The sequence below is a fragment of the Hazenella coriacea genome, from assembly GCF_004341825.1.
GTDB lineage: Bacteria > Bacillota > Bacilli > Thermoactinomycetales > Thermoactinomycetaceae > Hazenella > Hazenella coriacea.
Genome location: NZ_SMAG01000005.1, coordinates 115,344 through 173,014 on the forward strand (window position 1 = coordinate 115,344; position 57,671 = coordinate 173,014).

The following is a 57,671-nucleotide window of genomic DNA, read 5'->3' on the forward strand; positions in this document are numbered from 1 at the left end:
AGCTCCGCCACTAGGACCAGACACTACTTTAAACTTAAAGTCTCCCCCAGTAGAATATACATAATTAGTAGGGTTCTCACTAGAAGAAGTCGTACGTCTACCTACATAATCCCATACCCCATTAAATACTGTGTTTTCATTTGCACGAACTACGTAAACATCAGAAGCAATTTCAGTTTGACTTGCACTACTTTCGCTTGCGGCGAATGCTGATGAAAATGGAAGCGCCAACGCAAATGTTAATGCGAGTAAAGCTGTAGTGATTTTTTTCAACACCCATCACTCACTCTCGTTTATTTTCACTTCCGCCATTCTAAATAATTATAACATCCCCAATTACACTTATGTACATTTTTTGTATTTTTTAATAATATATACTATTTGATGCTAAAAATCACTTATTTTAGAATCGCTGTACTATAATCTAAATTTAGATAGTTAACTAAAACTCAGAGCGTTATCTTTAGCACTAAAATATGATTTTTGAATTGATCAAGAGTCATATTTTAGTGCTAAAGATAAATCGATATCATCGTATACTATAAAATGGAATCTTCTCATAAATTGGTTATTTTATAAGGATTCCCCAAAAATATGACCCTCTATTTTTCGTTTTAAGGCACTTGAAAATGCATTATAATACAAATACCTATAAAACATATAAAAACCCCTAAAATCAATTTAAACGCCCATATCAATCGATTACATTTATATCCAATTTCCCAATCGTCAAGAAAATGAAAAAATCTCCAATAATTACTTCTTTATCTAGAGTTTGTATTTTTTTCATTTGATCTCGAGCTATTCCTACTCGATTTAAACTTCCTTGACCCATTCCTTGGACCATAACTCGATTCCTCGGATCACAGGCTCTAAAGCGCGACCTTTATCGGTTAATGAATATTCGATTCGAACAGGAGTTTCTGGAAATACATTTCGTTTCACAATGCCTTTTAGTTCTAATTCTTTCAATCTCTCAGATAATAACCTCCCACTGATTGGCAGCGCTGATTCAATCGCGCAAAATCGATGAGGTCCTGAAAGAAGTTGATAAATAATTAGACCGTTCCAACGTTGACTAATTATTTTCATGCCCTTTTCAAATCGTGGACATAATGATGATGTCTGATTCATTTTATATCACCTCACTCTTTTAATTATAACGCAGAGTGATATTTAATAATATGATTATATTTTATCTGTTAGTTACTTGACATAAATAAATTTAATATATATACTTACTTACATAAAGTAACTAACAAACTTTAAATTCAGAGGTGACCCAATTTGGTTCCGTCATTATTCTTAGCTCATGGCTCCCCGATGTTGGCACTTGAACAAGATGCGTATACGACTTTCCTAGCTCATCTAGGCAGAAGTTTTCAACCCAAAGCGATCGTCATTTTTACTGCTCATTGGGAAAGTGATACAGTTACTATTTCTTCCACAGATGATGTACATGATACCATTTATGACTTCTATGGCTTTCCTGACGAACTCTATGCGATCAACTATCCTGCAAAAGGATCGACACAAATCGCAGAAAAAGTAAAAAAACGCTTCCAAGAGAATGGGATTCCAGTACAAATGAATGCAACAAGAGGATTAGATCATGGCTCTTGGACGATTTTATCTAGACTCTATCCTCATGCAGAGATCCCAGTTGTTCAAGTTTCAGTAAACCCTTCTCTATCTCCAAGAGAACAGCTTCACATTGGTCAATCACTTCAAGGTTTTGGAGAAGAAGATATTTTAGTGATTGGTAGCGGAGTCACCGTTCATAACTTAGGACGTCTTCATTGGGAGCAGAATACACCAGAGTCTTGGGCTGTTGAATTTGACGATTGGATTATTAAGCAAATTGAACATGGCGATATAGATACCTTGTTCAATTATGAAAGCTTAGCTCCTCATGCGAATTTAGCAGTTCCTACCAAAGAACACTTCGTTCCCCTCTTTATTACGATGGGAAGCGGAACACAAAATAAAACAAAAGTGATTCATCGAAGCTATAAATACGGAACATTAAGTTACCTCTGTTTCCAATTTTAATACCAGCAAGTTTGTAGTAAATAATAAAGTCAATTGGCTGGTTTACCCAGAAAAAATTCAAATTTAATTAAGGAGAGTGTTAAGCATGACTCAAAAACATGAAGTAGGTTTGCTTATGCTTCGCCTCGTATTAGGAGCAACATTCTTCATCCATGGACTTGTTAAATTTCAAGGTGGGATTGAGAATATCGCAGGTTGGTTTGATAGTATTGGGCTTCCTGGATTCTTAGCCTATGTGATCGCGACTATTGAACTTGTCGGTGGGATCGCTATGATCATCGGTTTGGGTACAAGGGTTATCGCTATTCTATTTGCTATTGTTATGATCGGGGCTATTATCACAGTTAAAGGCGCAGTAGGCTTTTTAGGAAATGGCCAAATGGCTGGGTATGAATTAGATCTCATTTTGATGTTTATCTCCATTCACCTTTTGATCAGCGGCTCCTCTTTATATGCTGTCGACTCATTATTTAGGAAAAAAACAAGTGAATCTATCGAACTGTAAAATATAAAGTTGAAACCCCGAATTTATATAATCACTCAGAAAAAATTCTGGGTGATTTTTTGTTAAAATTAAAGATGAAGATCTGATTGCTGTTGGTGGCTATCAGATCTTCTAATATGGATAAAAGAGAGCTACTTACCCTCTGAAAACTTCTTAAGATCTGCAATTTAAATAATGCTATGAACCTCCTCTTGATCAGTTCACTTGATAACTCTCTCTTCGATGTTTTCTTTGCTGATATCTTTCCTCTGCCTTTTCATATTGTTTTCGTTCTATTTCAGTTTCTGGGATCACTTTTGGGACTGGTGATGGCTTTCCATCTTCATCCACGGCAATAAAAGTTAGATATGCACTTGAAGTCAACTTTCTTTCAGATGTGATCAAATTCTCTGATTCTACTCTTACGAAAACCTCCATCGATGTTTTATGTGACCATGTGACATAAGCCTCAAGATTAATTGCTTCCCCTGTTTTGATGGGGGCCAAAAAATGAAAATTGTCACTTGAAACTGTGACGACGGGCTTCCGACAATGACGCATAGCTGCGATACAAGCAATTTTGTCTACATATGCCATCACTTTTCCACCAAAAATCGTATTATGATGGTTGGTATCAGGTGGAAACACCAAGTCTGTCATATAAGTTCTTGATTGGCTAATTCTTTTTACTTGATTACTCATTATCATTCTCCTTCGAAAAACCTTTCAGTTTTTTATTTTTATTTAGATTAGATATATAAAATAAAGAAGCATCTCCAACTACCGATCTGGAAGTTAGAGATGCAAAATAAACGGGGATAAGCAAAAATACCCCACAATATTATACATAATCTAACACCTCCCTATTTCCCGTAGGTCTAACAGTGTTGTCCAAACAGGCAGGTCTCCTGACTTAAGGATCATTACCAGCAACGCACCTTCCCAATCCATCTGGATCAGTGGTGAATAGATGATGCTGACTTCCCTATTACAGTGGCGGGACCGTGTCGGCTTTTCACCGAACTTCCCTTTTCATCCTTGAATCCTTTGAATTCAAGGAACCTGTTCGCACTATATGAAGTTAAATGTGATCGATATTTATGTTCATAACAAATATATCTTGACTATGAACATATTGTGACACTATGTAAATCAAAGAAAGGTTATCATCTCTATACAATTAAGTCAAATGGAATAATTAGACAATAAAAAATGGATAGATTCGTTGCTTTGTTACCAGAGATATTCTTCATTCAAAGAGTCATTTCCTTATAGTGTTACTGATTTTGCTCACCTTTTGATAGGGGATTAATAATTTTCAAAATAGTTTATATGAATACCAGCCGCTTGGAATATAATTATATTTGGGAGAATGATTAGAAATGACTCCATAGAGTAAGGTGGATAAAGAATATGAGTAAGAAAATCGTCTCAAACTCTGACGAGTTGGCCGAAGCATTAAAAAAAGCGACAGTAGGAACAGAGTGTTTTTTATAAACTCGCCGAAGGTCATCAAGGTAAGCTAAGAATATTGGAGGAGTTAGCCATCCCCCAATTCTGATGCTCCAGGCTAACCACTTACCATCTAGAAATGTACATCTCTCTTCATAAACCAATCGAAAAATCGACTCTCTCTGAATCAAAGAAGGAGTCGATTTTATTTATTACATTACAATTCCACCATCTACATGTAAGACTGTTCCGTTAATATAATCAGCTTCGTCTGAGGCGAGGAAAAGATATGCGTTGGCGATATCAGATGGTTTGCCTAAACGACCTACAGGGATTTGTTTTTTCAATTGATCAATGACTTTGTCTGGTACTTTTTCAACCATGCGAGTTTCAACAAAACCTGGTGCGATCGCATTTGCACGAATACCATGGCGCCCCAGTTCTTTCGCCCAAGTCTTCGTCATTCCAATCACACCTGACTTGGTAGCTGCATAGTTGGTCTGACCGATATTTCCATAGACTCCCGAAACGGAGGATGCTGTAATAATTCGGCCCCAACCCTGTTCTTTCATAGCGGGAACGACAGCTTGAGTACAATAGAAGACACCCGTCAGATTCACATTGATCACTCGTTGCCAGTTCTCTTCACTTAATTTATGAAGCATTCCATCCGCTGTAATTCCTGCATTATTAATTAAGATATCGATTCGACCCCACTTAGCCAGAGCCGCCTCTGCCATTCCTTGTACACTTTCTTTATTAGATACATCCACTTGATAAAAATCGACCTCTACACCCTCACTCTGTAACTCTTCGCATACTTTCTGGGCAGACTCAGCGTCATAGTCTGCAATTAGCAATTTAGCTCCTTCTCGTGCAAAAAGAACAGCTGTTTCTCGACCAATTCCATTGGCTGCTCCTGTAATAATCGCAACTCGATCTTTTAGTTTCATCCGTATTCCTCCAGACTATTGTAGAAATTGTTCGATTTGATTTTTCAACTGAGCACAATCATCGATCAATGGGGAATGACCACAGTTTTTCAAGATCACTAAACGGGCTTGTTCCTTTAAATCTTCCATGATTTCGTTGGTCATGGTTTCTGTAACCACAAGATCATTTTCTCCCCACAAAACAAGGGTGGACACTTGGATCTTCTCAACATCCTCGGTTCCTTGACTTAAACCGTTATGATGTGAACTGATATTAAATACATTTAAGGCATGATAAACATCTACTAGATTTCGTTGGGTTAACATATCTTCGAGATATTCATCATAATGCTCTACTGAAGGTTGCTGTTGGGTGTAGATCAAGCTATTCCACATCCATTGTAGAAACTCTTTATTTTTTGATTCAATCGCTTGAAGTACAGGCATTGTTTTGAGTCGATCATTGGCAATATCATCACGGGTGGTCAGTCTTTGGAGTGATTGTCCCGTCACTGGATCTAACTCAACAAAAGGGTAACCTCTTGTTGAAGCAGAAGCTAGCAAAACTAATTTTTGTACATATTCGGGATGATCAGCAGTAAATTGCATCGCAACTCCTCCACCAGTGGACCATCCCATGAGTGAGAAAGATTTTAACGATAAAGCATCGACAAACTGCTTGATATCTTCGGAAAAATCCTTGAGTGAATCAATTCTTTGATGATAGCTAGACATACCAAATCCACGTAAATCAACGGCAATTAAATGATATTTGGGGTCTAATTTTTCCATCAATACATCCCAGTGTTTAGAAGAAGTCATATTTCCATGAATCAAAAGTAATAGATCTTCTCCACCAGAACGTTCACGATAGCCTAACATTTCTCCATTAGATAATAATACTTGTTTGCATTGAATCATCGTCATTGAGCTTCTCTCCCCCAACGAATAGTGGTTGCTCCCCAAGCATAACCGATTCCAGCACTGACAAGTACTACCGTATCTCCAGATTTGATTTTTCCTTGCTGTAAACCCAACTCTAGAGACAAAATTTGATCAAACTGACCAATGTGTCCGTACTCTTCTAGATATACAGACTGCTCTTCAGCCAATCCTAGCTCATTTAAAACATATCGATGAGCAGAGTGTTTCATATGCAAGATCGCTAAATAGTCCAGATCTTTCTCCGTTAAACCGGATTTTTCTAATGATTGGCGAATCACAGAGGTAAAATGATTCATTGATTTCTGATCTAGTCTCTCTTTCATTCCTTGAGGATCTGGAACATCCAAGTAAAATAAATCTTGGGATAATAAATCAGGCGATAGAGGTTGTTTGGTTCCGCCCACAGGTACAATGACATCTTCGGAAAAAGAGCCATCTGTAATCATACTTGTTGATAAAACCTCATTTTCTTGCCAGCCCTTTCGTAGAAGAATCGCTCCTCCACCAGCCGCCAAATTGTATAAGAATCTCGTTTTGGGATTTTGATAATTGACTAAATCTACATTCCGATACCCACCCGCTAATAGAACCGTTTGAATCGATTCATCTGAAAGCATCAGATCTTTGGCTAACTTTAAGCCGAGAATGGTGGTGCCGCATCGAAGAGCACAATCGAACGCCCAAGCGTTGATCGCTCCCACCTCTTGTTGCAATTTAATTGCGGCGGTCCATACTGGATATTCTTTATGCTCCTCACCGATATAGATCACTAAGTCAATCTCTTTCGCATCAATACCTGCCCTCTCAATCGCCTGCTTAGCTGCAAGTACCCCCATCTGACAGGGGTGATCCTCAGGACCAGGGATTGCTTTTTCTTTGATCCCCATTTTCTGCTCCACAACTTCTACAGGGAGGCCAGATCGTTGAGCAATTTCATGCCCGCTCATTCTATGTGGGGGGATATATAAACCAGTACTCATGATGCCAATCGGGTTATGTGAAGGATTCAACGTTTAACCCTCCTTTGATTTATCAGCCATTCGTTTTCAGGTTCGTTTCCTGCTTATTTTCACTTTTCCGAGCAAAGATTGACCACTTTCTTAGTGTTCCAACAAGTCCTTTGGGGAAGAACATGACCACTAAAATATAGATGAGACCAAAAATAATGATCCAGCGCTCAAAAATCCAGTGTAGACTTGCAAGTTCTGATAGCCAATCATGTGTAAATTCGATCATCACTGCTCCAAGAATAGGACCAATTAACGTTCCGGCTCCACCAATAATAGTCATTAATAAAACATCCAAGGTCATATCCACACCAAAAACAGCCGTATTGACAAATCGTAAACTAAGACCATACATCACACCTGCAAGTCCGGCCAAAATTCCGGAGACTACGCTAGCCGCTACTTTATAATGATAGACTTCATATCCAATCGACTCAGCTCTACGCTCATTTTCACGCACCGCTTGCAAAACAGTACCTAATGGTGACTTGGTAAAACGCCGTAAAAAAAAGAAGGAAAGAATCATAAAAGCAAGTGCAATAAAATAAAACACTTCTCGATCCATCAACTCTTGAGGAATTCGGAAAGTAAATCCATCATTCCCTTTTGTCAAACTCCTCCATTTTTCGGCTCCTACTTGAAACAATCCAGCTAACGCCAAGGTTAACATGGCATAATAATGGCTTTTGAGTCGAAGTGATAGCATCCCAACAATCCAACTCAAAATACCACATAAAACAATGGTCACAATGAGAGCGGATCCGACAGTAAGTAATGAAATATCTCCTTGACTGAGCAATATACCAACCGAATAAGCTCCTAGGCCAAAAAACATGGCATGACCAAATGAAATGATTCCTGTGTATCCTAATAACAAATCATAACTCATCGCAAAAACAGCAAAGATAAATATCTGTGTCATTAAAATGAGTGTACTACGGGAGTCATTCACGAAGGGAAACAAAAGGAGAAATAATCCTACAAGAAAGAACAACACATGCTTCATAGAAAATCGCGAAATTAAACCCATCATCCTTTCACCCCTTTTGCTCCAAACAATCCTTCTGGTTTAAATAAAAGAACAATTAACATGATTAACATATTTACAGCAAGAGATAATTCGGGCACATAATAACCCATAATTCCACTTGCCAAACCGACGATCATGGCAGCAACCATCGAACCCGTAATACTACCCATCCCTCCGATAATGACAACAATGAAGGCGAAGATTGCATATTCCATTCCCATCTCTGCATAGATCACACCTGAATAGGGGCCCATCAATACTCCGCCAAGAGCAGCTAAGCCCGCTCCTACCATAAATACCCACATGAATATCTTTTTAATATTAATACCTAGTGCTTGAATCATTTCGCGATCCATCACTCCAGCACGCACAATGAGACCGATTTTAGTCTTCTTCAAAATGAGTGAAGAAACGATAAATACCAGTAAACCAATTAAAATAATAAATAGTCGATACTTAATGAGGACAATATCACCAAAAATCCAACTTCCCGCCAACCAAAATGGGGGTTGAGCGGCTAATTGGTTAGGCCCCCACACAACTTTGATTAGCTCGCCCAGTACCAACATAGCTCCTAAAGTAATTAAAATTTGCTGCATATGATTCCCATAGACGGGACGAATAATGAAACGTTCCAGAAGCCAACCCAATAAGAATCCTGCAACAATGGCACCTGTGATCCCCACTAAGAAACTACCTGTTTGGGTATAAACCCAAATGCCCGAAAAGGCACCCCAAGCAAAAATGCCACCATGTGAAAAATTGAGTACATCCATCAATCCAAAAATTAAAGTAAGTCCAATGGCGATCAAAAAGATCAACATGCCTGTCGCTAAACCGTTCATAATAAGATTAATCCAGATATCCACCTAGCTCTTAGCCCCCTTTCTCCCTGATTATGCAATCCCTAAATATTTTTTCTTCAGTTGCTCATCATTTTTTAGTTCTTCCATCTGTCCCTTTGCCACAATTTGACCATCATCCACTAAGTAATAACGATCACCCAGTTGGCTAGCCATATGAAAATTTTGTTCCACTAAGACTACAGTGGTACGATGTTTAATCTCAGCTAATGAAGTAGCCACTTTCTCGACAACGATCGGAGCTAATCCTTTACTCGGCTCATCAATTAACAACAAAGTACAATCTTGAACTAAAGCTCGGGCAATAGAAAGCATTTGCTTCTGTCCACCACTTAACCATCCACTCTTGCTTTTCCAAAACTGCTCTAAATCAGGGAAAAGATTAAGTGTCCACTCCAGCTTTTCTTTCGTTGAAGCATTTTCAGAAATCATGGCAACTTTAAGGTTCTCTTCCACAGTTAATTCACCAAAAATCCCTTGATCTTCGGGAACAAAGCTAATACCTAGTCGAGCAATAGCATAAGGAGGTAAACCACTGATCTTTTTTCCCTGAAAACGGATCTCTCCCTGGGTAGGTGGATTGAGCCCCATGATGGAACGTAAGGTAGTCGTTTTTCCCGCTCCATTACGTCCGAGTAAAACCGTTACCTCTTTTTCAGGAACTTCTAGAGAAATTCCATGTAAAATGTGATGTTCTCCAATAAATGTTTGAATGTGATCCAACTCAAGAAGCATTGGGTGTCCCTCCTATATATGCAGATTGGACAAGCTCATTTTGCAAAATCTGCTCTGGAGTTCCTTCTGCCAATAGCTCTCCATGAAATAGCACCATGAGATGGTCTGATAAATCTAAAATCAGATCGATTTTATGTTCAATCAACAATATGGTTCTTTTTTCTTCCTTCAAATTTCGTACAAGATCTATAATGATCGGAACTTCTTCCAATGACATCCCAGCAGTTGGCTCATCTAGCAACAATATTTCAGTTTCCAAAGCTAATAGCATGGCAATTTCTAATTTTCGTTTTTCTCCGTGTGTCAATTGGATCGCTAACCAATCTTGTTTGCTTTCCAATCCAACCTTTTCAATCCAGTACATCGTCTTCTCTGTTACTTTTTTATAATGGAGATGAGAAAAGAACATTTGAAAGCGAATTTGCTGTTGCGATTGCACCGCTAGGCGAACATTTTCAAAAACCGTTAAGTGTGGAAATACATCTGTAATCTGAAAAGAACGGCCAATTCCTTTACGAGTTCGCTGATATGAGGGCAGACGAGTAATGTCCGCCCCGTGATAAAAGATTTGCCCTTCCGTGGGCTTTAACTGACCACTCAACAGATTAAAAAAAGTTGTTTTCCCAGCACCATTAGGTCCGATAATCGATGTAAACCGTTGCGGATAGAAGGAAACATTCACTTTATTTACAGCAACATGTCCTCCAAAGGCAATCGTCAAATCTTTGGTTGAAAGAATAGGTTCCATACGATCACCTCTACCTACTTTTTATTAATAATTGGAGGAGCCGTTTCCTCTGGGGTTAATTCACGAATTAAGACTGGTTTTGGCATATCTGTTCCCTGTTCTAACTTCACTGCATACATCGTTTGAAGCGCTTGATGATCCTCTTTACGGAAAGTCATCTTTCCTTTTGGGGTTTCAAAAGACATTCCTTCCATAACAGGAATGAGTTTGTCTGCATTGGAGTCACCGTTTGTTTTCTTCAATGCTTCGACAGCTGCGATCGCTGCACTCATTCCGCCTGGCGTGAATAGATCTGGTGGTTCATTAAATCGTTTTTGATGTTGTTCCACTAACCACTTATTTACTTCAGTTTGTGGCAATGAATGATGATAAACACTAAAGCCTTCCATGCCCACAAGTACATTCATCGTTTTTAAAGCATGAATGTCAGGAACACCAGTAGAGATCTTGATCCCACGATCTTTCAGTTTCATATCGCCAATTTGATTCCAAGGAGTGTTGGCTCCAGACCAGACCACAAAGAGGTACTCGGGTTTTGCGTTGATAATCTTCTGTAAGTTTGAAGTGAAGTCAGTTGCTTTGGGGTCAGCATATTCTTCATGAACAATCTTTGCACCCAGCTTTTCAGCAGCTTGTTTGAATGCTGTAACCCCATCTCTTCCGAACGCATAGTCAGGAGCGAGAGTGGCAATCTTTACACCTGGCTTTGCAATCGCGGCTGCTCCTGCGACAGCATCTTGGGAAGAGTTACGGGCAGTACGGAAAATATATTGATTCCAATCACTGCCTGTAATACTATCCGCAACTGCTGGTTCTACAATCATCACTTTTTTATAATCTTCAGCTAGTGGTAGAACAGCTAATGTATCCGCAGAACTACTAGCACCTACTAAAAGATCAACCTCATACTCTTCAATCAATTTGGTCGCTTTTTGGACCGCAACTTCAGGTCTTGTCTCTGTATCCTCAACAATCACTTCGATTTTGCGTCCATTAATTTCTTTTTTTCCACCCGTTGCATAATCGATTCCAAGTTCAAAACCATTTACGGTTTGCTTTCCATATGTTTCAAGAGCTCCTGTTGTAGAAGCGAGTAGCCCGATTTTAATCGGTTTGTTAGGATCAGCAGCACCATCTGTGCCCGTAGAACAAGCAGCAGTTGATAAAAAGAAAACGCTTGCAAGAATAGATAAACCAGTGCGAGACCAACGTTTCATAAAGACTCCCCTTTCGATGATACTTTCAAGAACAATATAAAAGGGGGCGGTTACAGATGAGTTACATTGAACATTCCTTGAACAATTTGTTTATAGATTTGTTCTGTTTTAGGCATGGGTGGAACGCCTAATTCCCGCTCTAAAATATCTATACATTTTTTATACTGACGAATAGCTTGTGGGCGATTATCTTTCAAATAATAACAAACCATCAATAACCGATAAGCTTCCTCCCAACAAGCATCTTCCTGAATCATGCGTTCACACCAATAAATTGCATCATCATACTTCGCTTCACGGACATATAATTGAGCGAGTCGTTCAGCGCCACGAATAAATAGCGATTGATACCGCTCACGCTCAGTAAAGCACCAATCTTCATATCGCCTCTCTGGTAAATATGTGCCTCCATATAACTCTAAACCGGATTGTAATTGAATCGGATTATCTTCTTTAAGTCCGATTTGGATCAATCGTTCAAACTCATCAGCGTCCAGTTCGTAGCCTGAAGACAGATTAAATCCATATAATGAACCTTGACGTTGGATATAAAAAGAATTTGAACGAGCCGGACGTTTGGGCTCTAATGCATTATTAAGTGCATTTAACGCAACTTTAAAATCTCGAGTAGCCGCTTTGTCGTCCGCTTCGGGCCATAGAAGTGAACAAATCTCTTCTTTCATTAATAACATTCGACGTTTGGTAAGAAGTAGCTGAAATAATTCCTTCGCTTTACCCCTCTGCCAATCCTTGGAACTCACTTCTTCTTCCCCCAACCAAACTCGAAAATCACCCAATGTTTGAATGCGTAAGGTATAACCAGGATGAGAAGACACATTTTGAAAGCCCATTCCATGGATTAAAAAAGAACTATATGCTTCCTCAATCCCTCTCGATTGTGCCATTAATAAAAGTTGTGCCCACTTTTGGATATCACGAGGACCAAACATGGTTCTTTTTTGCAACAAATATTCGTAGCCTTCTGTTTGCATTAACTTTAGCACCTGCTCCATACTTGAAGAAAACGCAAGCTCATCTTCAAGCTCATAGGCTGTTAAAGCTTGCCATAACATAGAAACCGTAAAAAAGTAACTATCTCCACATTGAACAAATCGTTGGCTACACTCGCCAAATAGATGTGTAGCTTCTTCTAAACGGTCTCCATAAAAAGAAGCAATAGCCATTCCAAGTCGGGTGAGATTAGATAACCATTGATCCTGGACTTTTTCAGTCTCTGCAATCGCCTGTTGTCCATAATAATTGGCTAGATCTGTCGCCCCTTCTCGACCGTACAAAAGGGATAGCCCCATCAAAGGTTCTGCTTTCCCCCGCGACATCCGTAAATTTTCCATCATTTCTAAAGCGGTTTGATAACATTCTGCTGCCAATCTGCGCTCGTATTTAGGAATTAACTGTACAGCATGACCCAATCGGATCCAACCACAAGCTTCAACAAAGGGCGATCGTCTGATAACCCCCTGCATCATCCCTTCTTCAGCCAATTTTTTAGCCTCTTCAGGCGCACCCATAAAACAATCAATCAAAGATAATAACAATTCAACTTCTCGATGAGAGCGAGGCAATAATATATTTTTTTCTAAAAGCTCCCATTCATATTTTCTTTCTAACATCTGCTTCGCACGGCGTAATCGGCCTGTTCGAAGGAAAAGTCTCGCTTCTAATTCATCATCAACAAACTTGGAATTAACCTCTCGATGTCTTTCGAGCCATTGATCTGCATCTGACACTTTTCCCATATTGACAAGGTTTTCAGCATATAAACGATGAAATTTTTCTAAATGCTCCTCATTGCTCTTCGTTTCTTGCAATAGATCAATCGCCTTGTTCAACAAATATTCAGCACGACCTGGCTGAATCGTATCTAAATAGATCTTAGCCTGTCCTTCTAAGCCTAAGCTCTGATAGAGAAAGTCCCCTTTTTCTTTCGCTATCTTCTCTGCATTTACATAACACTCCATCGCCTGTTGATACTGGGAATGATAACGATTGAGATCTCCTTCATAAATCCATAGGCATTCAAACTGATTTTTAACATCCTTGGAGATTCGCTTAAGAGCTTGCTCTAATTTCTCCAGTTCGCCCTTTTCGATCCAATCACGCCCACATACCTGAATCATTTGAGCCAATTCCTCTTCGTTTCGACTACCTTCCAAGTATTGATAAGCCTCTTCATAGCGTTGATGCTTTAATAAATATTGAAACCAACGATGTTGACATTGTTGATAATCTTCTCTTTTTTTGCGAAAAATCCATTGTATAAAGTGTTGATAAATCGGATGAAACCGAATGATCTGATAGTCATCAATGTGTACAAAAGGCTTCAAAGACTCTAGCTGCTTCAATAAAACCTCGTCCACCTGAACTCCGAATAATTCCGAAAAACAATCGAGAGACCATTCTCTTTGAAAACTCATTTTTTCTTGTATGTCTTGAATGCTTACAGATTGCTGTTGCCAAACTTCCTCTTCTAAATATTGGTATAGATCTCTATAATAAGCTGAATGGGGTTGGACAATTTCTTCTATCCCTTTCCCTTGTAGTAGATAAGTAGTAGCAAGACGAACAGCAATTCCCCAACCTTGAGTCACATCCATCATTTCCTGAAGTTGTTCTTCAACTAGAAGGGGACCCCCGATCATTGTGACCCACTGTGCAATCTCTTGTTTACTCCAAGCTAAATCAGCTGCTTCGAGCAATAATAACTCCCCTTTTAGCTTCATCATGGTGAGTCCTGACCACTTAGGATCATGCCGAGTAGCTATAACCAACCGAATGTGTGGCGGCAACAAAGAGATGAACAATGGAATCTGCTGTCTAAAATAATTATGGTCTCCGATATGATGAAAATCATCGATCAAAATCGTTAATGGATCAGACACACAGTAAATTTGATTGATCAACATTTGTAAAAACTGTTCTTGATCCGAAAAATGTTCTTCCAAACCTTCGCCAAACTGTGGAACTTGTTGACGAATTGCATAGATTAAATGCAACCAATAGCTTTTCTCATCCTGATCCAATTCAGTGACTCGATACCAACAAATAGCTTGCTTCTTTTTTTGGATATAGGATGCAAGAAGTGTTGTCTTTCCATATCCCGTTGCAGCTTGAAGGATCACCACTTTCGCTGAAATCTTATCAAGACGGCTCAATAGATGAGGTCGTTCCACCAGGTTCATGTCTAGCATCGGTGGAGTTAATTTGGTCAATAAAACACCCGTTTCATTGGCCATACATTCTCACGATTCCTTTCTTATCGATTTTGCCTACCATCGTCTTAGGTAATTCATCTAGAAAAATAAACTTTTTCGGCACTTTATATCTACCTAACTTTTTCGAACAAAAACCATCTAAATCTTCAATCTCTATCTTTTTTCCTCGAACTGGAACGATGGCTGCTGCTACAATTTCACCCCAATGGGCATCAGGAATTCCTACCACACTTATCTCTTCAACCTCTGGATGTTCAGATAAAACTAACTCTACTTCTAAGGGATATACATTTTCTCCCCCTGTCACAATCATATCTTTTTCTCTTCCGACTATATAGTAGTAGCCATCTGCATCTCGTTTTCCTAGATCACCCGTCCGAAACCACTGATCATGCCACACTTCATCAGTCGCTTGAGGATTCTTCCAATATTCAGTGAACAGGTGTCCGCCCTTTAGCCACAGTTCTCCTACTTGATTTGAGCCCTCAATCACCTTTCCATTTGAAACTAATTGGATTTCATTAAAAAACATCGGCAATCCCACTGACCCTTTTTTCTGAGACGCGATTTCAGGCTCGATTTGAAAATTATTTGGTCCTGCCTCAGTTAATCCATACCCTTCTTTAAAGGCGATTCCTTTTGCTTGAAAAGCATCATAAATCACATGTGGACAAGGTGCACCTCCAGAAAGAAAAACCCGCATCGTAGGAAATGATGTAGCAGCAAAACGAGACGATTGAATAAATAAATGATACATCGTTGGAACCATTAAGATAATTGTACACTGTTCCCGTTGAATGACATCATAAACATCATCAACCAAAAATCTCCTTGCAATGACAACGGTTCCACCCGCATAAAGAATGGGAATAGAGAGTGCATTTAACGCTCCAGTATGAAACATCGGCATATATACAGGAGTTACATCAACCGATGATAAATCCCAGGTAAGTACTGTATTGATTGCATTCCAATAGACGGATTCATGTGTCAACACTGCCCCTTTGGGTTTACCTGTCGTCCCTCCTGTATACAGAATCATCCAAGGATCAGTTGGTAAGATATCAAATTGAATGGGTAAGGAAATCGTTTCTTCCAAATATGTATGATGTAATTGTTCAAGAGACCATTTTGTTTCGATGGGTAGTTGTATAGCCAAACTTTCATATTGGCGATGATAGATTAGAAGTTTTGGTGCACAGTCTTCCACAATCCCTATCAATTCTCGAACAGACAAACGCCAATTAAAAGGGACAAAAATAGCCCCAATTTTAGCACATGCAAATAAAACATCAAAATAGCTAACATCGTTAGGCGAAAAAAGAGCGATACGATCTCCTTTTCCAATCCCTTGTTGCCTGAAAAAAGCGGCGAGCGACTTCGCTCTTTGATTCATCTCTTGATAAGTCCATCTTTGACCATTCTCTGCGTCTACTACTGCCACTTGGGTAGGAGTTAATCGGTCTCTACTCGAGATCCAATCGACTGTAATACTCATTCCATAATTCCTCCTTGAGCTGTTCTTTCTCCATCCAACCCTAAATAAAAAAAGTTACATTGGAGTTACAGCTAGGAGATAGCAACACCAAAGATTCACTGGCGAATAAAACGTAGTTATCGAAGATGATCGCCGACTAGATAGATTTTTATATTTTTTATCCTTTTTTTTGAATAAAAATCAAAATTGACCTATCAAGGGAACAAACTCTATTTTTTATCACCCTACTTTTGGTGCTATTAATTTTTATGTATTTTATAATTTCTATTAAAATATAACAAACGCAAATATAGAGAACAAATATTCTCCTGTAGATAAAATCATGAAAAATATCTACGCTTTCTTTTCGAATAGAGCTTCGATAAGAAAGCCCATGCCTAATCCTATTAGAACTCCTGCGGCCTCTTGGCTGTAAAGCATACCGATTCCTAATCCGATCAATGCACCTGCGGGAATAAATAATCTATTTTTCATAAGATCACCTCTAGTTGTTTTATCTTGATTATATTATAAAAAAGATAAAAATTCTATTTTAAAATCAATTAATTTTTTGTTTTTTTATTTTTGGTTATGATCTGTGTCTTTTCAATTTAAAGCTAATTTTATCCAAGTATAGACAAACGACTTCAAATTCATGTAAAATAATATACTTGAACTAAGGTCTATAGATTTGCTATATGATCAATCAAAAACCATCTAAACAAAACCAAATCCTACCCTCCGCATTTTTGCTATAAATGATAAATTTGCAGAACTAGGGCAGTAGGTTGAAATGATATAATAAGCTCTATCTAGGTTTTAGAACGATTTTTAGAGAAAGTGGGTTGAGTTGCAATGAGTATCGCAGAGACAGAAATAAAAGAAGAGTACAGGGTATTACTCTATTACAAATATGTATCTATTGAAGATCCAGTCGCGTTTTCTGACCAACATCGCGCTTTTTGTAATGAATTAGGAGTTAAAGGTCGTATTTTAGTTTCTCACGAAGGGATTAACGGGACTCTTTCAGGAACCATAACCCAAACACAAACATATATGGATTATATGCATGCCCATCCTCTCTTTGAAGACTTATTCTTTAAAGTTGATCCACATGAAGGGCATGCTTTCAAAAAAATGTTTGTTCGCCCACGTAAAGAAATTGTTACTTGGCGGCTGGGCAAAGATATTAATCCAGCTGAAAAGACTGGGAAACGCTTATCTCCTAAGGAGTTTTATGAACACCTTCAACGAGATGATGTTATTGTAATCGATGGTCGTAATGACTACGAATATGATATCGGGCATTTCCGGGGAGCGATTCGCCCTGATGTTAGAACCACCCGTGAATTTCCCGAGTGGATTCGTAATAACCTTAGTGAATTTAAAGATAAAAAAATCATCTCCTATTGTACAGGTGGAATTCGTTGTGAAATGTTGACAGCGTTTATGATTGAAGAAGGATTTAAAGATGTAGCTCAACTAAACGGTGGCATTGTCACTTATGGTAAAGATCCTGAGGTGAAAGGTCAGTTATTTGATGGAAAGTGTTATGTGTTTGACGAACGAATCTCAGTGCCCATCAATCAAGTGGAGGATGTCGTTGTAGGGAAATGTTATCATTGTGGGACACAAGAAGATCATTATATTAACTGTAAATATGACTTTTGTCACAGACAACATGTGGTATGCCCAGAATGCGCAAAAAAATATAATCACTATTGCTCTAGTGAATGTGAAGAAAAAGATTTGGAGCTACAAAATAAGAAGTAAAAACAAAAAGCACAAAAAGTCGATCTCTGACAACAATCAGAGATCGACTTTTTGTTTTATCGAGATATTTTTTGGATACCCTAAATCTAAGAAACAGTATTCAATTAACCTTCACAATCACCGGATACCCCCCCTTGTATAAATACAGCACAGGGTATAAAATGATAATTGTTATTAGATAATAATTATTTTAAGGAGAGATACTTATGACTATTGAACATGATGCACAAGCAGCGTCCATAGTATTACGAATCGGCGACCCAGCACCTGACTTTGAAGCAGAAACGACGAAAGGACCTTTGAAATTATCCGATTTCAAAGGAAGTTGGGTTGTCCTTTTTTCTCACCCTTCTGATTTCACTCCAGTTTGTACAACTGAATTTGTAGCATTTGCCGAAAAAAATGAAGAATTCGAGAAACGTAATGTTAAGTTACTGGGTCTTAGTATAGATTCTCTTTTCTCACACTTGGCATGGGTGAAAAACATCGAAGAACATACCGGGATTCAAATTCCCTTCCCTGTCATCGCAGACTTAAACATGAAAGTAGCTCACAAATATAATATGATCCATCCAGGAGAGTCCGATACCGCAACAGTTCGAACCGTATTTTTGATCGATGATCGCGGAATCCTACGTGCCATGCTTTACTATCCAATGAGTAATGGCCGTAATATGGATGAGATTATCCGACTGATTGATGCTATGCAAATATCTGATCGTGAACAAGTAGCTACTCCTGCCAACTGGCGTCCAGGAAGTGCTGTTATTATTCCTCCTCCAAAAAACTATGATGATATGAAAAAACGAATGGAAAATAAAGAGGGTTATGACTATACTGATTGGTACTTGGTAAAAAAGAATATCTGAACTTTGTAAAGTCGTGTTTGGAGCACAAATTAGAGTATGTTATTATAACCATACTACTGATAAAAAGTTTTCTAGGGTTCCGCAGTTATTGACTGGACAGGTCCAAGAGAAAACACACAGTTCTACTGTGTACACGGAGGGATAAAAGCCCGGGAGGATATCTTTGATGATATCTTTCCGGGCTTTTTGTTCAGCTTCATGTTTCAAGGGAGGAACGATCAATGAATAGACATTGGGCAAAAGTATTTATAGCTGCTTTTTTTGAGGTTTTATGGGTAATGGGTCTTAAACACGCTTACAACAGCATGACTTGGCTAGGGACTACAGTTGCTATTTTTATAAGCTTTTATTTAATGATTACAGCCGGAAAGAAATTACCTGTTGGCACTGTATACGCTGTTTTCGTTGGTTTAGGAACAGCGGGGACTGTTTTAGCTGAAATCATCTTTTTTGATGAGCCTTTTCATCTTATAAAAGTACTTCTCATCTTTTTATTGTTAATTGGAGTCATCGGATTGAAATTAGTAACTAAGGAGAAATCTTCGGAAGGAGTTGAAAAATGATGGCATGGATTTACTTAATTTTGGCGGGTGTTTTTGAAATGATTGGTGTCACTATGATTAATTATTATCACAAAAATAAAAACTGGAAATCGCTTACATGTTTACTTCTAGGATTCGGATTAAGTTTTATTTTCCTTGCCATCGCTATGAAGAACTTACCCATGGGAACGGCTTATGCTGTCTGGACTGGGATCGGCGCATCAGGTGGTGCAATTTTAGGCATGTTATGGTTTGGAGAATCCAAAGGTCTATCTCGGATTTTTTTCATTGCTCTGATTCTAGCTTCTACCATCGGCCTAAAACTGATCTCATGAATACTACTTGTTGACTTGATAGCTAATCCAAAGTTAATTCATACGTCTAATGAGACTGATCCATGATACAATAATAGTGACTACTACTTTTCTCGCCGATCCAAGGCGAGTTTTTTTACTTCATAAGTCTAGAAGATCCAAACACGATCCATATGGATTCAATATGATGGCTCGTAAACAACTCTCCTTTTAAAAACAAGATGGAGGAGTAATTATGTCTGGAACTATCGTCTCTCGTAGATTATCTGAAAATATTAATCGGATTGTCGCTCAGTTTCCTGAAGATGTGCAGGAATTTTTCCTTGAAATGATCAGCGCTGATCGTTCTCCGCAAACGATTGCTAATTACGCTTATGACTTTTCATTGTTTTTCGAGTTTCTGGAAAGTAAAAACAAAACTCTTGAGCAAGTCAACCCATTAATCCTCAAGCGTTTTTTTCGACACATTGAAAACGGATATGAACGAACAGTTCATGTAAAAGTGAAACAAGTAAATCCGACCACAGGTGACACGACTGAAAAATGGATCAAACGAACACACTTTAGAGAGAACTCACGAAGTGGGAAGCAACGGAAACGTGCTTCGCTACGATCTCTCTTTCGTTTTCTAGTAAAAAACCATGTGTTGGATCGGGACCCCATGGAAGAATACGATGATGCCTCTTTAAAGAGTCGATCACGGCAAAAAGTACCCGTATTTTTGACGAACGATGAAGCTTTACGCTTAATTCAAGCTGTGGAAACCTTTCATGCTAAAGTAACTCGGACAAAAAGTAGCTGGATTCCCCTTCGCGACTTGGCCATTTTGCTTCTCTTTTTGAATACAGGGATGCGTGTATCTGAGTTGATTAACTTAAACACCAATAGCATTCAGTCTGACGGGAACCTTTATCGTGTCATTATCATTGGTAAAGGCGGTAAAGAACGAATGCTAAAATTAAATAAAAAATCCACAGAAGCTTTGGTTGGTTATATACAAGCCCGCCCCAAAGTGAGAGTCAAAAAAGAACATCAAGACGCTTTATTTCTTAATAAAAACTATAGTCGTATCAGTCGAAAAGCAATTGCAGAACTTCTTAAAAAATATGTGCATGAAGCTCAACTGCCACCCAAATCATCTACGATCTCTCCACATAAGTTACGTCATACATTAGCCACTTTACTATTATCAAATGGAGAAAACTTACGGGTGGTGCAAGAAATCTTAGGACACTCTAGTATTCAAACTACACAGATTTATACTCATGTAATTAATACAGAAAAAGATGAAGCATTAGATCGTCTCGATCAAATGTTTTGATACTTCTATAATTTAAAAAGGGAAGCGCTCATTTGATATGAGCGCTTCCCTTTTTCGAGCACAAAAGAATTGACCTAGCAAAAAAACATTGTAATATAATGCAAATTATGTCACTTAAAACAGGAGGTACAAAAATGAATGATTCGTGGGAAAAAGAAAGGGAATATCTAGAGAAAGTAGTATCATATATTGAACATCGAAGCCGTGAACTAGCAGAAATCCCACGATACTATGGAAAAGATATCGTAGAACAAATTCTTGATGATCAACGTCAAGAGCGATTGGCTAGATTACGACTCTCTTCACCAGAGCCCTATTTTGGAAGACTAGATTTCCAAGAAGAATCAGCGGAGTCTAGCGTCCCTCTTTATATCGGAAAAGTGGGAATCCAAGATGAAGATGCAGATCAACTAATTGTTGTAGACTGGCGTGCGCCTGTAGCTAGTATGTTTTATTCTTTCTCTGGACATGGTGACTTCGCTTCATATGAATCACCAGACGGTGAAATATCCGGAACCGTTTATTTGAAACGAAACATAGCCATTCGAAATCAGCAGATTCAACGGATTGTTAACAGTTTTGTACGTGGAACTGATCACTTAGGCGTGACGGATGAGTTCCTACTTTATCGCTTGGGTGAAAACAAAGACAATCGTTTGCGCGACATTGTTTCCACGATTCAGCATGAACAAGATCGAATTATTCGTGCTCATAAAGATCAAGCACTCCTCATCCAAGGGGTTCCTGGAAGTGGAAAAACAACAGTAGCTCTTCATCGCTTGGCCTATCTACTCTATCAATATCAAGATAAATTAAAAGCAGAAAAAATCGTTATCTTTGCTCCCAATCAAATGTTTTTAGATTATATTTCCGATGTATTACCTGAGTTAGGAGTAGGTGGTGTACAGCAGACTACATTTGCTAGTTGGGCTCTTGATCTTTTACAAGAGAAAGTTCAGATTCAAGATTCTAATCAAAGGCAAGTGACTTGGTTTGAAAGAGATCAGCAGACTCCCCAAGAAGATATCTCTATCTCAAAAATGAAAGGTTCCCTCTCCTTTTTGGTCTTTTTACAACAGGCCTTTGATCAATATGAGAAAAACTTTATACCCAAAAAAGATTTTGTGCCATGGGACGGAATCGTATTAACAGCAAAAGAAATCCGATATTGGTTTGAAGTAGAATACAAGCATGATCCCTTTCTCAAAAGAGTTGAACGGATCACAGCCCGAATCAAACGATGGATTGAGATTGAGCATTCGTCCTACCGACAGATGGACCCAAAAGGGACATGGAAAAAGAAAGCGAACCAACGTTTACGAGCTTATATGAAAACATGGCCACTCTTCACCACACATCAACTATATATCCATCTGTGTTCAACTTCTCCCCAGAGTTCACTTGATCAGCCCTTATATTCAATGATTCAACAATCAATGAAACAGAAGCAGCTTCATTACGAAGACATAGCTCCTCTTCTCTATCTACATCTACGATTACATGGAGTGAAAAATAGTGAGCGTTTTGATCATGTAGTGATCGATGAAGCACAGGATGTATCACCTTTTCAAATCGCTATATTAAAAGAATATTGTCCTAGCCAATCATTTACTATTCTTGGGGACTTAATGCAGAATATCTTCTCCTATCAAGGGATCGAACATTGGAACGATTTCTCGATCATTTTTGATCAAGACCAATGGGACTATATCCAGCTACACCAAAGCTACCGTTCAACCATGGAAATTATCAACTTTTCCAATGAAATCATCAAATCCTATCTAGGAGAACTCACTCCCGCACAGCCTGTTTTCCGAAGTGGAGAACTGATTCGATTGATTCAACAAGAAAACTCTTTAGATCAAACCCTACTCTCCTCTATTCAATATGTTCAACAACAAGGTTCACATACTATTGCCATTATTACTAGAACTGAACAGAAGGCTACTGAAATACACCGATCACTTCAAGCTTTAGGTCTTTCCATTCACTTGATTACACCTGAACAAAAAGAATATCGTGGTGGGATTTCCGTTATCCCGATCTATCTAACCAAAGGAATGGAATTTGATGCCGTTTTACTCATCGATATAGATGAAACAAATTATCCTGAACAACCACTTTTAGCCAAACTATTATATGTAGGTTGTACTCGAGCCCTTCATCAACTGTTTATTTTTTATAAAGGAAAACTTTCTCCACTCCTTAGTAAAATTCCTAAATCATTATATGTTACGACTTTGCCATAACTTAGAATTTATGGTAGGAGGCGATCCATGTATGAGTGCATATGTGCTTCGGTTTCAGGAGATCGATAAAACTCAATTCATGTCAGTAGGAGGTAAAGGAGCAAACTTAGCTGAACTGTCAAAGATTGATGGTTTACAAGTGCCAGAAGGCTTTTGTGTTACTACTGAGGCTTATAAAAAAATAATTGGGGAAGACAGCGAGTTTAACCATCTATTGAATCAACTATCACTACTAAGAGTGGATGACAGAGAAAAGATTAGTGAAATGTGCCAAAAGATTCGTAGGGTGATCGAAAAAGCGGAGATCACGCTTGATATCGAAGAAAATGTCAATCAATATCTCCTACAACATGGAGAAAGCCATGCCTATGCTGTACGATCTAGTGCTACTGCCGAGGATTTGCCTCTTGCTTCCTTTGCTGGTCAGCAGGATACGTTTTTGAACATTATCGGAAAAGAGTCAATTCTACAGCATATTAAGAAGTGTTGGGCTTCACTATTTAACGATCGGGCAGTGATCTACCGCATACAAAATGGATTTGACCATCGCAAGGTTTACCTCTCAGTTGTAATCCAGCGCATGATCTTTCCACAGGCTTCAGGTGTTTTATTTACTGCTGATCCTGTTACTTCTAATCGAAAAGTACTGTCGATTGATGCTAGCTTTGGACTGGGGGAAGCACTCGTCTCTGGTTTGGTAAATCCAGACAACTATAAAGTCCGAGAGGGAAACATTCTTGAGAAGACGATTTCCACTAAAAAATTAGCCATCTATGCCTTAAAAGAAGGCGGCACAAAAAAACAGGAAATTAACCCTACTCACCAAAATCAACAGACACTGACCGATGAACAAATTTTGCAACTTGAATACATGGGTAGACAAATCGAGTCCTATTTTAACTACCCACAAGATATTGAATGGTGCCTTTTCGAAAACACCTTCTATATCATTCAAAGTCGCCCCATCACCACCCTATATCCGATTCCAGATACGAATGATAGACAAAACCGAGTCTATTTGTCGTTAGGTCATTCACAAATGATGACTGATTCCATCAAACCATTGGGAATGTCTTTTTTTCAATTTTTATCTGATGAATTTACAATGGGTAAAGCTGGTGGAAGGTTGTTTGTAGATCTAACACACGATTTAGCCTCACCCCTAGGTCGAAAATTTCTTCTTAGTTCATTGGGTAAGAATGACCCTCAGATTCATCATAGGATCTCAAGTTTAATCAAGCGAAAGCAGTTTATAAAATCACTACCACGTGGTAAGAGAATCTATACTTTAGGTGGAAGCGGTTTATCATGGAGGCTTTTTGTTCAAGCGATTCAAATATACAGAAAAAATGACAGAACCATTATTCCGCAACTGATAGCACACAACCAAGTATCCATCGAAAATCTGCAACAAAGTATTGCAAACGTGTCTGGAGACGATCTTTTTACATTCATTTTAGAAGACTACAAACAACTAAGAGAAAACTTGCGTAATCCACAGAGTATAGGTGCTATTATGGTTGCTGTATTTGCAGCCAATTGGATTAATAAAAAAATGGAAAAGTGGCTAGGAGAAAAGAATGCAGCAGATACACTTTCGCAATCAGTATCTAACAATGTTACATCTGAAATGGGCCTAGCCCTTTTAGATGTCGCAGATGTCGTTCGGCAATATCCAGCAGTGATAGATTATTTTCCACATGCTAAGGATCATTCTTTTTTTGAAGACTTGTCCAAACTAGAGGGTGGCGATGCTGTATGTGCTTCTCTTCAAGCATATCTTGAAAAATACGGTATGCGTTGTCCTGGAGAGATCGATATTACTAGAACCCGTTGGAACGAACAACCAACCGCACTCCTCCCGATCATCCTCAGTAACATTAAAAATTTCGAACCAAATGCAAGCAGGATCAAATTTGAGCAAGGGAAACTAGAAGCAGAGCAAAAAGAGCGTGATCTTTTAAATCGCTTAAAGCAATTACCTAATGGTAGTCGTAAAGCGAAAAAGACAAAGAAGATGATCAGTCTTTTACGTAATTTTATCGGCTATCGGGAATATCCGAAGTATGCCTTCATTCATCGATTCTTCATTTATAAACAGGCCATTATGAAAGAGGCAGCTATACTTGTAGAAAAGGGAGTGATCCAACATAAAGAGGATATCTTTTATCTAACTTTTGAGGAACTACAGGAAGTTGTTCGTACAAACCAGTTAGATTTCAAGCTCATCATCCAGAGAAAAGAAGACTACAAGCTCTATGAAAAGTTGACACCACCTCAAGTCATGACCTCTGAAGGCGAGGTTATATTTAACGAATACAATACGGACAATATTCCTCAGGGGGCTCTGGTAGGTGTACCTGTTTCATCTGGAATCATCGAGGGTCGAGCACGAGTCGTTTTAAGAATGGAAAATGCTAACATAGAGGATGGAGATATTCTAGTAACTACATTCACTGATCCTAGCTGGACGCCACTGTTTGTATCGATCAAAGGTTTGGTGACGGAAGTAGGTGGACCGATGACTCACGGTTCTGTTATTGCACGTGAATACGGTCTTCCAGCGGTTGTAGGTGTAGAAAATGCCACGAAGCAGATTAAAGACGGCCAGCAAATTCGAGTAAACGGAATAGAAGGCTATATAGAAATACTGTGACTTTTGTAATCTTGTCATGTGAGACTACATTCTTGACTGAGATCGTTGTTAAATAACTTTATATTAAAAAAGGTATCTGTCTTCATCAAAGACAGATACCTTTTTTAATTAATTGAACCTATCTTTTATTGAAACATATGCTTAAACCAAGAATGATCAATCTTAATCGGACCATTTTAGGCGTAATTTTCTATTTTAACAGTATCCTTACATTCGTCTACACATATACAGACTTTTACCATCCCGCTTGTGTTGTCTTATATGGAATTATAAAAATCTGGTCAGACTTTTTTAATGAGAAATCATAGAAAATTCTTTATTTATAACATTTAATATCACAAAACTATATGAATATAAAATTAAGTATATATAATATATAGATAATGTTATCTATATACAGCAAAACGAAATCAGGGGGGAATCCTATGAAGTATAAAACAGGAGAAGACACTAAAGAAAAAATTATCAATGTTGCTTTTTTTATGATTGCTAAACATGGATATGAAGCTACTAGTATTAATCGAATCATGAATGAAATTGGAAGAACCAAAGGGACTTTTTATGCGCATTTTAAAAGTAAAGAGGAACTTTTTTTCGAGATTATGAATCGTAGAATGGCGTTTCACCTGAAAGAAGCAAAACAAAAATTAGAAGATCAAGTGAGTAACAAAACTTTTCATATCCGTACATTTATTCAGGATCTGATTCGATTAGCTCTCGATGAGCCTAAAAATCGTAAAGAATGGCAAGCGATTTACTTAGAACTACTCACCTATGTTCATCGAAATGAACGAATCAAATGGCAGATCCAAAGCTCCTTTGAGAAGTGGAGAAAGCTATTAATTTTAGCGATTGATCAAGCCAAAGAACTAGGACAAATCAAACCTGAGGTAGATTCAAATATTTTTGCCACCTCTATATTGGCCTTGTTTGATGGATATGGGAATCAACAACATGTGAATCCGACTATGAATACTTATGAACAAATCAAGATATTCGACTGGTTTTTAACATAAAAAGAAAATAATAAGAACTCATGTTTGTGCTTTTACTGACAATCCTGTATACTGAAAATATACATACCTCGGAGTAGATATCTATATAGGGGGATGAGAGATTTGAGTAAATTATCACCTCGTCAACAGTCTATTTTAGAATACATACAAAAAGAAGTGAAAGAAAAAGGTTATCCTCCTTCCGTTCGTGAAATTGGTGAAGCTGTCGGATTAGCTTCAAGCTCTACTGTGCATGGGCACTTAGCTCGCTTGGAGAAAAAGGGATATCTTCGCCGAAATCCAACGAAACCACGAGCCATTGAGCTGTTAAAGCGTGACGAATTGCCTACTAAGCAGAGTGAGGAGACCCTTTTGGTTCCTCTTGTAGGAAAAGTAACTGCTGGAGAACCTATTACAGCGATTGAAAACATCGAAGATCATTACCCTTTGCCTCGTCGACTCGTGGGCGATGATCAAACAGTATTTCTCCTTTCTGTCCAAGGGGATAGTATGATTAATGCTGGAATCTTAGACGGAGATTATGTAGTAGTTCGACAACAGCCTTCTGCCGAGAACGGAGATATTGTTGTTGCAATGACCCATGAAGGTGAAGCAACAGTAAAGCGCTTTTTTAAGGAAAGTGATCATATTCGTCTTCAACCTGAGAATGATCGATTAGAGCCGATCTTACTGCCCGATGTTAGAATCCTCGGGAGAGTCGTCAGCTTAATTCGTACAGTTATGTAACAGAGTGTGGACAAATTCCATACTCTCTTTTATTATTAACCCTCAGTTTATAAGGGGAATCTAATCATAATCGTAATGATAAGGAGCTTCCCTCTATGGGCAAAAAGAAAGCACTCGTTATAGGAGCCACTGGATTGGTTGGGAAAGAAGTGGTTCAACTATTGCTTGAACACCCTGATTATGAAACCGTTTGTGTGTTAGCTCGACGATCACTCAACATCAAACATGAGAAATTAGACTTACATCTGATTCAATTTGAGCATCTAAGAGCATATCAGGATCTTTTTCAAGTAGATGAGGTATTTTGCTGCTTAGGAACGACCATCAAGAAAGCAAAAACGAAAGCTGATTTTCGCCGTGTGGACTATTTCTATCCTTTAACTGCAGGGCAATTAGCTAAGGAGCAAGGTGTAAAGAGTTTTTTGATTATTACTGCCATGGGATCAAATCCTCGTTCCCCTTTTTTCTATAATCAAGTAAAGGGAGATGTAGAAGAATCCCTCAAACAACTTCAATTTCCTATCTTACATATCTTACGCCCTTCATTACTACTTGGAAAACGCCCTCATGATTTTCGCTTTAAGGAACAAGTGGCTGCCCTTCTCATCCGAATTACTGGCTTTTTATTTGTAGGTCCTTTACAAAAATTTAAAGCGATCGAAGGAAAAAAAGTTGCCACAGCAATGGTTCAGTTGGCACAATCCCAAAAGTTAGGCGTTTTTATCCATTCTTCTCATGAATTAAGACAAAAAGAACCTCCTGCTTAAATAAGAAGTTAGGAGGTTCTTTTTGTTAAAGTTGCTTATTTTTCTTTTACAAAACGCTCAATACGGTTCAATGCTTCCTCTAACAATTCCATAGATGTTGCATATGAAATACGGATATGATCATTGGAGCCGAATCCAGGGCCTGGAACGACAGCGACTAACTCTTTTTCTAAAAGCGCTTTCGACCAATCATCAGGGGATTGATATTTCCCTCCACTTGCTTCTAATACCTCGCGGATATTGACGAAAGCATAAAAAGCTCCTGGTGGCTTTTGGCATTGAAAGCCTGGAATGGATTGAAGTCGTTCAATGACATAATCACGTCTTTTTACAAATGCTTCTTTCATCTGTTGAACAGGCTCCTGAGTTCCATTGAGTGCCGCAATCGCTGCATATTGCGCAATGGAAGTAGGGTTAGATGTACTATGGCTAGCTAAGTCAGTCATTGCTTTGATGATCTCTTTAGGACCAGCTGCAAATCCGATCCGCCATCCTGTCATGGCATATGTTTTAGAAACCCCATTGATAATAATTGTCCGGTCATATAGTTCATCACTAAGATTAGCAATGCTTACATGTTTCTCTTCTCCGTAGATCAGGTGTTCATATATTTCGTCTGAAACGATCAAAATATCTTTCTGAACACAAAGTTCTCCCAATGCCTTTAGCTCTTCTGCAGTATATAGCATTCCTGTGGGATTGGATGGGCTATTGATCAGTACGGCACGAGTACGATCAGTAATGACCTCTTCCAATTGTTCAGGTGTAATTTTAAATTGATTCTCTTCTAACCCTTCGACAATGACAGGAACGCCATCTGCTAGCTTTACTTGCTCTATGTAGCTAACCCAGTAAGGAGCTGGAATAATCACTTCGTCGCCTTCATCTAAAATCACTTGGAATAAATTATAAAGTGCATGTTTGGCTCCTACAGTAACAATAATTTGATTTGGTTCATAGGAAAGATGGTTATCTCTCTCCATTTTTTTGATAATCGCATTTTTAAGTTCTGGAATCCCACCCGAAGCTGTATACTTGGTATATCCTGCTTCCATCGCTTCCTTCGCTGCTTGTAGGATATGGTCCGGTGTGTTAAAGTCTGGTTCGCCTACACCAAGTCCAATAACATCGTGTCCTTCTTGTTTTAAAGCTTTTGCTTTAGCAGTAATAGCGAGCGTTGGTGATGGTGACAGCTGTTGTACACGTTTAGATAATCTCACTGCTTGCCCCTCCCCGTAGGACAAATTTTATATCTTCATTTATCTTATCATGGTTAAGCGGTTTCAACTAGAGCCTTTGCTTCCCGAGCGATCATCAACTCTTCATTGGTAGGAATAATCAGGACTTCAACCTTGGAGTTTTTAGTACTTATATGTCGTTCTTCTTTACTACGAATTTCATTCTGCTCATGATCTAATTCAATTCCGAAGAAAGTGAGACCATCACAGACTCGTTCACGAAAGATCGCTGAGTTTTCCCCCACGCCGGCAGTAAATACGAGTACATCAATTCCGTTCATAGCCGCAATGTAGGAACCAATCTTCTTACGAAGTCGATACACATACATATCAAATGCTAACTTTGCAGCCTCATTTCCGCTAAACATAGCTTCTGTTACTTCACGCATATCACTAAATCCAGAAATCCCTAACAACCCACTATGTTTATTCATCATCGAGTTAACTTCAGATAAAGTTAACTCCTCTTTAGCGATGACAAAAGGAACAATAGCTGGATCAATATCACCACAACGAGTCCCCATCATTAAACCTTCTAAAGGGGTCATCCCCATACTGGTATCTACGGATTTTCCATTTTCAACGGCAGTGACGCTCGCCCCGTTTCCTATATGACAACTCACAATTTTTAGTTCATCTATTGGACGTTGTAACACAGCGGCAACCCGATTTGAGACATATTTATGAGAAGTTCCATGTGCACCATAACGGCGAACCTTATATTTTTGATAAAGAACTCGTGGAAGCGGATACATATATGCGTATTCTGGCATCGTTTGATGGAATGCAGTATCGAAAACGGCTACATGGACAGCATCGGGCAATTGGATCTGGGCCGCATCAATTCCTAACAAATGAGCTGGATTATGTAGAGGGGCCAAGTCAATAGTTTTTCGAATCGCTTGACGCACCTCGCTGTCAATGACTGCTGAGCTGGAGAAGAATTCTCCTCCATGCACAACACGATGTCCAACAGCTGCTACTTCTGAAGCACTTTGAATGACTCCATCTTCTTTATTCATCAACAACCTCAATACTTTATTTAATCCTTCTCGATGGTCGAGAATTTCACCAGTGACTACTTTTTCTTCTTTTCCAGGTACATCATAGGTAATGATAGCGCTTTCTGTTCCGATCTTTTCGACTAAACCAGACGCAAGAATCGATTCATCATTCATATTAAATAGCTGATATTTAATCGAAGAACTTCCGCAATTGATCACAAGTACATTCATTGCTGCCCCTCCTCGAATGTTGAAGAAATACGATCCCCGTCTTCATCATAATGGAAAAATCCCTCTCCGGACTTTACACCTAAGTGACCGGCTCGTACCATCTTTTTCAGGAGGGGAGCAGGTCGGTATTTTGTATCTCCAAATTCACGGAATAACCGTTCCATAGCAGCTAAGACAGAGTCTAAACCAAACCGGTCTGCCATCTCTAAAGGACCTACTTTAAATTGATAGCAAATCCTCATCGCTCGGTCGATATCCTCAGCGCTTGATACTCCTTCCATCAACGTATATAGAGCTTCATTGATTAAAAGCATCATAAGTCGAGTTGTTACAAATCCAGGGGATTCGTAAACTTCAATCCCTTCTAGCCCTAATTGCGGGAGAAGTTCCATAATGGTTTGTAATGTTTGTTGAGAGGTTTTTAGTCCTCTTACAACCTCCACTAACGGGATGGAAGTGACGGGATGGACAAAATGAAGCCCAATGATCCGATTCGGACGATTTGTAATCGCTGCAACTTCCGTTATGCTTAGAGTAGACGTGGTACTAGCTAAAACAACTTCAGGACCACACATTTGCTCACAAAGTAGAAAAATCTCTTTTTTAATTTCAAGATCTTCAGTGGCTGATTCAATGACAAAATCAGCCAGTGTTAATACCTGAGTGTCAGTAGTCATATGAATTCGAGAAAGTGTGGACTTTTTCTCGGCAGGGGTAATTCCCCACTTAGAAAGTTTTTTGTCCAAACTCATCTCAATTTGATGATAGGAATGCTTCGAGAGTTCATCAGTTTTTTCAAGTAAAGTGATGTCAAACCCCTTGGAAGCAAACAATTCAGAGATGCCTTGTCCAATGGTTCCACCACCGATTACTACGATTTGCTGGATATTAGCCACATTGAATGACTCCTTTCACACCAAACTTAACTTCGTCTATTGTATCAGCTAATTAAAATGTTTGCTTCAATAAATTACGAAAATCTTCACCAGAAAGAGTTTCTTCTTTTAATAAGATGTGTAAGGAAGCCGAAAAACATTTGTGATATTTAGCTAAATGATCTACCGTTTCCGTAAAAAGTTGTGTAATAATTTTATTAGATTCGACTTGGATTTTGTCTTTACTGATCAATTGAGGGTCGATAATTCCTAAGTTAGAGAGACCTGCCTCAATAATGGTTCTTGCATATTGGTTGGCCTGTTGGTAATCATTGCTAGCACCTGTACTTTTATTTCCATAGACTTGTAGTTCAGCGGCAGCTCCAGCCAAGCAAATTTTAATCCGGTCATCCAGATGATCTCGTGTATAAAGATACCGATCTTGCCCCGGATGATGTCGGACATACCCTAGCGCTTGTCCTCGCGGGTGAAGAGATACTTGAGATACCGATCCGGGATTTACAATTTCAGACATGATGGCATGTCCTAATTCGTGGACAGCTACACGTTCTTTTTCTTCGTGGGTAGCTTCACGATCTGTTCTTTCCCCCATCATCACTTTATCGATCGCTTGAGAAAAATGTTGTGGTTGAATCAAGCTTTCCTCTTCTCTTAAAGCATAAATAGCAGCTTCATTAGTCACACTTTCCAGCTGTGCTCCCGAAAATCCAAACGTCTCAGAGGCAATTTGGTTTAGATTGACATCCCCTGCGATCGGTTTATTTTTTGAATGTAACTCCAAAATCGCTTTTCTAGCCTTTTTATCAGGTAAATCAACCATGATCTGTCGGTCAAACCGCCCTGGTCTTAGCAAAGCTGAATCTAACATATCTTTGCGGTTAGTAGCTGCCATGACAAGTACCTGCACCTCTGGTTGATTAATAATCCCATCCATCTCTGTGAGTAATTGATTTAACGTTTGATCATACTCACGATGTTGAGATCCCTCTCGTTTACCACCGATCACATCAATCTCATCAATGAAGATGATTGCACTCGATTTCTGATTGTGGATTGCTTGAGTTCTTGCTTGCTCAAACAAGTCCCGAATTCTCTGAGCCCCTACACCCACATACATCTCAACAAATTCACTACCTGATGCACTAAGAAAGACAGAGTTTGTGTAATGAGCTGAGGCTTTGGCCATCAATGTTTTTCCTGTACCTGGAGGTCCAGTAAGAAGAATACCTTTGATGGGACGAATCCCATAATTAGCAATTTGGTCACGATGAATTAAAAACTCCAAGGCTTCCTTTAATTCTTGTTTAGCACGTTCTTGACCACCGATGTCATCAAAAGATAAGTTGGAGATGGATTGCTTTTGGTCTTTTTTCTTCTTATTTTTATGATGTCCAATTCCTTGAGCAACTTGTCGATGACTTGAAAAATATACAATAACAAAAACAATCCCTAGCAAGAAGAGTAAAGGAAGAGGGTCTACCCCGATATAGATCAGAAAAATGAGTAACGCTATCCCGATCCCGATCCCCAAAGATTTATTCATTCGACTTCACCACTCTTTCCTTCTGTTCTTGTAGCGGGAGAACTTTAAACAAATACTTATTTTCCTTTCGTAACTCAATATAGACAAATTGATCATCCATAGAAACCCGTTGTTGAATCTCATACTTTTCAGCAATGTTAGAAACAGTTGTTGGAATCTGTGTGTAGGTTTGAAGAGAGATTCCCTCTTTGACTCCAAAAGTCATTTCAGACCAAGCTTTTTCTAATAAATGATCAGAGGGTGTAGATAATTCTATTCGAATGGGACGATCCCCTATTTTCTCCTCAATCTGCTTCATTAACAACGAATATTGTTGTTGAAGTGAAAAATCTTTCTTGGGATGAAGTTGAACTTCGACTTTAGATGGTGTTACTTTAACCTGGAAATCGTTATGAATATTAGATTGGTTTTCTAACATTGACGTGATTGGTTGTTCAATCCATAACCATTGGTATAAGTAAAAGCCACCAAAGCTAATAAAAAGCGTGACAAATAAACCAATTAATAAACGATTGATCTTAGATTTCATCATGTCACGCCTCCTCCCTAGCTAAAAATGAGTAAATAATACATCAAAAAGTATATCATAGTTGATATACTAGTTCGCATAGGAAAGATTGGAAACGAAAAAGAGAATGTCTGTACACCGACAGAAAAATCATATTTCATATGATCCTGAATAAGGAGAACTAATCTTTGATTATTTTTGATCCTTCTGCTGATGATCTCCTTCCCTAAAAGTAAAACAGGTTGAGAATGTTATTCCTCAGGCTGGGAATCTTCCTTTTACTACCGTTTAGGGATATAATCAACCCCATATGGTGAACGAAAAAATTGTAGTGAAAGTCATTAAGAAATGAAATCTATGACTACGGATGTGAAAAATGCAAGACAGGTGATCGATGAGTTAAGAGATGAATTGCAGGATACCATAGAAACAACTAATTATTTGTTAGTTAAAACAACAATCGAGCAGTTTATCCAATTCGACGAAGGATCATGAATAGTCACCTGTTTGCAATTCTTATGAAGAAAAAAATTCGTATATTCTCAATGATTTTTATAATTTTTATGATTTTAACAACATGTAGAGTACCAGACATCTATGGCAGATGGTCTTTGGAAAAATTCAAATCAGGTTGTCCTCAAGAGATCCGAATTACAAAAGTACAGTATCGGTCAGCATTTACTATTGCGGAGAAAGACAATGCAACATTATATACATATTATTCAGACAGTAAAGCTGGGGATTCCCCTACTTATAGTCTTAACCACTTAGATGGGGATCTGTATGCATTGAACCCATATATATATGAAAATGTTCTCACTGGTTTCGTTCCAAAGTATATGAAAGTAAGCTTGACGTTTGAAGGGCGTAAACTCATATTCAGAAAAGAACATGAAAAAAGCGAATGCAAATATAAATTAGAGGCTGATTATCAACATATAGGTGAAGAACTCTTTGGGATTGAATATTAATACGTCCCTAGCAGAGACATTTTCATTTCTATATAACTTGAATGTCCGCCACCAAAGCCCCGCTGGGGCTTTGGTGTGTAGTCTTTGTGTTTAAAATCAATAACAGTGACTCCATAAGAGCTAATACGAAGAGTTACCGTCTCTAGTCCATAAGGAGGATTATGAGGTCCTTCAAAAGAAATTACCTGTATTTTTACAGTGTAGTCATTTCTACCTGAAGGATCTTGTTCAACACTTAATATTTTCTCAGAATCATATAGTTTTGTTTTTCCGTAATAGCCAGTTATAGCACTGTAAATATATGGACCCATAGCTTCAATCAAAGCCCTATCCCTTAAATTCTCTGGAACAGGAGTTTGATTTGCGAAAGAGTATCCAGTAGTAAAAAAGAATATCAGAAAACTGAGTGCACAAATAGCAAATTTGTTTTTCACCAGATTAATATCTCCTTTTCGAAAAGTTGTTGATGACTTGTATTCTGCTCGAAAACATAAATAAAATAAAAGACCCCATTTTTCGTTTAGGCATATTGAAAAATGGGGTTCTTCATTTATCTGAATCCTTCAAGAGGAAAATACTTCTTCTTGTTTGGGCATCAGTTCAATTTCAAATCCTAAAGCTTCTATAAGCTTGTGATCTTGGTTAGCTTCTTGTCCTTCGGTTGTTAAATAATCTCCTAAGAAAATGCTGTTAGCTACATATAAACCTAGAGGTTGCAGGCTACCCAAGTTAACCTCGCGTCCTCCAGAAATACGGATCTCTTTGGTTGGATTGATATAACGGAATAAGGCCAGCACTTTAAGGCAATAACGAGGATTTAATTCATGAACACCCTCTAGTTTAGTCCCATCGATCGCATGCAAGAAGTTCACAGGAATTGAATCGGCATCTAACTGATGTAACTCACGCGCAATCGCTATAACATCTTCTTTTGTTTCTTTCATTCCGATAATTGCTCCAGAACAGGGTGAAATTCCACTTTTTTTCACAGTTTCAACAGTATTTACACGATCTTCGTATGTATGTGTAGTTGTAATATATGAATGGTGGCGCTCAGAGGTATTTAAATTATGATTATAACGATCGACCCCTGCTTCTTTTAGTTGAGTCGCTTGTTCTTCTCCTAAAAGACCTAAACAAGCGCATACTTTTAACCCATACTTCTCTTTAATTTCTTTTACTGATTCTCTTACAACATTCACATTTTTTTGAGTGGGACCTCTACCGCTTGCAACAATACAATATGTTCCTACTTTATTACTAAACGCACGTTTAGCTCCTTCTAAAATCTCTTCTTTCGAAATAAATGAGTATTTTTCGATTTCAGCAGTTGAAATGGAAGATTGAGAACAATATCCGCAGTCTTCGGGACAATATCCACTTTTAGCATTGATAATCATGTTTAATTTAACTTTCTTCCCAAAATAGTGCTTACGTATGTGGAAAGCGCCATTTAGGAGTAATAATAATTCATCATCATCACAATTAAGAATACTCATCGCTTCGTGATCACTAATCGTTTTCCCCTCGATCACCTCTTGAGCTAACTGGAACCAATTCATATGATATTCTCCTTTTTTGTATAGATTTTATTTTGTTTCGGATCTTATCAAATACTCTGTATAATCTTGTGTAACTAAAAGCTATTACGGAAATAATAAGGTCACCAACAATGTCATATAGATAACCGATCATCCATACATGAGCCCAGCTACGAGGAATGCCCATCCACATAGTAAGAGCCATATATAAATAAGGCACACCAACGAAGTAAACCACTGCTAAGCCCCATGATTTGCAAGGATGAAATGATCTTCTTGCCATATGGCCCCATCTAATGTCAACTTATTTTATAAAAATGTTAACATATAATGAGTACACTTGTAAATATTTTAGATTTCAAAATAGATAGCATGACTATGACGATAAATCAGAGGAGATTTGCCAATATTAACGTTGTAAATTTGAGTTTTTGCGCTGCTGATCCCCATAAATAAAAAGAGCCCTTGCGTTTTTTGAATCTTGATAACGCAAGCGGCTCTTTCTCCATTCCAATTCACGTATATAACTTGAATGTCCATTAAGACTTGTTCCAGTTTTCTGTTCTATTGCCTCTCATACTCTCTGCAATTAATTAATGTATAGGAGTTGGTTAATTTACGTTTAAACGTGCGTTTTCTTTTTTGATACCAGTGACCCCTTTATTCACCGAAACGATACACAATTTCTTCTTTGTGATCAGTCTTTGATTCGATTTGCATGGATAGTTCAGCTAATTCCTTTGTTTCTTGGATATAGGTTACTTGGTAAGATACCTTTATTTGATCAGAAATCTCAGGTATAAAAGGATAATCATTACTTGATTTCAACAGTCGTTTTTTTATCTTTTGAGCTAGTAACCCTTCATCGATACTGACTTTTAATTGAACCCATGTGTTTCCTTGTTTAACTTCTGTAGAAATTAGCTTTACCTCTTTTTTTATTTCCTGTACTAATCGAAAATGATCTAACGGCGAGATCACTCCTGTTTGCTCTACAGTCAAGTTTTCAGTTTTTCCGTTTAACTGAAAAGAGACTTGTTTCCCTTTTTTTGAAACTGTAACTGGAGTGGGCTTAGAAGATGTAAGGGTCCAATCTTCATTTGTTTGATTACCTTGCCAAATGGTTTCTTGGTTTTGCAACTTCATTTTCACTGTATATCCATAGGACGATTGGTTCGATTTTTTTGTCAATACTTGCTCTAAATCATCTAGGTAAAGCGGGTCTTCTCCTCTGAAATTTTTGGATACTTGACTGGATTCAACAGGTATGGAGGAACAACCAACTAATACACACAGACTAAGTAAAATAAGTAAATGACGCATCAGATTATTTCAACCTCCTATTTCCACAATCTTACGAGAAATAGGTGTGAATTAGTACTAAAATGAAGAAAAAAGCCCAATTAAATGGGCCAAAGTGAAAAATGTGTAAGTCATATCTGACCTTAGTTCGGTGATAATAAAGGTACACCCATGAAGGTGGTGAAATTCATGTCAACTTCCTCTTTACAAACAAACTGGCTTTGTGAATTGCTACAAACACATTTGCCACCAGAGGAATACAAACAAATGGAAAGCTTTATTCACGCAGAAACATGGGCATCCCCCTCAGCCCTCAAGCGTGAATGGCTTCCTTCTAAGGAAATTCCCTTACGATTTACATTAGAAATCGATATACAATGTTAGTTCTATTCGTAGTATAACTACTATTTTCCCGTCTATACCTTTCGCCGTTACCATATTCCTGCCGATTTTTGGCAGGTTTTTTATTGAGCGATCGCTTGAAAAGCGATTTGAGATTCAGCAATGATTTTTTCCTCATCCAAAGTTAAAATTTGACGATCAACCATAATCGGATTTCCATCTACATACATATCCTGAACATCCGAACTTTGGGCAGAATAAACGATATGAGAAACTACATCGTGAAGAGGCTGCATATGAGCGGAAGTTAAATCGATGGTTACAAAATCAGCTTTTTTACTTACTTCCAAAGAGCCTATTTGATGATCTAAAAATAAGGATTCCGCTCCATAAATCGTTCCCATTTTTAAAGCAATAGGAGCAGGTACTGCCTCAGGATCTTGAAGAAATCCTTTATGAATTAAGGCTGCCAACTGAATTTCTTGAAGCATGTCCAAATTATTATTGCTTGCAGCTCCATCTGTAGCTAATCCTGGACGAATTCCTCTGGTCAACATACTGGAGATTGGGGCAATTCCACTACCCAGCTTCAAGTTACTTCCAGGATTGTGAGCGATTTTCACATGATGAGCAGCTAAAATATCGATTTCTTCATCATTAACATGAACAGAGTGTGCAACGAGTGAAGGAATATCGAAAAAGCCCAGTCGACGTAAATGTTCTACAGGGCGTAGTCCATATTGTTGAACATTCTGTTCCACTTCCTTAGCGGTTTCGGACATATGTGTATGGATCGGAAGTTCCAATTCAGCAGCTTTTTCTACAAACTTAGAAATAAACTCTGGCGAACATGTATATGGTGCATGTGGTGCAAGCATTGTCGTTATTCTTCCATTAGCTGCTCCATTCCATTCAGTAGCAAACTGTGTAGCTTCCTGAAACTTATTCTTTCTAATTTCATCATCCCCGAATCCAATAACACCCCGACATAAGCTTGCACGGATTCCAGATTGACTTACTATTTCTCCAACTGTATCCATATGATCATACATATCAAGGAAACAGGTCGTTCCCGAACGAATCATTTCAACTACTGACAATGCTGTTCCTGCCCCTACTTGAACTTTTGTGAATCGTCCTTCCATCGGCCACATCTCTTCTTCGAGCCAACGTTGTAAAGGTAAATCGTCAGCATATCCGCGAAGTAATGTCATCGCCGCATGACAATGAGTGTTAATCAAGCCAGGTAAAATGGCTTTACCTTCACAATTGATCACTTCATCGTATGTATCAAGCTCTTCTACATCTGGTAGATCCCCCAAATATATAATCCGATCCCCTTCGATTCCCAAAGCGCCTTGTTGAATCATTTCCATGTCTTCGGTCATCGGAATAATAACTGCATTGGTAAAAATTCGCTTCAAATTAAAACCCTCCTAAGTATGTTTTAGCTAACATAACGCAAAAGGGAATCCATGACAAGAGATCAATGAGGATGAGACTCAATAAAATGTAAAATGTTATCTAATTGGTACTTCTCTTTTTTCATGAATTTTTGAAACAAATCACCCTTCTTTTCTAATCGAGGAATGATTGTAAATAGATTCATCACTCGGGGAGAATGAATACTAGGGAGCTCTTCCCAATTTAATGGGGTAGAAACCGCCGCTTCAGCTACAGCTCTTGGCGAATAAGGGGCAATTAATGTTTTATGATACCAATGTTGCAAATAATCAAAGTAAACTTGCTTCCCTCGATATTTCACTTTACGTTCAATGGTAATTAAGCTTGGATGTTGCTCAACTAAGTATTTAGCAATAAAATGACTCACTTTTCTAGTTTGTTCATAGGTATACTTCGGAACAATTGGCACATAAATTTGGAGTCCACTCGCTCCAGATGTTTTTACGATCCCATCTAATCCTATTTGCAAAAGAACTTGTCGTGTTATCAAGGCTACCTCAACGACTCGCGAAAAGTCCTCTACACTAGGGTCTAGATCAAAAACTAACTCTGTTGGGTATTCGATTTTTGATATGAGATTAAAGGAGACATGAAACTCTAGACATGCCAAATTGGCAAGCCAAATCAAAGTGGGTAAATCATTTAGAAGTAGATATTCAATCGAACCTTCCAGTTTGGTTTGAATCCACTCGGGACGATGTTGAGGAGCGTTTTTCTGATAAAATGATTTACCTTTGGTCCCATCGGGAAAGCGAATAGTTGTTAATGCACGATTGTGTGTATATGAAATTAAATAAGGAGCTAATTGGGTACAGGCAAGCACGTAGTCCCATTTAGTCAATGGAGCTTTTGGAAAAAGGACTTTGTCGGGATTAGATATTTTTATATCTCGACCCTCGACATGAATCATTTTGTATTCTTTCATCTTCATCACCTTAAATCGGATAAGCCCAAAATGAATAGAACAATGACCAAATGGGCATGTGCAACATAAGTTATGAGTGTAAAGCTTAAGATATACAAATTCAGGAGGGTTCATTATGTCATATCAACAACAACCAGATTTCTTTGAGTCCAATGGATTAGCGCATGAACATTACGATTATCCATATCCCCCAGTCTATCCGATGACTATGTCTCCAGAACAATACGACCTTTCTAACAATGCCCAAGTATCCATTTTTCCATTCTTCCCCTTCTTCCGTCCCTTTCCTTTTTTCGGACCGTTCCCGTTCTTTAGACCATTCCCTCCATTTTTCTGGTAGATGAAGGAGAGATGTAAATGAATCCGTACGAAAACGAGGCTTGGGAATATGATTTTAACCCCGACTTAGAGATTGAACAATATCCACCCTATCCTGTTTATCCTAATCTTCCTCCCTATCCAATAAATTATCCTTATCCAAATCCAGGTTACGTTCCATATCCCCCTTTTCAACCAATCTTCTTTCCACCTCCAGGTCGTGGATATAGAAGGCGGCGCTATTACTAAACCTCGCTTGTACTTAAATAAACCTAGAATCTATATTAATCGGGTTCTAGGTTTGTTCTTTTTCATTTAATAACTGGAGAGCGTAGGGTTCCGTCAGGAGTCCATTCAAGAAATTGCACTTGTACGGTAATCTCGGGAATGATCCATGCAACCGGTTCTCGTAACCGCAGTTGAGGAATAACACCTTTTTCTTGAGCTGTCTCTTGAGCCAAACGTGTAAATAGTTGCTTTTGTTCTATGGACAATCCTGTTGAAGCCTTTCCGATATAGATCCATTCCCCATTTTTAAAGATACCTAGGATTAATGAATTAACCATCGAACGAGACTGTTCAAACGTAACTCCAATGACGGTTGCATGAATCTTTTGAATGTGCTTTAACTTTAACCAAGTAGTATGCTTTTGTCCTAGATGATAAGTCCCTTCTCTTTCTTTTATCACAATGCCTTCCCAACCTTTTTCCTCTGTCACCTTCCACAGAGTACTTCCATCATCATAACTAGGACACACCTGTACATGAGATGTTTCTTGAATAAGATTATTTAACAAATCGAGGCGCTCTGTTAAAGGCTGATCAGTTAACCATTTTCCATTAAAATAAATAATATCGAAAATCATATAATAGACAGGGATTTTTGATTGGGCTTGAAGGATTTTTTGTGGGTTTTTTAAACGATCTCGTTTTAATATTTCAAAGAAACACGATTTACCTTGATCGATGGCAATCATTTCACCATCTAATATCACAGAATGCTCCTTAAGCATCTTAGATAATTCTTTAGTTATCTCTGGATATGTAACTGTTCGTTCATTTTTTTTTCGTGTATATAGCTGAGTTTTTTGTGAATCGTAATTGGTTAAGATCCGGATACCATCCCATTTCACTTGATATAGTAAGGATTTTTTGTGTATGAGTTGGTTAGTCAAGATGGGTTCCATGGGTTTTATTAAAGGTATCATTTTTTTGCCTCTTTTGTTTGTGTTACAAACTTGTTTATGTTTTTGTTTATGATTCCCCTTCAGTTATTTAATTATCACACCCATGTAGAAAACTGAAAAAGGCATTTGTAATATTATTAAAAGAAGAGAATGTCTGTTAATCATCAAAGACTAGAGCGCTTTTCTCAAGAAACATTTTAGCATTAGCAAAGGTCTGGAATGGTCCTTTAAACAAGTTTAGTGACGTGATACTACCTTTTGAATTATTTCCAGCTTACAAATTTTTTGAAGGTAATATCTCTAACTACCAATTATTCAATGACGAATATAATAGTTACGAAAATTGCAGAAAGATACTAATATCATTTTTTGAATAACAAGAGCGGGTGATTTTTGAAGCTACATACTCATTATTTGAGCAAGGGCGCATTTTATAGAAATGCGCCCTTTAGTTTTGAGTTTTATATCATTGACAAGAACATTAAAGAGAATCAATTTAGGGTTTTAATCTACGTTACAAACCAAACTTTACTCCACACCATATTAAGCATCTTTATAACCATCCAAGATTTGAACATAACCTTGGGTTCCATCTACCCGGATATACTGGCCATCCCTAATTTTTTTGGTTGCATCGTCTACGCCTACGACAGCTGGAATTCCATATTCGCGAGCCACAACTGCCCCATGGGTCATCAACCCTCCGACTTCCATGACTAGGGCTTGGGATGAATTAAATAGCGTCGTCCACCCGGGATCTGTAAAAGGTGCAATTAATATCTCTCCTGGTTTTAGGTTCGCTTTTTCTGGACTTAATACTACTCTTGCATAACCTTCTATTACACCAGGGGAAACAGGTGTACCAATTAGAGATCCAGCGGGGGCCTGAATATCACGTCTTCTACCTGTGATAATCTCTCCTTCACTAGTCATTACACGAGGAGGGGTAAGCTTTTGATACTGTTTGTATTCCTTTTTTCGTAGACTTATCAACTCAGGCAAATTGCCTCTAAAACGGTTTCCCATTACCATGAGAATCTCGTCTAAAGTCAGATAAAAAACGTCTGTCCGATGTTGAAGAACCCCCTGATCAACCAGTTGATCTGCTTCTTCCAAAATAGCCTGTTTGTAAAGATTAAGATGTTGCACAAGCATATATTTAGGATGTTCACGAATACCCATATGATCTCGATATACCTTAATCAATCGAGACATCCATCTTTGCTTCATCAGCCCACCACGGATTTTCCTGACTCGTTCGAGAATGAACTGACCAGCTTGTTCTGCTTCTATTCTTCCATTGTTAAATTTCTCTCGATGTTCTCCAAGTTTTAGATTTTGAATATGACTCAACATGGATGGCACCAGCATGGTAGGAGCTTCTTGCCAACGCAACTTTGTAATATCGATCTCCCCTGGACAGCGCATCCCATATTGATGAATAAAAAGCTCAAACTCTTTTCGGAAAATGTCTCCCCCTTCAATTCGATTCAATCCTTCATAAAAGGAATGGTCTTCTGCTTCTTCTAAATATCGGATCACCTCGGAGTATTGTCTGGCTATATCCGCCACATCTCCTAGAACAAGCCCCATTTCACTCGTAACATTACCCGGTAATGATTTATTAAGCAGATCGACGGCTTGATCATCTCCTAACCAGCGTTTGGATAAATATCGGATCATTTTTGAGGCAACAATCCCTGACAGTGGGTATGGCATAATATCTAAGAAAAGTCTCAATAGTAAATTCCCCGCACTTTGTTGAATCCATCGAATTCGCTCTGAACCAGATTTCTGAGATAGTTCTTCTTTACTTTTCTTAACCCAAGTTTCCATATATTCATTACATCGATGAATAGAATCAGAGGAATCCCGAAAAAGGATGTTTTTGATCGTATCCATTAAAATAGATTTCACAAATTGCCTAGCTTTCTTAACAATCTGCTTATTTGGGATTGCATTTTTTTGAAATTGTTCACGCTGAATGAATTGCGTAATAGCATTACTTATTAATTCATCAACATGGCTAAGCGCCAGAGGCATCATTTTTTGCGCAGGTTTCCAATATAACACTTCTGTTGGATTGATATACAATCGCCCACCTGCTGATAACATAACATCACTTTCAGAGCCGATATCCTTCTTCCCAAATGGAAAGATCCTGCGCATAATCGAAATAGCTAACGGCTTCATTGCATCTGTCATCATTTGTTGATGACCAAAGGAAAAAAAGACCTGTAACTTTAAGTTGTCCTGAATGTCTGGGAGTGGATATAAAGAGGTAATTGGCCGGCTTTGCAGAATAACTAATTTTTCATCTACCCATCCCCACTCAATATCTTGCTCTGATCCATAATGTTTCTCAATCTCTTCCCCCAGCTTTGCCAATTCGAATATTTTTTCATCAGGGAGCGCTTGTTCCTTCTGTTTGTCTTTGGATAGATCTTTCGTGATTGTACCGCCCTCGGGCAACGCATAAATAGCAACTTTCTTGTCAGCAATCTGTTTCTTTACAATTTCTCCGGATCGAACTTGATATAGATCTGCTGAAACAATACCAGAAACAAGCGCTTCGCCAAGTCCAAAACTCGCATCAATCGAGATCGTTTTACGATGCCCCGTAATAGGCTCTGCGGTAAACATGATTCCTGAAACCTCAGGAAACACCATTTGCTGTACCACAACCGAAAGAAATACGGAACGATGATCGAAACCATTTTTCATCCGATAAGAGATCGCTCGATCTGTAAATAATGAAGCCCAACATTTTTGGATGGCTTGAAGAATTTGTTCCTTACCTTTGACATTTAAATACGTATCCTGTTGACCTGCGAAAGAAGCTGTTGGTAAATCTTCAGCTGTAGCACTAGAGCGAATCGCATAAGCAGCTTCTATCCCCGTCTTTTTCCACTCTTCTACGATCGCAGACCAAATATTATCAGGAATAGTTAAACTCTCTATATGATCTCGAATTTGCTTTCCTAAAATTCGGATAGAATCTAATTGATCAGGTTTCAATGGATCAAGGAGTTCAAATAGATCTTCTATCTCATTACTTGTTTGTAAAATAGAACGATAGGTAGCAGTGGTCACGCAAAAGCCTCGTGGGATTGGAAAACCCGCCTTACTCATTTCACCTAGATTAGCTCCCTTTCCCCCAACGTAAGGTAAACTAGATTTGTCGATCTCATTAAAGCTCAACACATATGGAATCACCTTATATCACCCTTTTTTAGATTTTCAGAATCAAATGGGGTAATCATTTTGATAACAATGTATAGATTTTCAACTATTTTAAAAAGATGTTTCTTAATCATCATCCTCTACTTCTTCTTTGCATGCCCTAAATTCTAAACATAGTATTTAGTATATTCATTATATTTATTGAATAATTAACAAATACTAATTCCTTTCAAAAAAGGGGTAAGAATAAGCTTAACGATTTTTTCATTAGCTATAGTCTTCAATTGCGAAATTGTTTTAACCTTAAATACATATTCTACTTAAGTGTGTCCTTTCTATATTTAGAAATATTTATAGATATTAATTTAGAAATTAATTATTTTAAAATGGCGAATGGTCGTGTAAAATAGTATTGGGTTGATAGATAGTTGCGATTTTTCCTACTCTTACTATTAACCCAATAATTATAAATAGGGGAAAAGGAGATAGAAAAAATGAATAAGAAAAAGTTTTTGTCCATCCTGTCATTTACTTTTGCATTGATCTTTACATTGAGCATCACAAGCGCTTACGCAAATACTCCAACACAAGTACGTTTAACACCTAGTGAGTATTCTGATCAAACTGAATTAAGATGGTATAACGCTGGTCAAAAAATCAGAGTTAATTATGAAAACTATGATTCAAGTAATCGTGGATTCTCACTTCATTTAGGAATAGAAACAGCTGGTATGCATTATGACATAGTTAAAAATGTATGGGTTCCAAAAGGAACGAATTATCAAGGATTTGATTACATAGTACCAACAAGTGGCTATTATCTAGTAAAACTTCATTGTAATGGAGATGGAGGAACTAATGGTTGCGATGGTTGGGCTGGAATGGATGATTATTAAGTAAATATTTCAATCCCATGTAATTAATATGAATATATATAAAAGCCGACTTCCATTTGGAGATCGGCTTTTATACTGAGATAAGAGTTAGTATCTAAATCGTGTGCAAAATCGATACTTTTGCACCATTGGATACAGAACTTACAGCACTGTAGTTGGTACATGGTACAGACCTTACCTTAAGACTAATCTCATTCATCACTCTGTATCACTTGGCAAACGTTTTTACATTAGCATAGTAAACATGATATAGTGGGTACTTTCCATTACCTCGATATTCTTTTGCACCAGACTCGAAGTTCACATACAGTTTATTTTTCGCAATCGCAACCTCTTCACTCATAGGTGGAGCAGTCATTCGATTAACTTGTTTCCCCTTGCTTCCTTTGGTATAGCTATACAAAGTACTATTATTATTTCTACCACATGATTGACTGTAAATCACGCGGTTGGATGTCATGACTGCACCTTGTACACGATCTGGGGTTTTCCAAGTATATGCCGGAGTGGTAGATACCAGTTCATCTTTACTATTTAATTTGTAACCGTAAATCTGACCACCATTTCGATTTGGACTACATAATCCACTACTTCCATGTGTATATTTTCCAACCCACAACACATTACCATAATAGGTTGCATAAGAGCCGCTTTTTAGTTTGTAGCTCTTAGATGCAATTAATTTACCACCATTTTTAGCTTTGATTAAGTCATTAATCTTGAACTTGAACACATTACCCTTTGTAGATCCAGTCGATGCTAGCCAAATATGTTTTTTACTTACTGTCACACCACCCGCATGCCCTTTATGCTTTTTGGTTGAAGTTTCATACAAATACACCGTTTTGATATGTTTATTGCTAGCTAAATCCACAACGGCTAAGGCAACAGGTTTATCTCCTTTTCCAGACCAATAATAAGAAAACAACATCCAGTTTTTTGAGGGTAGATATTCTACACCCTGCGGAACCCATGCGTTACTAGTTGTTTTAGAAACCAAGGGGATTTTAGGACCTGCTTTAAAAGTCTTAAAAAATCCAGGATATGGTTTCGCTTCAGCTGTAGATGGAATCCCTAAACCCACCACCAAAATAGTGATCATTAGTAAAGTCATTATTTTTGAGCGGTTCATTGTTGATCCTCCTCGTTAAATAAGCTTTATTCCCACGTTAGGGTAACCTCTTGGAATCTGTTCTTGTAAGGATCAGGGACAAATTTTTCCGGAGCTATTTGAAATTATTCCAAAGGTTACTTCCACCATTTACTCGCCCATGGTTTTGTAATAATTTTCTTTACAACCCTCCTTCTATAATTGCATAAATTATATTCCGAATTATATATTATTAGATTCCAATTTGCAAATATTTCCTAAAAATCAACTTGTAATCTCTAAAAGTAACAAAATATGATTCAGTTATTACATTTTAAAAAACATCTAATAACAAAATAGAATAAAAAAGAGCGGTTGATCCGCTCAATGAAGTCGTTTATACATATCTTATATTTACGCTAGAGTTATCTGACTACTAAATCGAGTGTAGATATAAGCATCGGGGGGATCATTTCCAATCCCAACTACTTCCTCCAGACCATTCAGTGGAAAAACCCATCTATATTAACTTCATTGGATTACACTCTTCTAAGTTACATTTACTAAATACTTCATTACAGAAGCTGAAGCATGCGTTTAATAATTGGATTTCGTACCCGGTTCCAGACCTTACTTTTGACTTCTTTATTCCTTGTTAAACGCATTCACTTTTGCATAGTAAACGTTATATAGTCTTGGCTTTTTCCCATTGCGATACTTTTTGGCACCAGATTCGAAGTTTACATACAGGTAGTTTTTAACAATCACAATCTCTTCACTCATCGATGGAGCAGTTATTGAAAAGCGTAATGTCCCTTTAGAGTCCTTACTTGCATTGGTGTATCTGTACAAAGTACTATTATTATTTCTTCCACAGGATTGACTGTAAAAGATGTCATCGCCTTTAATAGCTGCCCCTTGAACGCGATCTGGTGTTTTCCAAATTTTTATTGGAGTAGTGGATCTAAGTTGATCGTTACTATCTAATGAGTACCCATAGATATAACCACCATTTGGATTTGGATCACATTCCTTTTTTCCATCTACATAACTCCCAACCCACAACATGCCATTATCAGTATAGGTAGCATAAGAGGCAGCTTCCAGCTTATGCTTATTGGATGCAATTAATTTACCAACTTGATTTTCAGGAGTTTTGATTAGATCATCAATCTTAAACTGGAACACATTATCACTTCCAGAATCAGTAGATGCTACCCAAATATGTTTTTTACTTACTGTCACTCCACCTACATGTCCTGTAATCTTTTTTTGGGGAGTCTCATATAAATCAACCCTTTTGATATATTTACCGGCTTCCACTACCGCCAGGGTTGAGGCGGGTCGATCTTTTTTTTCTTCTTTTTTTCCTTCTTTTATTCCTTCACCCCAATAATACGTAAACAACATCCAATCTCTTGATGGTAGATAATCCAACCCCTGTGGAATCCATGCTTCTTTAGTTTTTTTAGAAATCAAGGGGATTTTGGGTCCTTCTTCTAAAAATTCAGGAATCGGTCTTGCTTCAGCCATAGATGGGACCCCTAACCCCACCACCAAAATAGTGATCATTAGTATAGTTATTACTTTAGATCGGTTCATGTGGATTCCTCCTTATTAGATAAACTTTATTACCTGTTGGAGCCAATCGAAATTGTTTGAAACAGAAGAGTTCCAAATAGTACTAAAGCAGAAACTAGACTAACAGCAACTATAGAAGAAATTTACTTTACCTAAACATTCCCTTTATGAATGCTTCTTATTATTGGTTATATTCAGAATTATATATTATCTAATGGCGATTTACAAATATTTATCCAAAAAACTCATTGACTTCCAAAAATATAAATAACAGCCTAACTATCACCAAGATAATACTCAATCAGTTTCTTTTTATGAATCCTAATACTAAATAAAATATATGATTTCATCTGTGAAGGGTTACTATCTCTTCCAATTCTAAAAGTAAGACCTCAATAAAAAAGAGCGGTTGATCCGCTCAATCATCATCTCTACATACTTTTTATTTACATGTCGGCGCTATCTGGCTATTAAATCCAGTGTAAGTATAAGCATCAGGAATGTACTTTCCAGTCCCAATTTTATTCCAAAGATTACTTCTACCATAGTAACCATCTACATACTCGCCTGTAATTTGGCAGGAAATCGTTACTTTAGTACCATTGGCTAAAGAACCTACAATGCTATGGTTCGTGCCTGGTCCAGACCTTACATTTAGATTAGCTCCATTCGTCGTTACTTTACCACTCACTCTACTTGCATAGGTATTAACATTCGCATAGTAAACATGATATAGTGGGTACTTTCCGCTGCCTCGATATTCTTTCGCCCCAGACTCAAAGTTCACATACAGATTATTTCCAGCAATCGCAATCTCTTCACTCATCGTTGGTGCAGTCATTCGATAGACTTCTTTCCCTGTACTCCCTTTAGTATAGGTGTACAAAGTGCTATCATTATTTCTACCACAAGATTGACTGTAAATGACACGATCTGCTGTCATAACCGCTCCTTGAATGCGATCTGGTGTTTTCCAAGTATGTGTAGGAGTGGTCGATGTAAGATCATCGTAACTATTTAATGGGTACCCATAGATATAACCCCCATTTGGGTCTGGATCACACAATCCACCACTTCCATGAGCAAATTTCCCAATCCATAACACATTGTCATAATAGGTTGCATATGAGGCACTTTTCAGATTGTAAGCCTTGGAAGCTATTAATTTACCTCCATTGCTAGCTTTAATTAAGTCATCAATTTTGAACTGGAACACATTTTTACTATTCCCAGCTTCATTCGATGAGAGCCAAATATGCTGCTTACTTACAGTCACCCCACTACCATGTCCCGAATGCATCTTGGTAGAAGTCTCATATAAATAAACCGTTTTGATATGTTGATTAGTAGCCAAATCTACTACTGCTAGAGCAACTGGTTTAGTTCCTTCTGGTTTCCAATAATAAGTGAACAGCATCCAATTTTTTGCTGGTAGATAATCTATACCCTGCGGAACCCATGCGTCACTAGTCGTACTAGAAATCAAGGGGATTTTGGGACCTTCTTGAAAAATCCCAAAAAAGCTAGGATATTCACTTGCTTGAGTCGTAGATGGTAGACCTAATCCAACTACTAAAATAGTAACCAATAATAAAATTCTTATTTTGGAACTATTCATGATGCTCCCTCCTCTATTCCATTACTCTACTTACAAGTGGGAGCGATTTGTCCATTGGAGCCTGTATATGTGTATGCATCTGGAATGAATTTTCCGGAGCCGATTTTGTTCCAAAGATTACTTCTCCCATAATAGCCATCTACATATTCACCATAAGTTTGACAAGAAATGGTCACTGAAGTGCCATTGGCTAAAGAGCCTACGATATCATAGGTAGTTCCCGGACCTGAACGAACATTGAGATTCGCTCCATTGGTTTGCACTCTTCCAGGATAACCATCTTGGGTTCCGCCACAGTTTGTACTTTTAATGTTAACCGCACTTGGATAGGCTAATGCTTTTCCTTCTAAAACTATTTTCACCACAGAACCGCCCGACCGTTGTTCATAATGTAAGTGTGCGCTTGACGTTCCGGATTTTCCTACTTCACCAATTTGTTGTCCTTGGGAGACTGTTTGTCCTTGGGAAACTTTAAATGCTTTTAGATGGGCATAAAGAGTCTCATAGCCGCCTCCATGGTCAATAATAATATACTTCCCATAGCTGGTATTTCCTAAATCCCTCACTAATTTGACTGTTCCAGCGGCTGAAGCAAGAACGGGCTTACCCAAATCATCATCACCCGAACCCCAGTTTAAATCAGCTGCATTTGCCGGGTTATGCCCAGTCCAAGTTGCGACTCTCCAAGTTTCATTACATGGGACAGGCATTTTATGACTGGGAGCTGCCGAAACCGTTTGCATAGGAAAAGCGGTTCCAAATAGTACTAGAATAGCAACTAGACAGATCACAAACATAGAAGAAAGTTTTTTCTTCACTTTAAAACACCTTCCTTTTGTAATTATTTGACTATATCCACTACATATTTAATTATATATTATCAGATTTTTATTATCAAATAATTTCCTGAAAATTAATAAATAATAATCTAATAATAAAATATCACCCAAGCTCCATGAAGAAAAAACTGAATAGCATCTTACCGTTTCCTTTTTTTACATAAAAATATTCTATTAATAATTCAAAAAATATCTTATAACAAAAGTTAATCTCACTCTTTGAAAGGAATGGGTTAACTTTTGTTATAGATAGAGTAAATGGATAATTCTATAACGAAAGATGGAGGATTAATTGTTCTCCTTTTGGCCCCATCTTTCTACCACCTCGATCTTGAAAACCTATCTTTTCATATAGTTGGCGAGCAGCAATATTTTTCATATTGACTGCTAAAACAATTTCATCGGTGGTAGGAAAATGTTTTGAGACAAAGTCATGAAGTAAAGAAAGACCTTTTTTGGCATATCCTTTTCCTTGTTGATAATAATCAATAGAAAAAGCAATTAATAATAACGAATGGGGATGATCTGTATATTCTTTAACTCGATCACCTGCATGGAGAACAAAAAAACCTACAGGTACAGAGTCAGCTGTAATTACAATAGATGTTTCGTTCTGATTTTTTTCTATCTCTTTGAGCATCTCCTTGGGTAAAGCTGTAAAGGTGACTTGCTCTTCAGGGAGACTAAATTGATTCAAAATTTCATCGTACTTCGGATGATAGAGTTCTAATCTAACAGATGAACTCAATGAAATGTTGTCTTTTTTCACTCATTCCAGCCCCTTTTTCAAGCGAACGAAGTGTACAAAACGTATGTTCGAACAAGATTCATTTTACTCTAGGACAGGGATTTTTTAAACAACTTTATGGACATTACTGAGTTAATTAATTCTATTCATTACATTCAATCTCTCCTTAAACATAAAAAACGAGAACTCTCCCTATAAGTTCTCGTTTCTACAAAAAATGAGCTAGTTAATAACTTTCACTTCAAATCAGATGAATTGTATACACCTTGCTGCTCCCACAATTGCTCCAAATCAGTTAGGTGTTTTGATATATCCATTTTATTCAACCCTGCAACAGCCGTTAACAAAGCGTTAATTAAACTCAAAGGCGCAACAAAAGAATCTAGAAAAGATGGCAGTTTACTTGAAGCGACTAAGTGAATATCAGAGTTTCTCGCTAGAGGAGAAGCATGGTGATCCGTGATCCCCAAGGTTCTTACTCCTCTTTTTTGTACATACTCAATCGCTTGGATGGTTCTTGCTGTATATCTGGAAAAACTAAACCCAATCACTAAATCACTTGGTCCAAGAGTCGCTAGTTTTTCGAACATTGTATCTGAATCCGCTATCAAGTGAGTGTTCTTCAAGAGTAGTTGTAAGTAAAACTCTAAAAAATAACCTAACGAATGAGAGCTTCGTAAAGCAACAATGGTGATCGACTTAGCTTCATTGATCCAATGAACAGCTTGATCAAATGATTTTAGATCTAATGCTTGGATAGTTTGCTGGATATTCGTGATATCATCCGTTAAGATTTCAATGGCTAACTGTTTCTTATGTGAATAAGTATCTTCTGCGAGATGAAGCCGGTCTACAGTGGTAAGACGCTTACGAATCTGGGCTTGCAAACTTTGTTGCATCTCAGAAAACCCCGAAAACCCCAAATAAGTGGCAAAACGAACCACAGTTGCTTCTCCTACTCCCACTTGTTTGGCGATATTCGCAACAGTTAAAAAGGAGGCGGTCTCCAAATTTTCTTCCAAGAATCGGGCTATTTTTAGTTGTGCTTTACTCATTCCACTACTTTTTCCCCGGATTAATTGAAAAACATCTTTCGATTCTGGCAATGGATCACCTACTTCATAGTTGTTTAACTCCTGCTTCAAATCGATTTAAAGTTTCATTAATCACTTCATCGGTATGTGCAATAGATAACGAGAAACGGTTTAATGGCTTGATAAAGATCCCTTGATTGAGTATAGAGAAATCAAGCTCTTTTCGAACTGAGAAATCAGATCGTAACACATCTTGAATCTGGTTAACAGGATGTTCGCTTAACACAATATTAAAGATACTTCCTTCACCCACCGTTTGCCCCCTTAAACCATAACGATTCATGATATCTTCCATTCCTGCTCGTAAACGAAGTGTTTTGCTTTCCAATTCGCTATATACACCTGTTTCTTCAATCGCTTGAATCGTCGCCAAGCCCGCAGCAAGAATCAGCGGATGCCCATTATAAGTACCACTATGAAACAGAACATTGGATGAGCGTTCTTTATTCCGTGTGGAATCTGTAGTTAAAATATCCGCTCCTCCAGTAGGTGAACATAAGTCCATGATCTCCTTGCGCCCACCAATCGCCCCAATCGGAAACCCTCCACCTAATACTTTACCTAGAGCAGTTAAATCAGGAGTGATTCCATATCGACCTTGAGCCCCAGACAAACCAACACGAAATCCTGTCTTCACCTCATCAAATATTAGCACAATCCCATACTTTAGGGTAATTTCTCTTAATCCTTTTAAAAAGTGTAGATCTGGGGGAATATACCCACCTTGAATGGGCTCCATAATCACAGCGGCAATCTCATCTTTATATTGACTTAAGATCTCTTCCGTTTGTTCAAGATCATTAAATGGTAACACGACTGTATTTTCTTTGTAATAATCAGGAATCCCTCTGGAGTCTTCCTTTAAAGCAGGAAGTTCATTTTGATCCCGAAGAGATGGGTTTACACTAATCAGTACTTGATCATATCCTCCATGATAATGCCCTTCAAACTTTGCTAATTTTTTTCTCCCTGTCCATCCCATTGCAAGGCGAATAGCTAACTGAGTCGCCTCTAACCCAGAATTCGTAAAACGGACAGATTCAATGCTTGGATAAAGATCAACTAACTTTTCAGCCACCTCGGTTTCCAAACAATGAGGCGTTCCAAATATCATGGTCCCAATCTGTTGGAGTTGCTCTTGAAGTGTCGTAATGATCCGTTCATTTCCATGACCTAAAATAAGCGCCCCATAACAAAGATTGTAATCAATATAATCATTTTGATCCAAATCCCACAGATTGGCTCCATCTGCCCTCTCCATCACAATGGGATAAGGATCAAAATACTTAATATTTGCTGTTACACCCCCAGGTAAAAATTGAGTCGCCTTATGATAAAAATCTGCAGATTTCTTAGTTCTCTCTAAATAATTGCTGTTTGTTTTCATTATTTGGTCTCCTCTTTCGAAATATATATTCCGTAATAAATAAATAATGGAATATATATTTCATTATATGCAATAGGCGAATTAATTCGAGTGGAATAAAACGCATTTAGATTGAGTTTAAACCTATTTTTCTTTACTTTTTGTACATAATCAAAAGAAATCATTTGATTTTAAATCATTGTTTAGTGGAGGATGTGAAGTATCGAAAAGGAGATTTTTGGAAATCTTATAGATTAATTATAATGAAGGAAGTGGTTCAACCCATGCTTTCAAGGTCTCCGCACTCCGAACAACACTTTACAGCTTCCGATACCGTAAGAGATATAGTGATTGGAATGTCCGATGGACTAACCGTCCCCTTTGCTTTATCTGCAGGTCTAACGGGTGCAATCGATACCTCCTCACTTATTGTAACGGCGGGCTTAGCCGAGATCGCAGCTGGGTCTGTTGCAATGGGCTTAGGCGGATATTTAGCAGCTAAAACAGAGCTAGAACATTATGAAACAGAATTAAGTAGAGAAAAGAAAGAAATAGAAACAGTACCTGAGGTGGAAGCAGAAGAAGTAGCACACATCTTTCGCAGTTATCATTTAAAAGAGGAACAAGTTCAGGCCATTGTTGAGGAAATGCGTAACCATCCTGAACAGTGGGTTGATTTTATGATGCGATTTGAATTAGGTCTACATAAATCGGCTGCCAATCGTGGGCGGAAAAGTGCTTCAATCATTGGACTTTCCTATGCGATCGGTGGGATAATTCCCTTGCTCCCATACCTTCTAATTGGAGAAGTAGCCACTGCGCTTAAATGGTCAGTCACGGTCACTTTAATCGTTTTATTTCTGTTTGGCTTGATCAAAGGCAAGTTCACGGGTACCCATTCACTTAAAAGCGCCTTTCAAACCACATTAATTGGTGGAATAGCTGCTGGAGTAGCCTTTTTACTAGCTAGATGGGTATCCTAACTAATTCTTCCAAAAGAGGTTGATAAAATGATTGAAGAAATAATCACTCATCTTCATCCAATCTTTGTTCATTTTCCCATTGCTTTTATTATCATTGGGGTTATTTATGATTTCTTTTTAGTCTGGAAAAACAGAGCTATTCAACCTAGTAAAGGATTCGGACTATGGTGTGTAGCGGCTCTCGGCACGATATTAGCAGTGATTACTGGTCCGGAAGATCTAGCACATGGAAATACAGACTTGATCGAAATCCATGAGAAGTTAGGGAATATAACGATGTGGTTAACCCTTCTAATGATCGTTCTTCGACTGTGGGTCTGGTATCAAATGAACACTTTTAAAAGGTTTCTTTTAACTACTTACCTCATTCTCTCACTTTTGATTGGCACACTTGTTTCAGTGACTGGTTTTTATGGAGGAAAAATGGTTTACAATCAAGGTGTTGGGGTAAAAGTAAATGGAAATTATGTAAACCCATCGATCCAGACGAATATAGAAGCTGATTAACGGATAACTAAGATGCAATTGGGCAATTCATCAAGTCGTTACATTCACCCCAAATAACCACTATTCAAGACCCTGAACGATTTATCTTCAGATGATTAAGCAATACGCATCTTTTTGGGCAATTTCACTTGTTGATTTATGAAAATTAGATACTTTAACATAGGTATTATCTCTTATTTTTTCAATTTATTTATTCTCATCATTCTCTTTATAGTATTACAAGCCTTTTGAAATTCGAATATCATTCAGACTTCCTGATTATTTGTTTGAAATTTGTCAATATTCAATCAAAGGAGACCCGTCATATGAACAAAAATTCTTCTTCCTATTTTCACTTAGAGGAACTGACAAAAGGCGTTTATGCTGCTGTTGTCAAAGATGGAGTAGGCGGTTTTAGCAACGCTGGTTTTGTAAATCTTGGAGACCATACGCTTGTCTTTGATACCTTTCTCACACCTATCGCTGCGGCTGATTTAAAAAAAGCAGCTGAACACTTAACTGGCAAGCCTGTTACATCTGTGGTAAATAGCCATTGGCATGATGACCATACACTAGGCAATCAAGTCTTTTCAGATGCGACCATGATCTCAACCAAAGTGACTCGAGACTACATGAAACAAAATCTATTTGCCAACAAGGAGTTTTTTCAAAAGGATTTATCCCAATACCTTGATTCCATAGAGACACGTATTTCTTCTACACTTGATAAACAAATGATTCAAGGTTTGAAACATGAGTTACAAGATCGGAAAGTTTTATTTAACACACTATCAAATTTTGAATTGGTTCTCCCCTCTGTTACCTTTGATACAAAACTCGAAATTCATGGTTCAGAGCGAAGTGTGGAGCTCCTTTCCTTCGAAGGTGGTCATACCGCTAGCGACACGATCCTTTATCTACCTGATGATGGTATTGTCTTTATGGGAGACCTTCTATTCGTTCATTCTCACCCCTTATTGATCTCTGGAAATCCATTAAAGTGGATCAACATCCTTAAGCAGATTGAACGAATGAATGTAAATCAGTTCGTACCTGGACACGGACCTATCGCTAATAAAAAAGTGCTTCATCCTCTTCGTCATTATATGGAGCACCTGCTGGATAAAGTTAAACAACTCTTAGCTAAAGGGATCACCAGCCAAGATGCAAATTCGATCCCAGTACCGAAAGAATACTATCATTGGAAAACACCACAATTTTACAATAAAAACCTTGCCCATTTCTTAGAGCAGCATCAATTCTGGTCCACAGGTGCTAGCATGGCATAAGAGCTTTAAACCATATCAACAGCCTAGTTTTCTTCAAGAGAACTAGGCTGTTTTGTAGCTATTCTTTCATTCATTATCAATGGGATAAATGTCTTCTTTAGGCATGATCAGCTCTGTAAATGGTGGATTGGCTACCTTTCTCTGCTCTTCTACAAAGGATGAGATGTCTTGAATCTCAACAATCCACTCACGTGCATACTTCTCCAGAAATGAACCTGATAATCCTAACTGAATCGCTCTTCGCTCCACTTTATTACCGGTTGGATCATGATCTGGGTCCCACTGTAAACGAACTTCAGATTCCTGCAACTCTTTTTTCCATTGTTCCTTCGTATGATAGATTTTAGAGACAAACTGGCTATGTACAGCTACAGTTAAGATTTTCTCAAATGCAGCCCTTTTTAGTCGGATGGCTAAAGTAACCTCTTGATTTTCCTTTCTCCCCCATCCTGACCGATACATCATCCACAAAAAGTTGGTTTTGATCCAACTCATCCGTGACAACTTAAACGGTCCTCCAAAATATCCATGTTTGATAGCAAAGGATGCAATTGTTGGATGGTACGCTTGATATACAATGATTGTTTCATCATCATACTGTGCCAAAATATGATTTCCAG

The 57,671-nt window shown here is 38.0% G+C and carries 56 protein-coding genes and 2 riboswitches (2 of these 58 cut by a window edge); of the genes, 22 read left to right on the plus strand and 34 right to left on the minus strand.

All coding sequences use genetic code 11. The features are described 5' to 3' along the window. Positions 1 to 231, minus strand: partial view of a hypothetical protein gene (locus EDD58_RS10270; RefSeq protein ID WP_243648710.1) — the 5' portion only. Its footprint begins 192 nt before the window's first position; the window shows 231 of its 423 coding nt (coding positions 1–231); its start codon is at positions 229 to 231; its stop codon lies beyond the left edge, outside the window. 585 nt (positions 232 to 816) lie between these two features. Next, positions 817 to 1,134: a winged helix-turn-helix transcriptional regulator gene (locus EDD58_RS10275; RefSeq protein WP_131925268.1), complete on the minus strand. Its 318-nt coding sequence runs from the start codon at positions 1,132 to 1,134 to the stop codon at positions 817 to 819. A gap of 153 nt (positions 1,135 to 1,287) precedes the next feature. Here EDD58_RS10275 and EDD58_RS10280 point away from each other — a divergent pair, with 153 nt between their 5' ends. Next, positions 1,288 to 2,052, plus strand: coding sequence for a DODA-type extradiol aromatic ring-opening family dioxygenase (locus EDD58_RS10280; RefSeq protein WP_131925270.1), 765 nt, complete (start codon positions 1,288 to 1,290; stop codon positions 2,050 to 2,052). 85 nt (positions 2,053 to 2,137) lie between these two features. Further along, entirely contained in the window at positions 2,138 to 2,557 is a 420-nt protein-coding gene (locus EDD58_RS10285) for a DoxX family protein (protein ID WP_131925272.1), read from the plus strand. A gap of 195 nt (positions 2,558 to 2,752) precedes the next feature. Here EDD58_RS10285 and EDD58_RS10290 read toward each other — a convergent pair whose 3' ends face one another. The 12 genes from EDD58_RS10290 to EDD58_RS14895 form a co-directional block, all read right to left on the minus strand. Next, entirely contained in the window at positions 2,753 to 3,244 is a 492-nt protein-coding gene (locus EDD58_RS10290) for an acyl-CoA thioesterase (RefSeq protein WP_131925274.1), read from the minus strand. Between the two features lie 173 nt (positions 3,245 to 3,417). After that, positions 3,418 to 3,617: riboswitch (cobalamin riboswitch) on the minus strand. 583 nt (positions 3,618 to 4,200) lie between these two features. After that, positions 4,201 to 4,941, minus strand: a complete 741-nt coding sequence (gene fabG / locus EDD58_RS10295) for a 3-oxoacyl-ACP reductase FabG (RefSeq protein WP_131925276.1) — start codon at positions 4,939 to 4,941, stop codon at positions 4,201 to 4,203. Positions 4,942 to 4,956: 15 nt separating this feature from the next. Then, the gene (gene phaZ, locus EDD58_RS10300; RefSeq protein WP_131925278.1) at positions 4,957 to 5,847 is read right to left on the minus strand and encodes an intracellular short-chain-length polyhydroxyalkanoate depolymerase; all 891 of its coding nucleotides are present in this window, start codon (positions 5,845 to 5,847) and stop codon (positions 4,957 to 4,959) included. Continuing rightward, positions 5,844 to 6,845 (minus strand): 3-oxoacyl-ACP synthase, encoded by a 1,002-nt coding sequence (locus EDD58_RS10305; RefSeq protein ID WP_131925405.1) that lies wholly within the window; start codon positions 6,843 to 6,845, stop codon positions 5,844 to 5,846. Before EDD58_RS10305 ends, phaZ begins: the two co-directional genes overlap by 4 nt. 52 nt (positions 6,846 to 6,897) lie before the next feature. Beyond that, entirely contained in the window at positions 6,898 to 7,902 is a 1,005-nt protein-coding gene (locus EDD58_RS10310; protein ID WP_131925280.1) for a branched-chain amino acid ABC transporter permease, read from the minus strand. After that, positions 7,902 to 8,771: a branched-chain amino acid ABC transporter permease gene (locus EDD58_RS10315; RefSeq protein ID WP_131925282.1), complete on the minus strand. Its 870-nt coding sequence runs from the start codon at positions 8,769 to 8,771 to the stop codon at positions 7,902 to 7,904. The genes EDD58_RS10310 and EDD58_RS10315 overlap by 1 nt, the downstream gene beginning before the upstream one ends. Positions 8,772 to 8,798: 27 nt before the next feature. After that, entirely contained in the window at positions 8,799 to 9,500 is a 702-nt protein-coding gene (locus EDD58_RS10320; protein ID WP_131925284.1) for an ABC transporter ATP-binding protein, read from the minus strand. After that, positions 9,490 to 10,248 (minus strand): ABC transporter ATP-binding protein, encoded by a 759-nt coding sequence (locus EDD58_RS10325; RefSeq protein WP_131925286.1) that lies wholly within the window; start codon positions 10,246 to 10,248, stop codon positions 9,490 to 9,492. The genes EDD58_RS10320 and EDD58_RS10325 overlap by 11 nt, the downstream gene beginning before the upstream one ends. Before the next feature lie 14 nt (positions 10,249 to 10,262). Next, entirely contained in the window at positions 10,263 to 11,465 is a 1,203-nt protein-coding gene (locus EDD58_RS10330; RefSeq protein WP_131925288.1) for a substrate-binding domain-containing protein, read from the minus strand. Positions 11,466 to 11,515: 50 nt separating this feature from the next. Continuing rightward, the gene (locus EDD58_RS10335; protein ID WP_131925290.1) at positions 11,516 to 14,719 is read right to left on the minus strand and encodes an AfsR/SARP family transcriptional regulator; all 3,204 of its coding nucleotides are present in this window, start codon (positions 14,717 to 14,719) and stop codon (positions 11,516 to 11,518) included. Further along, positions 14,709 to 16,196 carry an acyl-CoA synthetase gene (locus tag EDD58_RS10340; protein WP_131925292.1) on the minus strand — a complete coding sequence of 496 codons (1,488 nt, stop codon included), beginning with the start codon at positions 16,194 to 16,196 and terminating at the stop codon, positions 14,709 to 14,711. Before EDD58_RS10340 ends, EDD58_RS10335 begins: the two co-directional genes overlap by 11 nt. A 333-nt stretch (positions 16,197 to 16,529) precedes the next feature. Then, positions 16,530 to 16,670 carry a hypothetical protein gene (locus EDD58_RS14895; protein ID WP_165875928.1) on the minus strand — a complete coding sequence of 47 codons (141 nt, stop codon included), beginning with the start codon at positions 16,668 to 16,670 and terminating at the stop codon, positions 16,530 to 16,532. A 360-nt stretch (positions 16,671 to 17,030) separates the two neighbouring features. Here EDD58_RS14895 and trhO point away from each other — a divergent pair, with 360 nt between their 5' ends. From trhO to EDD58_RS10390, 10 genes are all read left to right on the plus strand, one after another. Further along, a complete protein-coding gene (gene trhO, locus EDD58_RS10345) occupies positions 17,031 to 17,948 on the plus strand; it encodes an oxygen-dependent tRNA uridine(34) hydroxylase TrhO (RefSeq protein ID WP_131925294.1) in 918 nt (305 codons plus the stop codon). A 206-nt stretch (positions 17,949 to 18,154) separates the two neighbouring features. Continuing rightward, a complete protein-coding gene (locus tag EDD58_RS10350; protein WP_131925296.1) occupies positions 18,155 to 18,817 on the plus strand; it encodes a peroxiredoxin in 663 nt (220 codons plus the stop codon). A gap of 60 nt (positions 18,818 to 18,877) precedes the next feature. Next, positions 18,878 to 18,975: riboswitch (guanidine-I (ykkC/yxkD leader) on the plus strand. Between the two features lie 63 nt (positions 18,976 to 19,038). After that, a complete protein-coding gene (locus EDD58_RS10355; RefSeq protein ID WP_131925298.1) occupies positions 19,039 to 19,380 on the plus strand; it encodes a DMT family transporter in 342 nt (113 codons plus the stop codon). After that, complete coding sequence (locus EDD58_RS10360) at positions 19,380 to 19,694, plus strand: DMT family transporter (RefSeq protein WP_131925300.1); 315 nt, start codon at positions 19,380 to 19,382, stop codon at positions 19,692 to 19,694. The genes EDD58_RS10355 and EDD58_RS10360 overlap by 1 nt, the downstream gene beginning before the upstream one ends. Before the next feature lie 214 nt (positions 19,695 to 19,908). Further along, entirely contained in the window at positions 19,909 to 20,994 is a 1,086-nt protein-coding gene (locus tag EDD58_RS10365; protein WP_131925302.1) for a tyrosine-type recombinase/integrase, read from the plus strand. Positions 20,995 to 21,128: 134 nt separating this feature from the next. Next, positions 21,129 to 23,243 (plus strand): HelD family protein, encoded by a 2,115-nt coding sequence (locus EDD58_RS10370; protein WP_131925304.1) that lies wholly within the window; start codon positions 21,129 to 21,131, stop codon positions 23,241 to 23,243. A gap of 31 nt (positions 23,244 to 23,274) precedes the next feature. Continuing rightward, on the plus strand, positions 23,275 to 25,899 hold the full coding sequence (gene ppsA / locus EDD58_RS10375) for a phosphoenolpyruvate synthase (RefSeq protein WP_131925306.1): 2,625 nt from the start codon (positions 23,275 to 23,277) through the stop codon (positions 25,897 to 25,899). 425 nt (positions 25,900 to 26,324) lie between these two features. Then, positions 26,325 to 26,915 (plus strand): TetR/AcrR family transcriptional regulator, encoded by a 591-nt coding sequence (locus tag EDD58_RS10380; RefSeq protein ID WP_165875929.1) that lies wholly within the window; start codon positions 26,325 to 26,327, stop codon positions 26,913 to 26,915. Between the two features lie 102 nt (positions 26,916 to 27,017). Continuing rightward, positions 27,018 to 27,641 (plus strand): transcriptional repressor LexA, encoded by a 624-nt coding sequence (gene lexA, locus EDD58_RS10385; RefSeq protein ID WP_131925310.1) that lies wholly within the window; start codon positions 27,018 to 27,020, stop codon positions 27,639 to 27,641. A gap of 95 nt (positions 27,642 to 27,736) precedes the next feature. After that, positions 27,737 to 28,408: an NAD-dependent epimerase/dehydratase family protein gene (locus tag EDD58_RS10390; RefSeq protein ID WP_131925312.1), complete on the plus strand. Its 672-nt coding sequence runs from the start codon at positions 27,737 to 27,739 to the stop codon at positions 28,406 to 28,408. A 35-nt stretch (positions 28,409 to 28,443) separates the two neighbouring features. Here EDD58_RS10390 and EDD58_RS10395 read toward each other — a convergent pair whose 3' ends face one another. Genes EDD58_RS10395 through EDD58_RS10415 form a run of 5 tightly spaced genes read right to left on the minus strand, consistent with a single transcriptional unit; the run spans position 28,444 to position 33,849 of the window. Beyond that, a complete protein-coding gene (locus EDD58_RS10395) occupies positions 28,444 to 29,628 on the minus strand; it encodes a pyridoxal phosphate-dependent aminotransferase (protein ID WP_131925314.1) in 1,185 nt (394 codons plus the stop codon). 53 nt (positions 29,629 to 29,681) lie between these two features. After that, positions 29,682 to 30,881: an acetate/propionate family kinase gene (locus EDD58_RS10400; protein WP_131925316.1), complete on the minus strand. Its 1,200-nt coding sequence runs from the start codon at positions 30,879 to 30,881 to the stop codon at positions 29,682 to 29,684. Continuing rightward, entirely contained in the window at positions 30,878 to 31,777 is a 900-nt protein-coding gene (locus EDD58_RS10405) for a 3-hydroxyacyl-CoA dehydrogenase family protein (protein WP_131925318.1), read from the minus strand. Before EDD58_RS10405 ends, EDD58_RS10400 begins: the two co-directional genes overlap by 4 nt. 52 nt (positions 31,778 to 31,829) lie before the next feature. After that, positions 31,830 to 33,320 carry an AAA family ATPase gene (locus EDD58_RS10410; protein WP_131925320.1) on the minus strand — a complete coding sequence of 497 codons (1,491 nt, stop codon included), beginning with the start codon at positions 33,318 to 33,320 and terminating at the stop codon, positions 31,830 to 31,832. Next, positions 33,313 to 33,849 carry a hypothetical protein gene (locus tag EDD58_RS10415; RefSeq protein ID WP_131925322.1) on the minus strand — a complete coding sequence of 179 codons (537 nt, stop codon included), beginning with the start codon at positions 33,847 to 33,849 and terminating at the stop codon, positions 33,313 to 33,315. The genes EDD58_RS10410 and EDD58_RS10415 overlap by 8 nt, the downstream gene beginning before the upstream one ends. Positions 33,850 to 34,185: 336 nt before the next feature. Between EDD58_RS10415 and EDD58_RS14900 the strand changes: the two genes are divergently transcribed. Beyond that, on the plus strand, positions 34,186 to 34,323 hold the full coding sequence (locus tag EDD58_RS14900; RefSeq protein WP_165875930.1) for a hypothetical protein: 138 nt from the start codon (positions 34,186 to 34,188) through the stop codon (positions 34,321 to 34,323). 23 nt (positions 34,324 to 34,346) lie between these two features. Then, a complete protein-coding gene (locus tag EDD58_RS10420) occupies positions 34,347 to 34,799 on the plus strand; it encodes a hypothetical protein (protein ID WP_131925324.1) in 453 nt (150 codons plus the stop codon). Here EDD58_RS10420 and EDD58_RS10425 read toward each other — a convergent pair. The 3 genes from EDD58_RS10425 to EDD58_RS10435 all read right to left on the minus strand — a co-directional run bounded on the left by EDD58_RS10425 (position 34,796) and on the right by EDD58_RS10435 (position 37,663). Beyond that, positions 34,796 to 35,233, minus strand: a complete 438-nt coding sequence (locus tag EDD58_RS10425) for a DUF3888 domain-containing protein (protein ID WP_131925326.1) — start codon at positions 35,231 to 35,233, stop codon at positions 34,796 to 34,798. The two genes, EDD58_RS10420 and EDD58_RS10425, sit on opposite strands and share 4 nt — an antisense overlap. Before the next feature lie 129 nt (positions 35,234 to 35,362). Further along, positions 35,363 to 36,361, minus strand: coding sequence for a biotin synthase BioB (bioB, locus tag EDD58_RS10430; protein WP_131925328.1), 999 nt, complete (start codon positions 36,359 to 36,361; stop codon positions 35,363 to 35,365). A 639-nt stretch (positions 36,362 to 37,000) separates the two neighbouring features. Next, complete coding sequence (locus EDD58_RS10435) at positions 37,001 to 37,663, minus strand: hypothetical protein (protein WP_131925330.1); 663 nt, start codon at positions 37,661 to 37,663, stop codon at positions 37,001 to 37,003. A 168-nt stretch (positions 37,664 to 37,831) separates the two neighbouring features. Between EDD58_RS10435 and EDD58_RS10440 the strand changes: the two genes are divergently transcribed. Next, positions 37,832 to 38,026: a hypothetical protein gene (locus EDD58_RS10440; RefSeq protein ID WP_131925332.1), complete on the plus strand. Its 195-nt coding sequence runs from the start codon at positions 37,832 to 37,834 to the stop codon at positions 38,024 to 38,026. Between the two features lie 80 nt (positions 38,027 to 38,106). Here EDD58_RS10440 and EDD58_RS10445 read toward each other — a convergent pair whose 3' ends face one another. Then, positions 38,107 to 39,408, minus strand: a complete 1,302-nt coding sequence (locus EDD58_RS10445) for an amidohydrolase (protein WP_243648711.1) — start codon at positions 39,406 to 39,408, stop codon at positions 38,107 to 38,109. A gap of 62 nt (positions 39,409 to 39,470) precedes the next feature. Beyond that, positions 39,471 to 40,373 (minus strand): non-homologous end-joining DNA ligase, encoded by a 903-nt coding sequence (ligD, locus tag EDD58_RS10450; protein ID WP_131925334.1) that lies wholly within the window; start codon positions 40,371 to 40,373, stop codon positions 39,471 to 39,473. Between the two features lie 115 nt (positions 40,374 to 40,488). Here ligD and EDD58_RS10455 point away from each other — a divergent pair, with 115 nt between their 5' ends. Further along, the gene (locus tag EDD58_RS10455) at positions 40,489 to 40,713 is read left to right on the plus strand and encodes a hypothetical protein (protein ID WP_131925336.1); all 225 of its coding nucleotides are present in this window, start codon (positions 40,489 to 40,491) and stop codon (positions 40,711 to 40,713) included. Positions 40,714 to 40,730: 17 nt separating this feature from the next. Beyond that, positions 40,731 to 40,940: a hypothetical protein gene (locus EDD58_RS10460; RefSeq protein WP_131925338.1), complete on the plus strand. Its 210-nt coding sequence runs from the start codon at positions 40,731 to 40,733 to the stop codon at positions 40,938 to 40,940. A gap of 62 nt (positions 40,941 to 41,002) precedes the next feature. Here the strand turns inward: EDD58_RS10460 and EDD58_RS10465 are convergent, their stop codons facing one another. After that, positions 41,003 to 41,899, minus strand: a complete 897-nt coding sequence (locus tag EDD58_RS10465; RefSeq protein ID WP_131925340.1) for an ATP-dependent DNA ligase — start codon at positions 41,897 to 41,899, stop codon at positions 41,003 to 41,005. A gap of 224 nt (positions 41,900 to 42,123) precedes the next feature. Here EDD58_RS10465 and EDD58_RS15370 point away from each other — a divergent pair, with 224 nt between their 5' ends. Further along, positions 42,124 to 42,255 carry a YxiJ family protein gene (locus EDD58_RS15370; RefSeq protein WP_165875933.1) on the plus strand — a complete coding sequence of 44 codons (132 nt, stop codon included), beginning with the start codon at positions 42,124 to 42,126 and terminating at the stop codon, positions 42,253 to 42,255. A gap of 166 nt (positions 42,256 to 42,421) precedes the next feature. On the opposite strand, the gene ppsA (EDD58_RS10475) is transcribed toward EDD58_RS15370, so the two are convergent. Beyond that, the gene (ppsA, locus tag EDD58_RS10475) at positions 42,422 to 45,094 is read right to left on the minus strand and encodes a phosphoenolpyruvate synthase (RefSeq protein ID WP_131925342.1); all 2,673 of its coding nucleotides are present in this window, start codon (positions 45,092 to 45,094) and stop codon (positions 42,422 to 42,424) included. A 461-nt stretch (positions 45,095 to 45,555) separates the two neighbouring features. On the opposite strand from ppsA (EDD58_RS10475), the gene EDD58_RS10480 reads away from it, so the two are divergent. Then, the gene (locus EDD58_RS10480) at positions 45,556 to 45,957 is read left to right on the plus strand and encodes a hypothetical protein (RefSeq protein WP_131925344.1); all 402 of its coding nucleotides are present in this window, start codon (positions 45,556 to 45,558) and stop codon (positions 45,955 to 45,957) included. Positions 45,958 to 46,165: 208 nt separating this feature from the next. Here the strand turns inward: EDD58_RS10480 and EDD58_RS10485 are convergent, their stop codons facing one another. The 7 genes from EDD58_RS10485 to EDD58_RS10515 all read right to left on the minus strand — a co-directional run bounded on the left by EDD58_RS10485 (position 46,166) and on the right by EDD58_RS10515 (position 54,314). Beyond that, a complete protein-coding gene (locus EDD58_RS10485) occupies positions 46,166 to 47,089 on the minus strand; it encodes a hypothetical protein (protein WP_131925346.1) in 924 nt (307 codons plus the stop codon). Between the two features lie 603 nt (positions 47,090 to 47,692). After that, a complete protein-coding gene (locus EDD58_RS10490; RefSeq protein ID WP_131925348.1) occupies positions 47,693 to 48,649 on the minus strand; it encodes a hypothetical protein in 957 nt (318 codons plus the stop codon). A gap of 421 nt (positions 48,650 to 49,070) precedes the next feature. After that, positions 49,071 to 50,246 carry an SH3 domain-containing protein gene (locus EDD58_RS15040; protein WP_207903291.1) on the minus strand — a complete coding sequence of 392 codons (1,176 nt, stop codon included), beginning with the start codon at positions 50,244 to 50,246 and terminating at the stop codon, positions 49,071 to 49,073. A 26-nt stretch (positions 50,247 to 50,272) separates the two neighbouring features. Further along, positions 50,273 to 51,064 carry a M23 family metallopeptidase gene (locus tag EDD58_RS10500; RefSeq protein WP_131925350.1) on the minus strand — a complete coding sequence of 264 codons (792 nt, stop codon included), beginning with the start codon at positions 51,062 to 51,064 and terminating at the stop codon, positions 50,273 to 50,275. Between the two features lie 289 nt (positions 51,065 to 51,353). Further along, positions 51,354 to 51,833: a GNAT family N-acetyltransferase gene (locus tag EDD58_RS10505; RefSeq protein ID WP_424321664.1), complete on the minus strand. Its 480-nt coding sequence runs from the start codon at positions 51,831 to 51,833 to the stop codon at positions 51,354 to 51,356. A gap of 236 nt (positions 51,834 to 52,069) precedes the next feature. Beyond that, a complete protein-coding gene (locus EDD58_RS10510) occupies positions 52,070 to 52,978 on the minus strand; it encodes a MurR/RpiR family transcriptional regulator (RefSeq protein WP_131925352.1) in 909 nt (302 codons plus the stop codon). Continuing rightward, entirely contained in the window at positions 52,953 to 54,314 is a 1,362-nt protein-coding gene (locus tag EDD58_RS10515; protein WP_131925354.1) for an aspartate aminotransferase family protein, read from the minus strand. The genes EDD58_RS10510 and EDD58_RS10515 overlap by 26 nt, the downstream gene beginning before the upstream one ends. A 242-nt stretch (positions 54,315 to 54,556) precedes the next feature. On the opposite strand from EDD58_RS10515, the gene EDD58_RS10520 reads away from it, so the two are divergent. From EDD58_RS10520 to EDD58_RS10530, 3 genes are all read left to right on the plus strand, one after another. Further along, positions 54,557 to 55,276, plus strand: a complete 720-nt coding sequence (locus tag EDD58_RS10520; protein WP_131925356.1) for a VIT1/CCC1 transporter family protein — start codon at positions 54,557 to 54,559, stop codon at positions 55,274 to 55,276. Positions 55,277 to 55,303: 27 nt separating this feature from the next. After that, complete coding sequence (locus tag EDD58_RS10525) at positions 55,304 to 55,783, plus strand: DUF2231 domain-containing protein (RefSeq protein WP_131925358.1); 480 nt, start codon at positions 55,304 to 55,306, stop codon at positions 55,781 to 55,783. Between the two features lie 305 nt (positions 55,784 to 56,088). Then, positions 56,089 to 57,051 carry an MBL fold metallo-hydrolase gene (locus EDD58_RS10530; RefSeq protein ID WP_131925360.1) on the plus strand — a complete coding sequence of 321 codons (963 nt, stop codon included), beginning with the start codon at positions 56,089 to 56,091 and terminating at the stop codon, positions 57,049 to 57,051. 66 nt (positions 57,052 to 57,117) lie between these two features. Here the strand turns inward: EDD58_RS10530 and EDD58_RS10535 are convergent, their stop codons facing one another. Continuing rightward, positions 57,118 to 57,671: the 3' portion of a DUF4291 domain-containing protein gene (locus EDD58_RS10535; RefSeq protein ID WP_131925362.1), read on the minus strand. The gene runs 52 nt beyond the window's last position; 554 of the gene's 606 nt are visible here — the last part of the coding sequence; its start codon lies off the right edge, out of view — the gene reads right to left on this strand; it ends in the stop codon at positions 57,118 to 57,120.

Excerpts from the sequence above, each read along its gene's own strand:
- EDD58_RS10275 (WP_131925268.1), bottom strand. The coding sequence starts at position 1,134 with ATGAATCAGACATCATCATTATGTCCACGATTTGAAAAGGGCATGAAA.
- EDD58_RS10285 (WP_131925272.1), top strand. The coding sequence starts at position 2,138 with ATGACTCAAAAACATGAAGTAGGTTTGCTTATGCTTCGCCTCGTATTA.
- EDD58_RS10290 (WP_131925274.1), bottom strand. The coding sequence starts at position 3,244 with ATGATAATGAGTAATCAAGTAAAAAGAATTAGCCAATCAAGAACTTAT.
- fabG (WP_131925276.1), bottom strand. The coding sequence starts at position 4,941 with ATGAAACTAAAAGATCGAGTTGCGATTATTACAGGAGCAGCCAATGGA.
- phaZ (WP_131925278.1), bottom strand. The coding sequence starts at position 5,847 with ATGACGATGATTCAATGCAAACAAGTATTATTATCTAATGGAGAAATG.
- EDD58_RS10305 (WP_131925405.1), bottom strand. The coding sequence starts at position 6,845 with ATGAGTACTGGTTTATATATCCCCCCACATAGAATGAGCGGGCATGAA.
- EDD58_RS10310 (WP_131925280.1), bottom strand. The coding sequence starts at position 7,902 with ATGGGTTTAATTTCGCGATTTTCTATGAAGCATGTGTTGTTCTTTCTT.
- EDD58_RS10320 (WP_131925284.1), bottom strand. The coding sequence starts at position 9,500 with ATGCTTCTTGAGTTGGATCACATTCAAACATTTATTGGAGAACATCAC.
- EDD58_RS10325 (WP_131925286.1), bottom strand. The coding sequence starts at position 10,248 with ATGGAACCTATTCTTTCAACCAAAGATTTGACGATTGCCTTTGGAGGA.
- EDD58_RS10330 (WP_131925288.1), bottom strand. The coding sequence starts at position 11,465 with ATGAAACGTTGGTCTCGCACTGGTTTATCTATTCTTGCAAGCGTTTTC.
- EDD58_RS10335 (WP_131925290.1), bottom strand. The coding sequence starts at position 14,719 with ATGGCCAATGAAACGGGTGTTTTATTGACCAAATTAACTCCACCGATG.
- EDD58_RS10340 (WP_131925292.1), bottom strand. The coding sequence starts at position 16,196 with ATGAGTATTACAGTCGATTGGATCTCGAGTAGAGACCGATTAACTCCT.
- EDD58_RS14895 (WP_165875928.1), bottom strand. The coding sequence starts at position 16,670 with ATGAAAAATAGATTATTTATTCCCGCAGGTGCATTGATCGGATTAGGA.
- trhO (WP_131925294.1), top strand. The coding sequence starts at position 17,031 with ATGAGTATCGCAGAGACAGAAATAAAAGAAGAGTACAGGGTATTACTC.
- EDD58_RS10350 (WP_131925296.1), top strand. The coding sequence starts at position 18,155 with ATGACTATTGAACATGATGCACAAGCAGCGTCCATAGTATTACGAATC.
- EDD58_RS10355 (WP_131925298.1), top strand. The coding sequence starts at position 19,039 with ATGAATAGACATTGGGCAAAAGTATTTATAGCTGCTTTTTTTGAGGTT.
- EDD58_RS10360 (WP_131925300.1), top strand. The coding sequence starts at position 19,380 with ATGGCATGGATTTACTTAATTTTGGCGGGTGTTTTTGAAATGATTGGT.
- EDD58_RS10365 (WP_131925302.1), top strand. The coding sequence starts at position 19,909 with ATGTCTGGAACTATCGTCTCTCGTAGATTATCTGAAAATATTAATCGG.
- EDD58_RS10370 (WP_131925304.1), top strand. The coding sequence starts at position 21,129 with ATGAATGATTCGTGGGAAAAAGAAAGGGAATATCTAGAGAAAGTAGTA.
- ppsA (WP_131925306.1), top strand. The coding sequence starts at position 23,275 with ATGAGTGCATATGTGCTTCGGTTTCAGGAGATCGATAAAACTCAATTC.
- EDD58_RS10380 (WP_165875929.1), top strand. The coding sequence starts at position 26,325 with ATGAAGTATAAAACAGGAGAAGACACTAAAGAAAAAATTATCAATGTT.
- EDD58_RS10390 (WP_131925312.1), top strand. The coding sequence starts at position 27,737 with ATGGGCAAAAAGAAAGCACTCGTTATAGGAGCCACTGGATTGGTTGGG.
- EDD58_RS10400 (WP_131925316.1), bottom strand. The coding sequence starts at position 30,881 with ATGAATGTACTTGTGATCAATTGCGGAAGTTCTTCGATTAAATATCAG.
- EDD58_RS10410 (WP_131925320.1), bottom strand. The coding sequence starts at position 33,320 with ATGAATAAATCTTTGGGGATCGGGATCGGGATAGCGTTACTCATTTTT.
- EDD58_RS10415 (WP_131925322.1), bottom strand. The coding sequence starts at position 33,849 with ATGAAATCTAAGATCAATCGTTTATTAATTGGTTTATTTGTCACGCTT.
- EDD58_RS14900 (WP_165875930.1), top strand. The coding sequence starts at position 34,186 with ATGACTACGGATGTGAAAAATGCAAGACAGGTGATCGATGAGTTAAGA.
- EDD58_RS10420 (WP_131925324.1), top strand. The coding sequence starts at position 34,347 with ATGAAGAAAAAAATTCGTATATTCTCAATGATTTTTATAATTTTTATG.
- bioB (WP_131925328.1), bottom strand. The coding sequence starts at position 36,361 with ATGAATTGGTTCCAGTTAGCTCAAGAGGTGATCGAGGGGAAAACGATT.
- EDD58_RS10435 (WP_131925330.1), bottom strand. The coding sequence starts at position 37,663 with ATGCGTCATTTACTTATTTTACTTAGTCTGTGTGTATTAGTTGGTTGT.
- EDD58_RS10440 (WP_131925332.1), top strand. The coding sequence starts at position 37,832 with ATGTCAACTTCCTCTTTACAAACAAACTGGCTTTGTGAATTGCTACAA.
- ligD (WP_131925334.1), bottom strand. The coding sequence starts at position 40,373 with ATGAAAGAATACAAAATGATTCATGTCGAGGGTCGAGATATAAAAATA.
- EDD58_RS10455 (WP_131925336.1), top strand. The coding sequence starts at position 40,489 with ATGTCATATCAACAACAACCAGATTTCTTTGAGTCCAATGGATTAGCG.
- EDD58_RS10460 (WP_131925338.1), top strand. The coding sequence starts at position 40,731 with ATGAATCCGTACGAAAACGAGGCTTGGGAATATGATTTTAACCCCGAC.
- EDD58_RS10465 (WP_131925340.1), bottom strand. The coding sequence starts at position 41,899 with ATGATACCTTTAATAAAACCCATGGAACCCATCTTGACTAACCAACTC.
- EDD58_RS10480 (WP_131925344.1), top strand. The coding sequence starts at position 45,556 with ATGAATAAGAAAAAGTTTTTGTCCATCCTGTCATTTACTTTTGCATTG.
- EDD58_RS10485 (WP_131925346.1), bottom strand. The coding sequence starts at position 47,089 with ATGAACCGCTCAAAAATAATGACTTTACTAATGATCACTATTTTGGTG.
- EDD58_RS10490 (WP_131925348.1), bottom strand. The coding sequence starts at position 48,649 with ATGAACCGATCTAAAGTAATAACTATACTAATGATCACTATTTTGGTG.
- EDD58_RS15040 (WP_207903291.1), bottom strand. The coding sequence starts at position 50,246 with ATGAATAGTTCCAAAATAAGAATTTTATTATTGGTTACTATTTTAGTA.
- EDD58_RS10515 (WP_131925354.1), bottom strand. The coding sequence starts at position 54,314 with ATGAAAACAAACAGCAATTATTTAGAGAGAACTAAGAAATCTGCAGAT.
- EDD58_RS10520 (WP_131925356.1), top strand. The coding sequence starts at position 54,557 with ATGAAGGAAGTGGTTCAACCCATGCTTTCAAGGTCTCCGCACTCCGAA.
- EDD58_RS10525 (WP_131925358.1), top strand. The coding sequence starts at position 55,304 with ATGATTGAAGAAATAATCACTCATCTTCATCCAATCTTTGTTCATTTT.
- EDD58_RS10530 (WP_131925360.1), top strand. The coding sequence starts at position 56,089 with ATGAACAAAAATTCTTCTTCCTATTTTCACTTAGAGGAACTGACAAAA.